Annotated in this window: 38 protein-coding genes, 3 tRNA genes and 1 pseudogene (1 of these 42 running past the window's edge); 11 read left to right on the plus strand and 31 right to left on the minus strand. The window is 61.7% G+C overall.

Annotated features, from left to right (window positions below):
• Window positions 1-499: CYTH domain-containing protein (locus tag DSM100688_RS09445; RefSeq protein ID WP_152358851.1), on the plus strand; the 499-nt coding region annotated here is incomplete at its 5' end.
• A gap of 210 nt (window positions 500-709) precedes the next feature.
• On the opposite strand, the gene DSM100688_RS09450 is transcribed toward DSM100688_RS09445, so the two are convergent.
• The 3 genes from DSM100688_RS09450 to DSM100688_RS09460 form a co-directional block, all read right to left on the minus strand.
• Window positions 710-1,675 carry a tetratricopeptide repeat protein gene (locus DSM100688_RS09450; protein ID WP_152358852.1) on the minus strand — a complete coding sequence of 322 codons (966 nt, stop codon included), beginning with the start codon at window positions 1,673-1,675 and terminating at the stop codon, window positions 710-712.
• A 500-nt stretch (window positions 1,676-2,175) separates the two neighbouring features.
• Window positions 2,176-3,189 carry a DUF8094 domain-containing protein gene (locus tag DSM100688_RS09455; RefSeq protein ID WP_152358853.1) on the minus strand — a complete coding sequence of 338 codons (1,014 nt, stop codon included), beginning with the start codon at window positions 3,187-3,189 and terminating at the stop codon, window positions 2,176-2,178.
• Entirely contained in the window at window positions 3,186-4,430 is a 1,245-nt protein-coding gene (locus DSM100688_RS09460) for an RAD23 family protein (RefSeq protein WP_239519368.1), read from the minus strand. Before DSM100688_RS09460 ends, DSM100688_RS09455 begins: the two co-directional genes overlap by 4 nt.
• 203 nt (window positions 4,431-4,633) lie before the next feature.
• On the opposite strand from DSM100688_RS09460, the gene DSM100688_RS09465 reads away from it, so the two are divergent.
• Window positions 4,634-5,650 (plus strand): FKBP-type peptidyl-prolyl cis-trans isomerase, encoded by a 1,017-nt coding sequence (locus DSM100688_RS09465; protein WP_163146870.1) that lies wholly within the window; start codon window positions 4,634-4,636, stop codon window positions 5,648-5,650.
• A gap of 260 nt (window positions 5,651-5,910) precedes the next feature.
• On the opposite strand, the gene nucS is transcribed toward DSM100688_RS09465, so the two are convergent.
• The 10 genes from nucS to DSM100688_RS09515 all read right to left on the minus strand — a co-directional run bounded on the left by nucS (window position 5,911) and on the right by DSM100688_RS09515 (window position 16,140).
• Complete coding sequence (nucS, locus tag DSM100688_RS09470; RefSeq protein ID WP_152358854.1) at window positions 5,911-6,687, minus strand: endonuclease NucS; 777 nt, start codon at window positions 6,685-6,687, stop codon at window positions 5,911-5,913.
• Between the two features lie 500 nt (window positions 6,688-7,187).
• Window positions 7,188-7,496 carry a F0F1 ATP synthase subunit epsilon gene (locus DSM100688_RS09475; protein WP_163146869.1) on the minus strand — a complete coding sequence of 103 codons (309 nt, stop codon included), beginning with the start codon at window positions 7,494-7,496 and terminating at the stop codon, window positions 7,188-7,190.
• A complete protein-coding gene (atpD, locus tag DSM100688_RS09480) occupies window positions 7,496-8,983 on the minus strand; it encodes a F0F1 ATP synthase subunit beta (protein ID WP_152358856.1) in 1,488 nt (495 codons plus the stop codon). Before atpD ends, DSM100688_RS09475 begins: the two co-directional genes overlap by 1 nt.
• Before the next feature lie 4 nt (window positions 8,984-8,987).
• Window positions 8,988-9,914 (minus strand): F0F1 ATP synthase subunit gamma, encoded by a 927-nt coding sequence (locus tag DSM100688_RS09485; protein ID WP_152358857.1) that lies wholly within the window; start codon window positions 9,912-9,914, stop codon window positions 8,988-8,990.
• A gap of 3 nt (window positions 9,915-9,917) precedes the next feature.
• Window positions 9,918-11,597: a F0F1 ATP synthase subunit alpha gene (gene atpA / locus DSM100688_RS09490; protein WP_152358858.1), complete on the minus strand. Its 1,680-nt coding sequence runs from the start codon at window positions 11,595-11,597 to the stop codon at window positions 9,918-9,920.
• 101 nt (window positions 11,598-11,698) lie between these two features.
• Window positions 11,699-12,526 (minus strand): F0F1 ATP synthase subunit delta, encoded by an 828-nt coding sequence (locus tag DSM100688_RS09495; RefSeq protein WP_152358859.1) that lies wholly within the window; start codon window positions 12,524-12,526, stop codon window positions 11,699-11,701.
• A gap of 67 nt (window positions 12,527-12,593) precedes the next feature.
• Complete coding sequence (locus DSM100688_RS09500) at window positions 12,594-13,115, minus strand: F0F1 ATP synthase subunit B (protein ID WP_163146883.1); 522 nt, start codon at window positions 13,113-13,115, stop codon at window positions 12,594-12,596.
• Window positions 13,116-13,174: 59 nt separating this feature from the next.
• Window positions 13,175-13,405, minus strand: a complete 231-nt coding sequence (atpE, locus tag DSM100688_RS09505; RefSeq protein WP_033493409.1) for an ATP synthase F0 subunit C — start codon at window positions 13,403-13,405, stop codon at window positions 13,175-13,177.
• 108 nt (window positions 13,406-13,513) lie between these two features.
• A complete protein-coding gene (atpB, locus tag DSM100688_RS09510; protein WP_152358861.1) occupies window positions 13,514-14,326 on the minus strand; it encodes a F0F1 ATP synthase subunit A in 813 nt (270 codons plus the stop codon).
• A 779-nt stretch (window positions 14,327-15,105) separates the two neighbouring features.
• Window positions 15,106-16,140 carry a homoserine O-succinyltransferase gene (locus DSM100688_RS09515; RefSeq protein ID WP_152358862.1) on the minus strand — a complete coding sequence of 345 codons (1,035 nt, stop codon included), beginning with the start codon at window positions 16,138-16,140 and terminating at the stop codon, window positions 15,106-15,108.
• Between the two features lie 169 nt (window positions 16,141-16,309).
• Here DSM100688_RS09515 and DSM100688_RS09520 point away from each other — a divergent pair.
• The 4 genes from DSM100688_RS09520 to DSM100688_RS09535 all read left to right on the plus strand — a co-directional run bounded on the left by DSM100688_RS09520 (window position 16,310) and on the right by DSM100688_RS09535 (window position 23,594).
• A tRNA-Met gene (locus DSM100688_RS09520) sits at window positions 16,310-16,383 on the plus strand.
• A gap of 569 nt (window positions 16,384-16,952) precedes the next feature.
• Entirely contained in the window at window positions 16,953-19,229 is a 2,277-nt protein-coding gene (locus DSM100688_RS09525) for an alpha-1,4-glucan--maltose-1-phosphate maltosyltransferase (RefSeq protein ID WP_152358863.1), read from the plus strand.
• Between the two features lie 489 nt (window positions 19,230-19,718).
• On the plus strand, window positions 19,719-20,213 hold the full coding sequence (locus DSM100688_RS09530; protein WP_100493365.1) for an inorganic diphosphatase: 495 nt from the start codon (window positions 19,719-19,721) through the stop codon (window positions 20,211-20,213).
• 435 nt (window positions 20,214-20,648) lie between these two features.
• Window positions 20,649-23,594: a glycoside hydrolase family 2 protein gene (locus tag DSM100688_RS09535; protein ID WP_163146868.1), complete on the plus strand. Its 2,946-nt coding sequence runs from the start codon at window positions 20,649-20,651 to the stop codon at window positions 23,592-23,594.
• A 297-nt stretch (window positions 23,595-23,891) separates the two neighbouring features.
• Here DSM100688_RS09535 and DSM100688_RS09540 read toward each other — a convergent pair whose 3' ends face one another.
• Complete coding sequence (locus tag DSM100688_RS09540) at window positions 23,892-25,061, minus strand: beta/alpha barrel domain-containing protein (RefSeq protein ID WP_152358865.1); 1,170 nt, start codon at window positions 25,059-25,061, stop codon at window positions 23,892-23,894.
• Between the two features lie 258 nt (window positions 25,062-25,319).
• Entirely contained in the window at window positions 25,320-26,780 is a 1,461-nt protein-coding gene (locus DSM100688_RS12240; protein ID WP_152358866.1) for a CPBP family intramembrane glutamic endopeptidase, read from the minus strand.
• 97 nt (window positions 26,781-26,877) lie between these two features.
• On the opposite strand from DSM100688_RS12240, the gene DSM100688_RS09550 reads away from it, so the two are divergent.
• Entirely contained in the window at window positions 26,878-27,567 is a 690-nt protein-coding gene (locus DSM100688_RS09550; protein WP_152358867.1) for a response regulator transcription factor, read from the plus strand.
• Window positions 27,568-27,813: 246 nt separating this feature from the next.
• Here DSM100688_RS09550 and DSM100688_RS09555 read toward each other — a convergent pair whose 3' ends face one another.
• Both DSM100688_RS09555 and DSM100688_RS09560 read right to left on the minus strand, forming a co-directional pair.
• Complete coding sequence (locus DSM100688_RS09555; RefSeq protein ID WP_163146867.1) at window positions 27,814-29,142, minus strand: histidine kinase; 1,329 nt, start codon at window positions 29,140-29,142, stop codon at window positions 27,814-27,816.
• Window positions 29,143-29,282: 140 nt separating this feature from the next.
• A complete protein-coding gene (locus DSM100688_RS09560) occupies window positions 29,283-30,089 on the minus strand; it encodes a DUF805 domain-containing protein (protein WP_163146866.1) in 807 nt (268 codons plus the stop codon).
• Window positions 30,090-30,236: 147 nt separating this feature from the next.
• On the opposite strand from DSM100688_RS09560, the gene DSM100688_RS09565 reads away from it, so the two are divergent.
• Window positions 30,237-30,848 (plus strand): PH domain-containing protein, encoded by a 612-nt coding sequence (locus DSM100688_RS09565; RefSeq protein WP_152358870.1) that lies wholly within the window; start codon window positions 30,237-30,239, stop codon window positions 30,846-30,848.
• A complete protein-coding gene (locus DSM100688_RS09570) occupies window positions 30,848-32,950 on the plus strand; it encodes a PH domain-containing protein (protein WP_152358871.1) in 2,103 nt (700 codons plus the stop codon). Before DSM100688_RS09565 ends, DSM100688_RS09570 begins: the two co-directional genes overlap by 1 nt.
• 346 nt (window positions 32,951-33,296) lie before the next feature.
• On the opposite strand, the gene DSM100688_RS09575 is transcribed toward DSM100688_RS09570, so the two are convergent.
• From DSM100688_RS09575 to leuC, 3 genes are all read right to left on the minus strand, one after another.
• Entirely contained in the window at window positions 33,297-37,775 is a 4,479-nt protein-coding gene (locus DSM100688_RS09575) for a DEAD/DEAH box helicase (protein ID WP_163146865.1), read from the minus strand.
• Window positions 37,776-38,521: 746 nt separating this feature from the next.
• Entirely contained in the window at window positions 38,522-39,205 is a 684-nt protein-coding gene (leuD, locus tag DSM100688_RS09580; protein WP_152358873.1) for a 3-isopropylmalate dehydratase small subunit, read from the minus strand.
• A gap of 54 nt (window positions 39,206-39,259) precedes the next feature.
• On the minus strand, window positions 39,260-40,663 hold the full coding sequence (leuC, locus tag DSM100688_RS09585) for a 3-isopropylmalate dehydratase large subunit (RefSeq protein ID WP_152358874.1): 1,404 nt from the start codon (window positions 40,661-40,663) through the stop codon (window positions 39,260-39,262).
• Window positions 40,664-40,872: 209 nt separating this feature from the next.
• On the opposite strand from leuC, the gene DSM100688_RS09590 reads away from it, so the two are divergent.
• Window positions 40,873-41,763: an IclR family transcriptional regulator gene (locus tag DSM100688_RS09590; protein WP_239519367.1), complete on the plus strand. Its 891-nt coding sequence runs from the start codon at window positions 40,873-40,875 to the stop codon at window positions 41,761-41,763.
• A gap of 443 nt (window positions 41,764-42,206) precedes the next feature.
• Here the strand turns inward: DSM100688_RS09590 and DSM100688_RS09595 are convergent, their stop codons facing one another.
• The 7 genes and pseudogenes from DSM100688_RS09595 to DSM100688_RS09620 form a co-directional block, all read right to left on the minus strand.
• Window positions 42,207-43,592 carry a metallophosphoesterase gene (locus tag DSM100688_RS09595; RefSeq protein ID WP_152358875.1) on the minus strand — a complete coding sequence of 462 codons (1,386 nt, stop codon included), beginning with the start codon at window positions 43,590-43,592 and terminating at the stop codon, window positions 42,207-42,209.
• Window positions 43,593-43,766: 174 nt separating this feature from the next.
• Window positions 43,767-43,838, minus strand: a tRNA-Gln gene (locus DSM100688_RS09600).
• A 38-nt stretch (window positions 43,839-43,876) separates the two neighbouring features.
• A tRNA-Glu gene (locus DSM100688_RS09605) sits at window positions 43,877-43,949 on the minus strand.
• A 1,041-nt stretch (window positions 43,950-44,990) separates the two neighbouring features.
• Window positions 44,991-45,707 carry an RQC domain-containing protein gene (locus DSM100688_RS12280; RefSeq protein ID WP_338070097.1) on the minus strand — a complete coding sequence of 239 codons (717 nt, stop codon included), beginning with the start codon at window positions 45,705-45,707 and terminating at the stop codon, window positions 44,991-44,993.
• A 180-nt stretch (window positions 45,708-45,887) separates the two neighbouring features.
• Window positions 45,888-47,316, minus strand: a pseudogene (locus DSM100688_RS09610) (3'-5' exonuclease family protein); the annotation flags it as partial.
• Window positions 47,317-47,562: 246 nt separating this feature from the next.
• Entirely contained in the window at window positions 47,563-47,877 is a 315-nt protein-coding gene (locus DSM100688_RS09615; protein WP_152358876.1) for a hypothetical protein, read from the minus strand.
• Between the two features lie 188 nt (window positions 47,878-48,065).
• Window positions 48,066-49,211, minus strand: coding sequence for an ATP-binding protein (locus DSM100688_RS09620; protein WP_152358877.1), 1,146 nt, complete (start codon window positions 49,209-49,211; stop codon window positions 48,066-48,068).
• Window positions 49,212-49,471: 260 nt separating this feature from the next.
• Between DSM100688_RS09620 and DSM100688_RS11820 the strand changes: the two genes are divergently transcribed.
• Entirely contained in the window at window positions 49,472-49,630 is a 159-nt protein-coding gene (locus DSM100688_RS11820; RefSeq protein WP_163146864.1) for a hypothetical protein, read from the plus strand.
• Window positions 49,631-49,980: 350 nt separating this feature from the next.
• Here DSM100688_RS11820 and DSM100688_RS09625 read toward each other — a convergent pair whose 3' ends face one another.
• The 4 genes from DSM100688_RS09625 to DSM100688_RS09640 form a co-directional block, all read right to left on the minus strand.
• Window positions 49,981-52,290: a UvrD-helicase domain-containing protein gene (locus tag DSM100688_RS09625; protein ID WP_152358878.1), complete on the minus strand. Its 2,310-nt coding sequence runs from the start codon at window positions 52,288-52,290 to the stop codon at window positions 49,981-49,983.
• A 149-nt stretch (window positions 52,291-52,439) separates the two neighbouring features.
• The gene (locus DSM100688_RS09630) at window positions 52,440-54,077 is read right to left on the minus strand and encodes an LlaJI family restriction endonuclease (protein ID WP_152358879.1); all 1,638 of its coding nucleotides are present in this window, start codon (window positions 54,075-54,077) and stop codon (window positions 52,440-52,442) included.
• Between the two features lie 6 nt (window positions 54,078-54,083).
• Window positions 54,084-55,406, minus strand: a complete 1,323-nt coding sequence (locus DSM100688_RS09635; RefSeq protein ID WP_163146863.1) for an AAA family ATPase — start codon at window positions 55,404-55,406, stop codon at window positions 54,084-54,086.
• A 345-nt stretch (window positions 55,407-55,751) separates the two neighbouring features.
• A protein-coding gene (locus DSM100688_RS09640) for a restriction endonuclease (RefSeq protein WP_152358881.1) crosses the window boundary here: on the minus strand, window positions 55,752-57,671 show its 3' portion. Its footprint extends 1,335 nt past the window's final position; only the last 1,920 of its 3,255 coding nucleotides appear in the window; its start codon lies off the right edge, out of view — the gene reads right to left on this strand; the stop codon is at window positions 55,752-55,754.

Consider the following 57,671-nt stretch of genomic DNA (forward strand, 5'->3'; position numbering starts at 1 on the left):
CGCACTGCGCGTACGGCTGATGACCCGCGCGGCGCGGCTCGACATGACGCCTGATCTCGATCCGATCGCCGTGCTGCGCGAGTACCGCGACGTGTTCCGTGAGGCGTACGTGACGGTGAAGGGGCCGTCGGTGGGCGGCACGCGGTACGAGGCGGAACGCGAGATCGATTCGCGGATCGCGGCGGAGCTGATGATGCGCGGCGGCGCGCCGATCATCAAGAACCGGTATTCGGTGTGGCTGGACGAGGATGGCTGGAGCATCGACGTGTTCGGTGGGGCGAATGCGCCGCTGATCGTCGCGGAGGCGGAGCGCAGCGGTCCGGTGACGAATCTGAGCATTCCGAAGTTCTGCGTGACGGAGATCACCGATCAGGTGCGGTTCAGCAACGACGGGTTGGCCGGTCGCCCGTTCCGCGAATGGCAGGACGATTTCGAGCGCGAGCTTGCCGCCAACGGTCCGCAGTTCCAACAACTGTTCGGTAAGAACCGTATGATCTGACGGCCGTCGCACGCGACATGTTGCGGCATGTCACTAAAGGCTTCACCGCACGGATCCATCGAGATCGCCATAACTACAACGGACATACAGCCGATTACGTACCCCGAATCGGCTGTATGTCCGTTGTAGTTATGTCATACGACTGCTGACGTGACCGTACAACCGTACGTCAGTACAGCAACTGCAAGCCAGTACGACTGCCGCGGCAGGTCAGTACATCAGCGTGGCCAGACGACGACGCGCGCGCTTGAGTCGCTCGTCGGTCGGCTCCGGAATGGCGAAGTACTCGAGCAGACGCTTGCGGACCGGCTCGAGATCGGCCTTGTGCCCGGCGGCAAGATAGTCGAGCAGACGGTCGAACGCGTCGGCGATCTGCCCGCCGATCATGTCGATGTCGGCGACGGCGAGCTGCGCGTCCACGTCGTCCGGATGCGCGGCCGCGGCGGCGCGCACCTCGCGCACATCGGCGGTCGCGGAGCGGGCCAGCAGCAGCGCCTTGGAGCGTTCACGCGCGGCGATCGCGTCGTTCGGGTTGGATTCGAGCACCTTGGCATACGCGGCGGCGGCACCGGAGTAGTCGCCAGCCTGTGCGAGCTGGTGCGCTTCGGCGTGCTCGGGCGGGATCTGCGTGGCCGGGTCGGGCGTGCCTGCGCCGGCGTCGTTGGCGGACGGATCGCCGGAGTACGGCGCGGTGCCGGTCACGCCGGCCTGCTGTGCGGCCTGGATGAGCTTGGGGATGACCTGATCAGTGATCTGCTTGAGTTCGTCGTCGGACGGCAGGCCTTCGAGGATCGGCATCGGACGGCCGCCGATGAGCGCGAACAACGCCGGTGCGCCCTGCACCTGGAACGCCTGCGCGATGGACGGGCTGGACGCGATGTCGATGCGGCTGAGCTGGATCTGACCGTTGAGCTTGTTGACCGCGTCGCCGAGCGCGCGGGCCATGGGGAACAGACGATCGTCGGTGGGCACCCACAGCAGCAGCAGGATGGGGAACGTGGCCGAGGTCTGGACCATGGCCTGGAACGTGTTTTCGCTGGTATCGATCACGTAGCCACCGGCCGCGGGGGCGCCGCCGGCCTGCCCTGGCTCGGCCTTCACCTGATGCTTGAGCGCCTCCAGATCCACGGCTCCTGCCAACGAGACTCCGGGATGAAACTCCTGCTGTTCTGCCATCGTGCCTCCAAACTGTGCGCGCATACCGCCGCGGCGGCCTTTGTTACCGAAACACCACTATAGTTCCCGCCCGCCTGCCGCACGAGTTCGCGCACCGAGAAGCCTGACGCCCATCCCTCTAACGGGCATACTCGACGCGCGCGATACCGCCGAGTCCTACCGCGGAATGCCCCTGCTCCATCCCCTGCCCCTGCCCCTAACGGACATACAGCCGATTTTGAGGGTGAAATCGGCTGTATGTCCGTTAGGGAATGGAGCCATACCAACGATGGAACGCCGGGACACCGAAACACACTGAATCACTGGAACACGTTCCCTACGATCATCACCCCAACCTCAACGGACATACAGCCGATACCGAGCAAAATCGGCTGTATGTCCGGTGAGAGGGCAGAAAACCAGAAGGTAGCGTCGCACAACATCTCGCACAACGAGCGTCGCACGACGTTCCGTCACACGACACATCACGCAACGCCCGCCACCCGGCGCCCGTCACGCGATCATTTGACCGCTTCGACCTTGACGACCTGCCGATCCGCGCCCACCGCGGTGATCTGCTTGCCGGAATCCTTGGACGGCACGTAGATCGCGACGACGATGGTGTATGTGGCCTTGAGCGAGCTGGTGGCCTTGGTATCGCCGAACAGCACGCGCTCGTCGTCGGAGGCGGGCAGCGACTCGCGCCCCTCGCCGGCCTGACGCACCCACTCGTGGTTGATCTGCGCGACGACGAGGTCGCCGCCGTCGGTGGAACGCATCACGTGGATGGCCCCGTCCACCGGCGTGAAGGTCTGCTGCTGGGTGCCCTTGTTCGCCTCGATGCCGGTCTGCACCTGCTGGGTGGTTTCGGTGAGCTTCTGGCGCAGCTGGTCGTCGGCCACCTTCGACGCGTACTGGCTTTTCGCGCCGTTGGCGAGCACGTCGGCGTATTCCTTGACGGCCTCCTCGGGCGTGGCGACGAGCCCGTTGTCCTTCGCGTCGCCCATCTGCGAACCGATCTTGGGCACGGCGAAGCTGGGCATCTGCACGCCGGAGAAGAGGCGGACCATGGCCCACAGCTTGTAGTTCTCGCGCGCCGAGTTCTGGATCATGACGAGCAGTCGCTTGGACTGCTGGTCCTCGGTGGTCGTGGTGATCGAGAAGATGGAGCGCGGCCAACCGGAGTCGGTGGGGATGACGGTCTGCGCGATGTCGCCCGGGATGGTGGCGAGCGGATCGAGCGAGCCGGTCTGCGAGATGCGGATGCGGCTGGCATAGATGTCGTATGCCGGCCCGGTGACGCGGGCGTCGAGTCCGTCGGTTTTCTTGGCGTCGCCGGCGTTGTTGTACGCATCGAGGATGGCCTTGCGGATGGCCGCCTCCTGCGTTTCGGTGAGGTCCGGCGTGGCCGTGGCGGCGGTCGTCGACGCGTCGCTACCCGACGGCGTGGGGATGCGGCCTTCGCATGCGGTAAGCGGCAACGTCACGGCGAGCGTGAGCGTCGCCGCGGCGATGGTTTTGATGGTCTTCGTCATTGGTGCGCCTCCTCGCCGTCGTCGTCGCTGGTCTCCTGCGCGAGTCGCGCGAAGTACGCCTGCAGTTCGTCGGGGGTGATCACGGATGTGGCTTCGTCGTTGCCGGATGGCTGCTCGGCGGACGTATCGCCGGCGACGGCGGACGGCTGCGCATCGGCAGTGTGATCGTTGACATGATCGGTATGATCGTCGTGATCGGCGGCGTTGGCCGCGACCTGATCGGCGACGAGGTTGCGTGCCGACGGATCGATGATGGTCGGCTGCGACGGATCGGACAGCGACGGGAACGCCATCGACACGTCGTGCGAGCCGGTCGTGTCATCCGGCACGGCGGCGGACGGCACGTCAGAGGACGTCGTCGCGACGGATTCCGTCGCTGCGCCCGGCCGATGCGCGGCGTGACGGCTGCGCTTGCGTTTCGGCTTGCCGCTCGGCTTGAACGCCGATAGGCTGCCGCTCAGCGCCTCGGCGACGCTGACCTCCTCATGCACGACGCTTTCCACGATGCGCTTACGCCGTTTGTGCGGCGGCATCGCGAACAGCGACGCGGTCAGGATCGCCATGATGACGAGCAGCCCGCCCGCGAAGTAGAACGGCATCGCGAAGTCGGGCAGCACGTCGCGCACCCAGTGCAGCGTGACCGTCGCGTCGGACTTCGCGCCCAGATCGATGATCGCCATGGTCGAGGCGTTCTCGGTTTCGGTCGACAGTTTCGCACTGCCCTTGCCGCACTCGACCTTGCTCCACATATCGGAGTCACGGAACGCAACCGCGCCGGACTGGTCGTCAGACGAGTCGGACGACGCATCGGACGACGACTTCGACGTGAACGTTTCCGTCGACAGCGTACTCCAGTCATGCAGTCCGGTGACGCGTACGTACGACTCCCCCGCGACCCAGCCGTTCACGTCCTTGCCGGAGCCGAGCGCGACGCACACGTCGTCGCTCCCCGACGATTCGACGGTCAGTTCGACCTGCTGATCGACCAACGGCAGCACGCCGGGATCGGTGGCGATGTACTGCGTGCCCTCGATACGCGTCGACGCGGCGATGCTGCGGCTTGGCTTCCATACGGTTGCGTTCAGTATGCCCAGCACGATGCACGTGACGGCCAGCATGCCGAGGATCGGCGTGACCAGGCCGCGCATGATCCACACGCGGCGGGCGGCCGACTTGTCCGTCTCAGAGCCCTTCTCGCTGCGCGGATGGACGCGCCGGGATTTTCGTTCGTTCACAGTCATAGCCATCCCATTCTACAATCCGCCGCGCGACCGCCCCAAGCCCCCATGGCCATCATCACCGATTCCCCGCGCCAGCGTTGCCATCCGTAGGTTACCCACGTTGCCATCCGTAGGTTACCCACCCAACCGTCCGCATCACCGACCGTGCAGCCGTACAGCCGCCACCCGCCACGCGATCAAGGTTTGCCGCTACTGTAGACACCATGCGTAACAACATCTCCCAGCAGATCCTCGCCGGCGTGTGTGCGCTCGGCATGTGCCTGACGCTCACCGCCTGCGGCAACTCGTCGAACGCGTCGTCCGGCGACTCGAAGAACTCCAGCTCGTCGTCCACCGATTCCAAATCCAACTCGTCCGATAACTCGAGCAGCTCGTCCGGCAGCTCGCTCAAGCAGCTCAAGCAGCTCGCCGGCGTCACGGCGACCGGCGAACTCGGCAAGAAGCCGTCCGTCGCGCTGGCGTCCACGCCGATGACCGTCGAGAACAACGCGTACGCCATCCTGCAGGAAGGCAACGGCAAGGCCGTCGAAGCGGACGACCGCGTGTGCCTGCAGGCCGTGTACGTCAACGCCAAGAACGGCGAGGAAATCGGCAACACGTGGGACAAGAACACGCCGGACTGCTCACTGAACCTCGGCGACAGCAGCACCGGCGAGGAATACAAGGAACTGTTCACCGGCCGGAAGATCAACACAACGATCGGCTTCGGCGTGAACGATTCGAATTCGGCCGGCACGTCGTACATCATGGCGCTCACGATCGTGTCCACGTCAAAGGACTATACGAAGGCGACCGGCACGGAGGTCACGGACGTGCCGTCCGACCTGCCGAAGGTGACGCGCGCGAAGGACGGCAAGCCGTCGATCGACATGAACGGCTACAAGGGCGGCAAGAAGCTCGTCGCACAGACGCTGGTCAAGGGCGACGGCGCGAAGGTGACCGACAAGAATACGGTGCGCGTGAAGTACACCGGATGGCTGCTCGACGGCACGCAGTTCGATTCGTCGTGGGACAAGAACACGACGCTCGACGCGGACACGTACAGCGGCGGTCAGCATACGGTGATCGACGGCTGGCAGCAGGGCATGGTCGGCCAGACGGTCGGCTCGCAGGTGCTGCTGGTGATTCCGCCGGATCTGGGCTACGGCAGCACGGCCACCGGGTCGATCCCGGCGAATTCGACGCTGGTCTTCGTGGTCGACATTCTCGCCGCCTACTGATCGGGGCTTTGATCGATCACGCCACGCTCCTCAACCGGTCGGCGTCCGACCGATAACGAACTCCACCCACTAACGGACATACAGCCGATTTACCTATACGAATCGGCTGTATGTCCGTTTTTGGTTGTGCAGGCAGATAGTAGGGCGCACCCATACACGACCACTACGACGCCAGATCCCCATCTCCTCAACGGACAACCAGCCGATTTACACACCCGAATCGGCTAGTTGTCCGTTGTCATCTTCCGTGACGGGCGACGTCAGAACAGACGCAGGCTGTCGTCCTCGACGCCGCGCATGTCGTCGTAGTCAAGGATCAGGCAGGTGAAACCGCGGTCCTCCGCCAGCACACGCGCCTGCGGGGTGATGGTCTGCGCGGCGAAGATGCCACGCACCGGCGCCAGCAGCGGATCGCGGTTGAGCAGCTCGCAGTAGCGGGTCAGCTGCTCCACGCCGTCGATGCCGCCGTGCCGTTTGATCTCGATCGCCACGTGCACGCCGTCCGCGTCGGTGGCCATGATGTCGACCGGTCCGATCGCGGTCGGATACTCACGCCGCACGAGTTTCGCGCCTTCGCCGATGCGTGTGATCTGCTGCGCGAGATACCGCTGGAGATGATCCTCGACGCCGTCCTTGATGAGTCCCGGATCCTCGCCGAGATCGTACGATTCGTCCGAGTACACATGGTAGATCGAGACCTCGAGGATGTCGCTGGACTTGTCCGCCGCCACGCGCAGCAGTCTGATCGGCGTGAGTTCGGACGCGTCCTTGCCGGCAACCGGTTCGACGGCGTCGGCGGGACCGTCGGCGCCGGTGACGTCCGTATCAGTGACGTCCGCGTCGGCGTCACTGTCCGGCACGATCTCCTTGATCGTGCACGGTGCGGCCATCCAGTTGAGCGGCTTGTACGAGCCGAGTTCGGAGAAGATCAGCAGACTATTGTCGGCCTTGATCAGCAGCACGCGCTTGGCCGGCGGCAGCGAGGCCGTCAGACGACCGGAGTATTCGGCGGAGCAGTCAGCAACAATAATTCGCACGTCGCAACACTGTAGCATGATGCACGGGATGGCGAAATCGCACGATTTTCCATCCCGTGACCTCGGCATCGGTCACGCGATGGAAAAGAACCCTCCAGATGCCATCCCGTGACCTTCATCTCCGTCATTTTCCGGTCACGGGATGGAATATCGGTACTATGTTCCATCCCGTGAGCGTACGTCCCGCCACACGATGGAAAAAATGGTCCAAATGCCATCCCGTGACCTCACGGCACCCCAGCATGACGAATTTCGCGGTCATGCGATGGCATATACGCGTCATATTCCATCCCGTGACTACATCCTCGGTCACGCGATGGAAAAATACCCCCCGGCCGCCATCGCGTGGCCATAGCATCGGGTCACGCGATGGCTCTCATCGTTAAGATTCCATCGCGTGACCCACGACCGCGAAACACAAGGAGGCCTCCCCACGCAACAGCGTAAGGAGGCCTCCCGAAAGCACCGGCGTACCGAGCGAACGGCGAGCCGAGCGAAAACTACTCGGCGCCGGCGTCCGTACCAGCGGTACGGACCACGTCGCGGCCACGTTCGACCGCAACGGTGAGCTTGTTCGAGTCGAAGGAGATGAATCCGTCAGTGACCTCGAACACGTGGCGTTCGCCGGCCGGGTCGACCACGGTGAGCGAACCGCCCTTGATGACGGTCAGCACCGGCTCGTGGTCGGCCAGAATGCCCATCTCGCCTTCGGAGGCGGGGATGGTCACCGACTTCGCCTCGCCGTGCCACACCGGGTGGTCAGCGGCGACGATATTCACCTGCATCAAGGTCTTTGAGGATCCAGCCATCACTCACCAAGCTCCTTCTGCATGTCGTGCCACTTCTTCTCGAGGTCGTCGATGCCGCCGATGCCGGAGAACGCCTGCTCCGGAACGTCGTCATACACGCCATCGCAGATGCGCGTGAAGGCTTCGATGGTCTCGTCGGCCGGCACGTACGAACCCGGGCGACCGGTGAACTTCTCGGCCACGTAGAAGTTCTGGCCGAGGAACTGCTCGATGCGGCGGGCGCGGTTGACGGTGGTCTTGTCCTCTTCCGAGAGCTCGTCGATACCGATCAGGGCGATGATGTCCTGCAGTTCCTTGTTACGCTGCAGGATCGCCTTGACGCGGTTGGCGCACTCGTAGTGGGCCTGGCCGACGTAGCGCGGATCGAGGATTCGCGAGGTCGACGACAGCGGATCCACGGCCGGGTAGATGCCCTTCGAGGCGATGTCACGAGACAGCTCGGTGGTCGCGTCGAGGTGGGCGAAGGTCGTGGCCGGGGCCGGGTCGGTGTAATCATCGGCCGGCACGTAGATGGCCTGCAGCGAGGTGATCGAGTGGCCACGCGTCGAGGTGATGCGCTCCTGCAGAGCACCCATCTCGTCGGCCAGGTTCGGCTGGTAGCCCACGGCGGAAGGCATACGGCCCAGCAGCGTGGACACCTCGGAACCGGCCTGCGTGAAGCGGAAGATGTTGTCGATGAACAGCAGCACGTCCTGGTTCTGCACGTCGCGGAAGTACTCGGCCATCGTCAGTGCGGTCAGCGGGACGCGCAGACGGGTGCCCGGCTGCTCATCCATCTGGCCGAAGACCAGTGCGGTCTTCTCAAGCACGCCGGCCTCGCCCATCTCGCCGATCAGATCGTTGCCCTCACGAGTACGCTCACCGACGCCGGCGAACACGGACACACCGCCGTGGTTCTGCGCGACTCGCTGGATCATCTCCTGGATCAGCACGGTCTTGCCGACGCCGGCGCCACCGAACAGACCGATCTTGCCGCCCTGCACGTACGGAGTGAGCAGATCGATGACCTTGATGCCGGTCTCGAACATCTGGGTCTTGGACTCCAGCTGGTCGAATGCCGGCGGCTTGCGGTGGATGGGCCAACGTTCGGTGACCTTGATGGTCTCTTCGGGCTTCTTGTTGAGCACGTGGCCGGTCACGTCGAACACGTGGCCGAGGGTCACGTCGCCGACCGGCACGGAGATCGGGCCGCCGGTGTCGGTCACGACGGCGCCGCGGACCAGGCCGTCGGTCGGCTTGAGCGCGACGCAACGCACGGTGGAATCGCCGAGGTGCTGCTCAACCTCCATCGTGATCGTGTGCGCGGTCTCGCCTTCCTCGTGCTTGCCTTCCGAGTGGAGCTGCACGGTCAGTGCATTGTAGATGTCAGGCAGGTGGCCCACCGGGAATTCGACGTCGATAACCGAACCCTGGATACGCGTGACGCGACCATTGATCGGCTCTGCGGCCGTCTCGGCAGGTGCTGTGGTCTGAAGATTCTCAGCCATGTTCCTACTCTTCCTTGTTGTTCAGCGCGTCGGCGCTGCCGATGATTTCGGTAAGTTCCTGGGTGATCGATGCCTGACGCGAGGCGTTGAGCTTGCGGGTCAGGTCGTCGATCAGGTTACGGGCGTTTTCCGTGGCCGTATGCATGGCGTTCTGCCGGCTTGCGGTCTCGGATGCGGCCGCCTCCAGCAGGCACTCGTGGATACGCGACTGGATGTACTTCGGCAGCACCGCGTCGAGCACCTCTTCGAGGCTCGGCTCGAAGGAGTACAGCGGCGTGGCCTTGCTGGCATCGCTCGGCGCGTCCAGACCGGGATCGGCCTGCTCGCGCTCGGGTTCGATGACCTCGACCGGAAGCATCCGCAGCACGCGCACCTTCTGAACCACCATGTTGATGAACTCGGTGTAGACGATGTAGAGCTCGGAGACTCCACCTTCGGCGGCCGGCTTCATGTAGGCGTTCATCAGTGCCGTGGAGATCGCCTCGGCGACTTCGACGCCAGGCTTGTCGGTATCGCCCTCCCACGTATCGACGACGTCGCGGTTGCGGTACTTGTAGTACGTCACACCACGGCGACCGTATACGTACAGCTCCGGCTGCTTGCCGTCCGATTCGAGACGGTTGAGCAGATCCTCCGTCTCACGGATGATCGACGACGTGTACGCGCCGGCCATACCACGATCCGACGTGAGAGCAAGCACGGCAACCTTCGGGTTGTCCTCTTCCTTCTTCACGATCGGATGCGTGATATGCGAATGGGCCACCACAGCCTGTACGGCATCGAAAATCGCATCGGCATAGGGCTTCGCGTTCAGGGCAACGTCACGTGCCTTGGCAATATGCGAAGACGCGATCATCTCCTGGGCGTTGAAGATCTTCTCCAACGAACCCGTGGAGGCGATCCTGCTCTTCAATGCGAGTTGCGATCCCATGAATTACTTCTTTTCTCCGGCCATCGGGTGCTTGTTCGGGTCGTGCTCCGGCTTCTCGGCCTTCGACACGATCTTCTCCTGCTCGATCGGGGTCGGGTTCTTGGAGACCTTCTTCTTCTCGACCAGCGGCTTGCCGGCCTTGGTCACGTAGGTCTCGCGGAACTCGTCCACGGCCTTGTCGAGGGCCGCTTCGGTGTCGGGCGTGAAGTTCTCGGTGTCACGGATGGTGGTGAGGATGTCGGTGTTGTGGTCGAGCCAGTCGAGCAGCGCATGCTCGAACGGCAGCACGTCGCCCAGCGGCAGATCATCCATCTTGCCGTGGGTGCCGGCCCACACGGACACGACTTCCTGTTCCATCGAGTACGGCGAGAACTGCGGCTGCTTCAGGAGCTCGGTCAGGTGCGCACCGCGGTTCAGCTGGGCCTTGGACGCGGCGTCCAGATCGGACGCGAACATCGCGAAGGATTCCAGCGAACGGTACTGCGCCAGCGAGATCTTCAGCGTGCCGGAGACCTTCTTGAGGGCCTTGGTCTGCGCCGCGCCACCGACTCGGGACACGGAGATGCCGACGTCCACTGCAGGACGCTGGTTCGCGTTGAACAGGTCGGACTGCAGGAAGATCTGACCGTCGGTGATGGAGATCACGTTGGTCGGAATGTAGGCGGACACATCGTTCGCCTTGGTCTCGACGATCGGCAGGCCGGTCATCGAGCCGCCGCCGAGGTCATCGGAAACCTTCGCGCAGCGTTCGAGCAGACGGGAGTGCAGGTAGAACACATCGCCCGGGTAGGCCTCACGCCCCGGCGGACGACGCAGCAGCAGCGAGATCGAACGGTAGGCTTCGGCCTGCTTCGACAGATCATCGAAGACGATGAGGACGTGCTTGCCGTGGTACATCCAGTGCTGTCCGATGGCGGAACCGGTGTAGGGGGCAATGTACTTGAAACCAGCGGAATCGGAAGCCGGGGAGGCGACGATGGTGGTGTACTCCATCGCGCCGGCCTCTTCGAGGCTCTGACGCACCGAGGCGATGGTCGAACCCTTCTGGCCGATGGCGACGTAGATGCAGCGGACCTGCTTCTTCGGATCGCCGGATTCCCAGTTCTTCTTCTGGTTGATGATGGTGTCGATCGCGATGGCCGTCTTGCCGGTCTGACGATCGCCGATGATGAGCTGGCGCTGGCCGCGGCCGATCGGCGTCATCGCGTCGATGGCCTTGAGGCCGGTGGACATAGGCTCGTCGACCGGATGGCGGTGCATCACATCGGGGGCCTGGGCCTCGAGGATACGACGATCCTCGATGTCCGTGATCTCGCCCAGACCGTCGATCGGGTTGCCCAGCGGGTCCACGGTGCGGCCGAGGTAGCCGTCACCAACAGGCACGGAGAGCACTTCGCCGGTGCGACGGACCTCCTGGCCTTCCTCGATGCCTGCGAAGTCGCCGAGGATAACCACGCCGATCTCACGGGCGTCAAGGTTGAACGCCAGGCCGAGCGTGCCGTCCTCGAAGGTCAGCAGCTCATTGGCCATGCAACCAGGCAGTCCCGTCACGTGCGCAATGCCGTCGCCGGCCGTGGCCACGTAGCCCACTTCCTGAGTGGGCGTGTCCGACGGCTTGTACGACTCGACGAAGTCATCGAGCGCCTTGCGTATCGTGGTGGGATCAATGGTAAGTTCTGCCATGATCACTCCTTGTTGTTATTGGTAAATCTTGGGATCTCGCGCCGTGCACGCGTCCGGTTGGCTTGCCGGGCGGCGTCGTTGCGGACGCGGGATATATGCCGTCAGGCGCTGGCCTGAACGGTGCGGTTCAAATGCTGGAGCTGTGCGACCACCGTGTTGTCGGTGACCTCGTCGCCCACCTGGATGCGCATGCCGCCGATCACGGACGGGTCCACGACCGAGTTGATGTGCACCGGGCGGCCGACCTTCTTCGTGTAGATCGCGACCAGCTTCTTGATCTGTTCGATCTTGAGCGGGGTGGCGGTGGTCACGGTGACCATCGACTCGCCCATGTGGCGCGAGAACTTGTTGATCAGCCACTGCACGGTCTGCAGGTAGCGACGGTTGCGCAGGTTGCAGGTCGCGTGTTCCGCCAGGCGCTTGGTGACCTTGTTGAGGTCGCTGGAGCCGATCAGGCTGTTGAGCAGCTTGGTGCGGGCCTCGGACGGCGCGCTGTCGTCGGACAGCTCGGAACGCAGGACCGGCATGCCGAGCAGCGCCGAATGCAGTTCGGCCAGCTCGACGGACACCTGCAGCGTGGTGCCGGTGGCGTCCGCGTAGTACATCATGCCGTCCACGCCGAAGTCCTCCACGGCGTTGGCGATGTCGGACACGCGGCTCCAACGGCGACCGACCAGATCGGTCATGATCTCCATCGTCATCGGGTGCGCCTGACCACCGATCAGGGTGTTCAGTACGGCGACCTTGTCCGCCACCGGGCGCGACGGGTCGGTGAGCGCGCGTTCAAGCTGGACGTTGTGATCGAGCACGTTGGTGATCGAGAACAGCTCGTTCCCGATGCGCCACGCGTCCTCGCCTGCTTCGCGCAGCTTGGGTGCCAGCGAGTCACGAGAGACGCGATCGGCGATGCGCGATGCTTCTCCTCGCATTGGTCACCTCCCTTTCCTTGACGTTTGCGTTGTAGTCTTGACAGTCACTACAGTCACTGCCGGACGATCACTTCTTGTCGGAGTCCATCTCGTCGAGCATGTTGTCGATCATGCTCGACTGCACGTCCGCGTCCTCGAGCTTGGAGCCGAGGATCTTGCCCGCGAGGGCTGCGGCGAGCGTGCCGACTTCGCCCTTGAGGCTGACCATCGCCTGACGGTGCTGCGACTCGATGGAGCGCTGCGCGTTGGCGGTGATCTGCGCCGCGTCGGATTCGGCGCGGGAGCGGGCGTCGGCGATGATGTGCGAGGCTTCGGCGCGGGCGTCGTCGCGGATCTTGGAGGCTTCCACGCGGGCGTTGCTCAGCTGGGCCTCGTACTTGGCCTTCGCCTCGTCAGCGTCCTTCTTGGCCTGTTCGGCCTTGGCGATGTTGCCTTCGATCTTTGCCGCACGCTCGTCGAAGATCGCATTGAACTTCGGCAGGAAGAACTTGTAGAAGAACAGCGCAACGATGACAAGGATGATCAGGGACCACACAATGTCATAGGTCTCGGGGATGAACAGATCGATTCCGCCTTCTGCCAGTGTCATCATGAAGCCCTCCTTTCATTGTTGGACATGGATCGTTGTTTCGTGCGTTCGCCTGGGTCTTACTTGATGATCAGGGCGGCGACGAAGCCGATCAGGGCCAGCACCTCGACCAGAGCCAGGCCGATGAACATGATGGTCTGGATCTTGCCGGACATCTCGGGCTGGCGGGCGGTGGATTCCATGGCCTTACCGAAGAGGATGCCCAGACCGATGCCAGGGCCCAGAGTACCGATGCCGTAGCCGATGACGGACAGGTTGCCGGCGACCTCAGCGAGGGTGATGATATCCATTTCTGTTTCCTTTCTAACGTACGAGGTGACGTTATAAATCTTGGGGTTCGCGACGTGCGTGCGGCGGGCGTTGCGATCGCCACGGTACGCGCGGAATTCCGCGGAGGATCACTCCTCCGGGAAGCTCAGGTTGATGTACACGGTCGACAGGATCGCGAACACGTACGCCTGGAGGAACGCGACGAACGCCTCGAAGCAGGTCATCGCGAAGCCGCCGGCGAACCACAGCGCGCCCACCGGGACGCCCTGCAGCTTGTTGACCGCGTCGACCATCCAGTACTGCGCGAACGCGAGGCAGGTGGCGACCATGAGGTGGCCGGAGACCATGTTCGCGAAGAGTCGGATCGTCAGCGAGGCCGGACGAATGACGAGCAGCTCGAGGATGTTGATCGGCGCGAGCAGAATGTAGACCGGCCACGGCACGCCCGGCGTGAACAGCTCGTGGCGCAGGTAGTGGCCGAGGCCCTGCGAACGGGCGGCGGCGATCCAGTACTGGATCATCGTCCACAATGCGAACACGAGCGGCATGACGACGGTCGCCGTGGCGGCCATGTTCATGCCCGGGATGATGCCGCACAGGTTGAACACGAAGATCGTGAAGAACAGCGTGGTGATCATCGGCACGTAGCGCTTGCCACGCGTCTCACCCATGATGTCGTAGACGATCTTGTCGCGCACGAAGTCGAGACCCAGCTCGACGACGCCCTGCCAGCGGCCGGGGATCAGCTTGGCGCGGCTGGCGGTGATGCCGAGCACGAGCAGCAATACGATCGTGGCGACGATACGGATAAGAATGATGCGATTGATCGCGAACGGAGTGCCTTGGAACAGGATCTCCGGAGGAAGGAAGTCATCGACCGACGGAAGATGCGCGCCAGTCTCGGCTGCCAACAGCATACCGGTGCCGAATGAACCGACCATAATCACGCCTCCTGCTTCTTGTTTCCGGTGTCAGTTTAGCCCAAGGGGTAGGGCGAATGTGACATGCCGGTTACTTCCGTCTCCCCGGTTCAGGGTCCGCGCGGCGTGGCTTGGAGTCGACGTCGTGCATTCGACTCCGAATGGCTGAGAAGTGATTATTAGCCCGTGTTCGGACAAATCGCGGGAGCGGCGGAACGTCGCCGTTTCGTCGGCGTTTCGCAGGATTTGCGCGGTTAGACGATCCGTCAACAAGTGTTGCGTTATCGCTCACACTCACATCCGCACTGTAAGGTTTCCGACGTTCGCATCGTGACCATCCACGCGTTCGCAGTGCAACCATCGCCCCGTCCACGTTGTGGACATCTCATGGCGCGCACCAAGCCAAATACCTCTCGCCCTCCCCTCAACGGACATACAGCCGATTTTGACCCCGCAATCGGCTGGATGTCCGTTGGGAGGATGAAGCCTTAGGCGTCAAGGAACGTCCCTGGGCGCCTACGCTCACCACCCCGACGGACATACAGCCGATTGGGCGGCGAAAACGGCCGGATGTCCGTTGACGGATGAAGTCCCAAGTCCCAAGGAACGTGCCAGACGCCATACGTCTCACCGTTACGGACAACCAGCCGTTTTCGTCGCCCAATCGGCTGTATGTCCGCTGACAGGAAGCAGCCGCTCTCCCAAACCGCCTTCAAATCCGCACGGCCCCTCCCCTTAACGGACAACCAGCCGTTTTCACCCCTGCAATCGGCTGTATGTCCGCTGGGGGCACGCGGCGATCAGCCTTCGATCACGCCGTAGCCGTCGTGCGCGAACGGCGCGAAGCCGTCCTTGCGCGGACTGCCCGGCTCATGCCGGATCGAACGGTCCGTGCCCAGTCGCTTCTCCCTGCGCAGCTGCGGCACCTCGGTCAGGTCGTACGGCGTCGTCTGGTATACCCAGTTCAGCCAGTTGCGCCACAGCAGGTTGCCGTGCGCACGCCAGCTGAAGAGCGGCTCCAGCTTCGGATCGTCGTGCGGAAAATAGTTCTTCGGGAACGGCACGTTCGTCAGCCCCTTGGCCATGTCGCGCTCGTACTCCTCGGCGAGCGTGTACTTGCCGTATTCCCAATGGCCGAGCGCGAACACCTCCGAGAAGTCGCGCGTCGCGATCAGCCCCGGACCGGACTGCGGCCCCCACGTGAGCACCTGCAGGTCATGGTTCGCGGCCACGTCATCCTCGTTCACGCCGGCCAGACGCGAATGCGGCTGCAACGCGATCTCGTCGAATCCGTTCGTCAGGAAGCAGTACTCGTCCTGCAGATACTGCGGAAACACACCGAAGATCTTCTGCGGATAGTCGATCTTGCGTACCCCGTAGCGGTAGTTCAGCGCACCCATCGCACCCCAGCACAGATACATGGTCGAAAACACGTGCGTCGACGCCCAGTCGAGGATCGACTTGAACTCACCCCAGTAGTCGACCTGATCGAACGGCATGTGCTCGACCGGCGCGCCGGTGACGACGAACCCGTCGTAGTAATTGTCCTTGAACGCGTCGAGCGTCTCGTAGAACTTGACCAGGTGATCGGCGGAGACGTGCGTGGCCTCGTGCGTGGAGGTCTTCATGAAGTCGATCTCGACCTGCAGCGGCGATTTCGAGATGAGCCGCAGCAACTGCGTCTCGGTTTCGATCTTCTTCGGCATGAGATTCAGGATCACCAGTTTGAGCGGACGCACGCGCTGGCGCTCCGCTTCGGGCTTCTCGAGCGCGAAGATGCGTTCCGAATCGAGGATGGCACGGGCCGGCAGGCCGCTGGGGATCTTGATAGGCATGGTATCTATTATGGCAACATGCCGCAGACGGGACGCCGCGCGGGGTATCGGGATCGGTTATGGCGGGTTATCGGTGCCCTGCAAACGCGGCCGACACCGACGCGACACGCCGATTTGACATATCGACTCATACCGGTATCTTAGATAGAGCTGTCGCAAGACAAGCCGACGCGGGGTGGAGCAGCTCGGTAGCTCGCTGGGCTCATAACCCAGAGGTCCATGGTTCAAATCCATGCCCCGCTACGATTCAGAAAAGCCCGGAAATTCGTTGGAATTTCCGGGCTTTTGCGTTGTCGGCGACGCCGTCGTCATCCGTCGAACGCCGCACGGCCCGCCCATCCGAACCATCTGCGAACCATGTTCCTCTGGGTTATGAGTTCCGCCCATCACTCACAATCAACCTCCCTCCTCGTCCCTCCCCTTCAACGGACATCCAGCCGATTTCGCCCATGCAATCGGCTGGATGTCCGTTGAAGGGGAGGGACGGCGCGCATAGACGGCGTGTATAGGAAGCAGAACAGGTCATAGGAGACGAAACAGGTCATCGAAGACGTACGGCAGCAGGACAAACAAACAGATCAGCCAAAACAAATCGATCAACCAAACCATAACTCGTCATATATCGGATGCCGTATCAACCATCGAACAATCCATACGGCATCCATAACACATCAACCAACGGTTACACATACGTTACGGGTGCCCATCAAACGGCGAAAACATGCGCATTTGTGCCGCACGGGCCATACAATGTGGACTGTGGCAGTACAGTACATCGATACGGCCATTGATATCAGAGAATGAGATTGAATATGACAGAAGTAACCAGCAATCCCACGGCCGAAACCACGACGGGCAGCGCCGCGGCCACGGCGAAGGCCGACAAGCCCGCCCGCAAGACCACGCGTCGTGCGGCGACCGGCACCGCGCGCAAGACCACGCGCCGGTCCACCTCCAAAACCTCCGCAGCCAAGGCCGCACCGGCCAAATCCAGCATCCCCGGCCTCGTCGGCGAGACGCCGGCGCAGACCATCCCCGTCACCGAACCGGGCCAGTTCGGACGCATCAACGTCATGGACATCACCCCGAACGAGGAACGCGGCATCTTCCCGGCGCGCGTCGAGCTCGGCGAAGCATTCAAGGTCACCGCGCAGGTGTTCATCGAAGGTCGCACCAAGGTCGGCGCGACCGCCGTCGTGCGCAACCACCGCGGCAAGGAGATGTCCCGCACCGCGATGACCTGCACCAACCCCGGCCTCGACCGCTGGGAGGCCGAACTGACCTGCGGCGAACGCTCCGACGTCAAGCCGTGGGATCCGGAATTCGCCGCGATCAAGCGTCAGCTGGGCGAATGGACCGTCACCATCGAAGGCTGGGAGGACACGTACGCCTCGTGGCTGCGTGACGCCCGCATCAAGGTCAAGGTGCACGACGACGTGGAGAACGCGCTCGATTCCGGCGCGGAACTGCTCGCCCGCTGGGCCGTCACCAAGGACGCGCGACTCGACGCCGAGCAGCGCAAGCTCCTCAAGGAGGCCGCCAAGACCGCCGCCGACCGCACGCTGCCCGCCGAAGAGCGACTCGCCGCCGCCGACAACGCCCAGATCGAGGCGCTGCACGAGTCCAACCCGCTGCGCGACGGCATCTCGCCGAGCGCACCGCAGCGCTTCAAGGTCGAGCGTCCGGCCTCCAGCTTCACCGCATGGTACCAGTTCTTCCCGCGCTCCGAGGGCGCGTACGTCGACGAGACGACCGGCAAGATCGTGCAGGGCACGCTTCGCACGTCGGTGTCCGGCCTCGAACGTGCGAAGGCCGAAGGCTTCGACGTCGTGTACCTGCCGCCGATCTTCCCGATCGGCGTGACCAACCGCAAGGGCCGCAACAACTCGCTCGTCGCCGGTCCGGACGATCCGGGTTCGCCGTTCGGCATCGGCTCGTCGCTCGGCGGCCACGACACCGTCGACCCGCTGCTCGGTACCATGGACGATTTCAAGGCCCTGTGCGCCAAAGCCCATGAGCTCGGCCTCGAGATCGCGCTCGACTTCGCGCTGCAGTGCTCGCCCGATCACCCGTGGGTCAAGGAGCACCCGAACTGGTTCCGTACCAAGCCGGACGGCACGATCGCGTTCGCGGAGAACCCACCGAAGAAGTATCAGGACATCTACCCGATCGACTTCAACGCCGACATGGAAGGCATCGAGAAGGAAGTCGAGCGGATCATGGAGCTGTGGATCGCGGCCGGCGTCACGATCTTCCGCGTCGACAACCCGCACACCAAGCCGGTGCGCTTCTGGCAGGACGTGATCGCGGCCGTCACCAAGCGCCACCCCGAGGTGCTGTTCCTCGCCGAGGCATTCACCCGCCCGGGCATGATGCGCGCGCTCAGCTACGTCGGCTTCACGCAGTCGCACTGCTACTTCCCGTGGCGCAACACCAAGGAGGAGCTCAGCGAGTACCTGCTCGAGACCAACGGCGACGACGGCTACTACCAGCACAACACGTTCTGGCCGACCACGCCGGACATCCTCACCGCCTACGTGCGCGACAACGGCATCGCCGGCCACGCGGTGCGCGCGGTGCTCGCCGCGATGGGCTCGCCGAGCTGGGGCATCTACAACGGCTTCGAACTCATCGAGAACAAGCAGCGCCCGGGCTTCGAGGAGCAGATCGACAACGAGAAGTACGAAGTCAAGGTGCGCGACTGGGATTCGGCATCCAAGTACGGCATCGCCGAGCTGCTGACCTCGCTCAACCGCATCCGCCGCGAGCATGCCGCCGCGTTCAGCTACCACAACCTGACCCTGCTGCGCACGCACGACGAGAACATCCTCGCGTTCGCGCGCCACACGCCGGCCGAGCTGACCGGCACCGGCAAGGCGGAGACGCTGATCGTCGTGGTGAACCTCGACGGCCACAACGCGCATCAGGACGAGGTGCACTTCGAGATGACCGACTTCGACGTCGATCCGGCGAAGGGTGCGCATCTGCGCGACGAACTGACCGGCCGCGAATTCGAGTGGCACTGGGACAACTTCGTCTCGCTGGCCCCGTGGGCCGACGTCGCGCACGTCTTCACCGTCGTGCGGTAGTTCGGAGTCAGACGGTGTGCGTGAACGAAGTCCCGTCGCGCACACCGGTGACGCACGTACGTCGCGTACGCCACCAGTCATACCGGCCATGCAGGCCGTAGAAGGCCGTAAGTCAGCAGTATCTCATTCGTACCATTGACTTACGGCCTTCGTCATCCCTCCAGACGACCGTATCTCAACAACATCACGACGATCCCATTGAGTTACGGCCGTTTTCCATACTCGCAACGACCGTAACTCAACAGTATCGTGACGTTGTTGTTGAGTTACGGTCGTTCTTCATACGCGAGTCGGCCGTAACTCAACAACATCACGACGGTCCTATTGAGTTACGGCCGTTTTCCATACCCAAAACGACCGTAACTCAATGACGACGTTGCGTTGATGTTGAGATACGGTCTCGGCCAAGCCGATCGACGGCGACGCAATACACGGAACGCGGTATTGTGGTGCATGTCAATATAACTGTCGATTCTCAAGGAGAACAACATGGCAGAAACCTTCAACGTCGTGGTCGAGATCCCGCGCGGCTCCAAGAACAAGTACGAAGTGGATCAGGAGACCGGTCGCGTCTTCCTCGACCGTGAGCTGTTCACCGCGATGGGCTATCCGGATGACTACGGTTACATCGAGGGCACGCTGGGCGAGGACGGCGATCCGCTGGACGCGCTCGTGATGGTGACCAACTCTGTGTTCCCGGGCTGCGTCATCGAGTGCCGCGCCGTCGGTCTGTACCACATGGAGGACGAAGAGGGCGGCGACGACAAGGTGCTGTGCGTGCCGGCCGATGTCCGTTACGACGGTGTCAAGGACGTCAAGGACGTGAACGAGTACCACCTCGCCGAGATCAAGCACTTCTTCGAGCAGTACAAGGCTCTCGAGCCGGGCAAGGAAGTCAAGCCGGGCGACTACTGGACCGGTGCGGACGTGGCCGAAAAGGAAATCAAGGAGGCGCGCGAGCGTCTCGCCGCTTCGCAGAAGTGAGCCTGTAGCGTCACGCGTGGCTCCCCTCTGAGGGAGCTGTCGAGACTGGCGGACTGAGGGGAGTCGGGGTGGTTGCCCCTGCTCCCCTCAGTCTGTTTTGCCGACAGCTCCTCCTTCGAGGGGAGCTTTTTTCGCAGCTGTCCCTTCGTGCAGTCATGCATGTGCACGCCGAGGCCGTTCCCGCACAGCATCTCCCTACTGGCGGAAATGTCTCGGTAACGCATGTCTCGGCGAGCGTTTTCCGCCAGTCCAGTACGCGCGCCAGTCCAGTACGCGCGTGGCAGAAATGTCTCGCTAAGAGATCCGCCAGCGAGCGTTTTCCGCCACGCGGCATTCGGGCGGAGTCTCTTGCACATATCGGATGTGCTGGGCACAGACAATGACGCCGGCGTAGAATCGGTATGGATTATCGATACACATACCGGGGGCAATCCAATGACGCATCCACGTATCATCCCGCTTTCGCAGACCGAAACCAGTCGCTACCACGTCCGTGATGCCGGCGGCACCGCGACGCTCAACCACGGCCCCGAACGCGAGGTCGTCGATCTCGCCGATCTCGGCTGGCGGTTCGCCTGCGGTCACGGCGACGACGACATCCTCGACCCGGCGACCGCCGCCGCGCCCGACTTCGACGATTCCGGCTGGGAACCGGTCACGTTGCCGCACACATGGAACGCGCTCGACACGAACGACGGCGTGCGCGGCAACATGAACCGCACGGTCGGCTGGTATCGCGCGCATCTGCATGTGCCCGTCTCCCCCGGCCGGCGCACGTATCTCGAGTTCGACGGGGTGAACTCGATCACGTCGCTGTACGTGGATGGCCGCGCGCTCGCGCCGCTCAGCGCCGATCCGCGGGACACGGCCTGGAACACCGGCGATCCGGCGCATCTGGGCGGCTATGCGATGTTCCGTTATGACCTGACCGACGCGCTGCTCGATGCCGTCAGCACCACGGCTGATCACGACGCCGCGACCGGTAACGACGCCGCGCCCGCGGACGGCACAGCCGACGGCGATGTACGCGATGTGGACGTCGTGATCGCCGTGCGCGTCGATAACCGGCGCGATCTGCGTGTAGCCCCGCTGTTCGCCGACTTCAACTTCTACGGCGGCATCTACCGTCCGGCGCGGCTCGTGCGGACCGCCGACGTGCATCTCGCGCTCGACGATCACGGCGCGTCGGGCCTGCGCGTCGTCACGCCGAACGCAGGCCGCAGCGAGTCGGTCGAACGGCCCGACCATCTCGGCCTGACGCGAATCGAAGCGGACATCGTCAATGATGCCGATCGCGAACGCCATGTGCTCGTCCGCACGACGATCGTCGCACCGAGCGCGACTGCCGCCGGGAACGCATCGGCCACAACCGTCACCGACGGCACTGCACTCCCCATCGCCGACGATGCACACGATGTCACCGTTGCCAACGATGTAACCAACGTCACGCTCGCCCCACGCGAACGCAGACATGTCAAGGTCACACTGGAAATCAAGAATCCCCATCTATGGCAGCCGATCGACTACTCGCGCGGCGCGACGAACGATGACGTCGCGTACCAGTACAACGTTCGCATGACCGTGATCGATACCGAGTCTCCGGCCAAGTTCGCGGTCGGAAACGGAAAGATTGCTCCGCTCGCGGCGCTCGGTCGAAATGACAATACTGCAGAGGCTCCCGGTCGACATGACGGCAATGGTGACGCGAGATCGCAGCCGGCCACCGCACCCACCGGCACACCGCTCGACTCGGTCGCCGAGCGCATCGGCTACCGCTGGTTCCACGTCAGCCACGACCACGGCTTCTTCATCAACGGCCGCTCGCATCCGCTGCGCGGCGTCACGCGGCATCAGGACCGCGAGGGACTCGGCAATGCGCTGCACGATGCGCAGCATCTCGAGGACTTCACGATCATCATGCAGATGGGCGTGAACTACCTGCGTCTCGCGCACTATCCGCACGCGAACTACTTCTACGACCTGTGCGACGCGAACGGCGTGATCGTGTGGGCGGAGATCCCGTTCATCGACTGGGTCGGCGAGGACGAACGGTTCGCGGACGTAACGAAAGAACAGCTGGTCGAGCTGATCCGCCAGCAGGGCAACCGCCCGTCGATCTGCTTCTGGGGCCTGCAGAACGAGGTCGGCAACCACAACACCGCGAACCAGTGGATCGCGATGCCGCAACTGTCGCGCGAACTCAACGACCTCGCACACACCGAGGACGCGACCCGCTACACCACGCAGGCCGCCGACCAGGACGAAACCGCCAGTTCGCGCGGCAACTGGGCGAGCGACATCATCTCGTGGAACATGTACCCCGGCTGGTATTCGCAGCCCGGCTTCGGCGCGCTCATCGAGCAGAAGCGTTCGATCGAGAGCCGCCCGCTCGGCCTGTCGGAGTACGGCACGGGCGCGAGCATCGACCAGCACGAGCTGCATCCGAACGCGCACAAGACGCGGCCGAACAGCTACTGGCAGCCTGAGGAATACCAGTCGATGCAGCATGAGGAGGCGCTGGCGTACATCAACGCGCACGACTGGCTGTGGTCGACGTCGTTGTGGAACATGTTCGATTTCGGCGTGGATCACCGGCCGAGCGAGGCGGGACGCTTCGAGATCAACAACAAGGGTCTCGTGACGTGGGACCGGCGCGTGAAGAAGGACGCGTTCTACCTGCACAAGGCGAACTGGAACCGGCTCGACCCGTTCGTGTACATCGCGTCGCGGCGGTACACGGCGCGCGAGGAGGGGCCGAGCACGGTGCGCGTGTACTCGAATCTCGACCGCGTGTGGCTGCAGGTTGCGCATGACGGCGCGGCTGCGGTGCGCTATGATGCGCGGGCGTGCGGCAACGGCGTGTTCACGGTCGACGGGCTGCTGAATGAGTCGGGCGTGTATACGATCTGGGCGTACGGCGTGGCTGATGATGGCGGCTGCGAGGGTGAAGACGGTGCGGTTTCGCCGGACGATGGTGCGGCGTATGTAAACGTGTACGCGGATCAGGTGATCTGGACACGGCTTGCGGACGGCGATCGGACGACCGGCGGGCGGATCGTGGGTGCGGTCGACGATTCCGATGCCGCGGACGACGGTTCAGATGACGGACGCGCGCGAATCGCGGACGGTGCGCAGATTCCGTGGTCGCTATGGGCGCGGCCGGACAGCGGATTCTCGTTGGACCGCGAGGGACTGCGCATGATCGCGCAACGGCCGCTGCCCGAGATCACGCCCGAACAGTGGCAGGCGGCGTTCTCGTTCAACGGTTCCGGCACGATCGACTTCTACGCGACGCTGCCCACCGGACTGACGCCGGCCGACAAGGCCGTCGTCACCGCGCCGGACGGCACGCAAACCGTCTTCACCGTCGTACAGGGATAGTCCAACCGCCGCATCATCGCCAGCCATCACCACCATCACGTGCCGACCGGCACGTGCCAGTCATCATCGCGCGCCGGCCGGCACGCGCCACCGTCACGCCGTGGCAGAAAACGCTCGCTCAGCACGACCGCAGTGAGCGAAAACCGCCACGCACCACGTGCGTGGCAGGAAACGCTCGCTTGGGGAGTGCTGAGCAAGACATTTCTGCCACGCGATATCAGTCGTGGCAGAAAACGCTCGCCGACGAGGCGCTCAGAGAGACATTTCTGCCACGAGCAGGACGAGAGAGCGTCGCGATCAGCGGGAGGCCTTGATCTTGCGAGCGAGATCGGCATCCCACATCGCGCCGGTGGCGCTCATCACCGCATCGGCGCCGGCCGCGCGGTACGCGGCGTAATCCTCAGGCGCGACCACGCCGCCAAGGCCGATGATCGTGTAGTCCAATCCGAGCTTTTCGCGGATCGCGGCCAGACGCGTCACCATGTCGAGGCCGGCGTGGCGGATCGCGCGGCCGCACACGCCGCTGCGGTCGCGGCCCGCGCCCGGCAGCGCCTGCCGTCCGGCGGCATCGACTAGTCGCGCGGAAATCGTGTTGATCGCGGAGAATGCCTGCACCGAACCGCGCGCGGCCGTCTCGCGCACCATGAACTCAAGTGCGGAATCATCGACGATCGTGCGATCCGGACCCCAGCCGCCGGTCACCTCGGTCGGCGGAATGTACGCGAGCTTGATCGCGAGCGCGCGGTCACCGATCTCGTTCTTCACGGCCTCGGTGATGCGGCCGACCAACGCCGGATCATGGCACAGCAGTCGGTTGTGTCCCTCGTTCGGGCAGCTCGTGTTCATGACCATGAGATCGGCGCCGGTTTCGGTGACGAGCCGCGCGGTAGTGACGTGGTCGGCGATGTAGTCGTCGGTGGTCATGCCTTCCACGCGCGAACCCTGGAAGCTCGGGATGAGCAGCTGGCCCGGGCCGGCGGCTTCGATGGCGCGGCGCATGTCGGGCTGCCATTCGTCCGGGTCGCGCGAGGGCACGCCGAACGAGTTAGAGATGGAGATCGGCTGCTCGTAGCGGGTGTCGGCGAGCACGCCCTCGTCGAGTTCGGCACTGCCCGGAGTGAGCGAGCCGTCGGCGGCCTTCGGGTGCACGGCGAGCACGTTCGGGAACGGGTTGCAGCCCCACGCACGTGAGCGCACGGTCTTGTAGGTGGCGAGGTCGAAGCCCATGCGGAACGCGGCCGTGGTGAAGCGCGAGTTGAGCAGCGGGCCGGCGGGGATGCCGAACGGCAGGTTCACCTGATGGCCGAGGAAGTCGGTGGTCGGCGCACCGGACTGCGCCGCGGCATCACCAGTCGAATCAGCCGCGCCGGCATCCGTCAGCGCCGTGGCGAACGCGCCGAACGGGCCTTGCGCATAGTTGTCGTCGTAGCTCAGGTTGACATCATAGAACGGCTCGAAATCAGTCATGGTACTCTCCAACGGTCGCAATCGGCAGAAATATCACAAAACAGTAATCCCACTGTAAAACACGGCCGCAACGTACACGCGGCACAGCAGGCCATCATGAACGCCGATCATCGAACGCGCCGCATCCCAACGCAACCGATCATCGATCGGCACGAGCCTGCACAACCGGCCTCACAACACAACCAGCCTCGCAACGCAAGCGGGCCGGCACCAACCGGCACCGGCCCACAACGGTCACGGATCAACGCAACGATTCCGCTACGCCATCGCCACCGCGAACGACACCAGCGCGAACAACCCGTTGAGGATCACGAACGTGAGGAACCATCCCGACGTCCACCCCCAGTACGTGCCGGGCGCAGACCGGTTCACGCGCCGGTACTCGCGCAGTCCCCAGCCGTATTTGACAAGCACATAGATCAGCCCGCCGATACCGACAACCAGCAGCGCCACGCCGTATACCATGTTGCCCGCGTCGCCGAAGCTCGCCGCGAACTCGGACAGCACGCCGCCGAGGATCGCATTGTTGAAGATGTGCAGCGCGATCGACCAGATCAGCGAATACTCCATCGCGACGAACGCGAACACAAGGCCGCAGCAGAACGCGAACACGCCCTGCACCACGTCGTCATGGAACAGCGCGAACATGAGCGACGACGTGACGATCGCGAAGTTCTTGCCGAGCGGCTTGAGCTCGCGCATGAGCACGCCACGGAACACCGTCTCCTCCACGATCGGCCCGATCAGGCCGATGTACAGCCACATGCTGATGGTGACGGCCGACTCGTCGATGCTGTCGGACGTGGGCGAGGCGAGCGTGATACCGAGTGCGGCGAACGCGATCTGGATGAGTTGCAGCACGCCCTGAATGCCGATGATGAGCGCGACGAACACGGCGAACCATGCGGGACGCATGTGCGCGCGGGGTTCGTTCGGGTTGGCGAGGTTAGCGGGGCTGACGGAGTTGGCGGAACCGGCGACGGCGGTCGGGTCGCCGAGCCAGAACGCGCGCGTGAGAATCGTGCGATGGCGCATGAGCAGCATGAACAGGAAACCGACCGCGACCGAAATCAGGCTCAGCACGCCGACCCACTGCACGCTGGTCTGGGCGAGATCCTGCTCGATCTGTTGGAAGTTCTCGGGGGACGGCGTGTTCGCGAGGCGCGATCCAGCGACGCGTTCGATCGTGGCGAGGACGCCCATGATCATGCCGGCGACGATGCTCACGCCGGTGAAGACCGCCTGGTAGGCGAGGATGAGGCCGGCCGGGCGACCGACGGCCTTGCGCAGGGTGCGGCGGCGGATCTGCTCGGGGGTGGCCTGCGGGTAGGGTGTGGCCGGATAGCCGGCGTAGGGGTACTGAGGGTACGGCTGCTGAGGCGCGTATGGGGACTGGGGATACTGAGGCGGCTGTTGACCACCTTGCGGCGGATACTGCCCGCCTTGCTGGTACGGCTGGTATTGCGGCTGCGGGGCCTGCTGAGGCTGCGGGGCCTGCGGATACGCGCCTGACTGATACTGCGGATATGCGCCCTGCGGCAACGGCTGCGGCGGATAGTACTGGCCGGCGGGCTGCTGCTGCGGCTGCTCGGATGCATCCGATTGTTCGGGCGAAGGCGTCGGCGACGATGGAGCTGATTCCGTCGGCGACGGCTGCTGCGATTCAGGCTGTTGGGGTGCCGGCAGGTCATCCTGCGGCTGAGGTTCATTGATGCTCATGCGGACCAGCCTAACCGCGTTTGCTGAACGATTCGTGACCGTGCCCACAGGCGTTGACAAGGAACGGCCGACGCGACGCCGGTTACAATAAGGCATCATGACAAGTCTGGAGGGGAAGCCACTGACGGTGGCGGCGGTCGACAACGATCGCATGGCATTGCTGGCGTTGAAGGGGATCATGCCGCAGCTGCTGCCGGAATCACGCTGGCTGTGGGGTGCGGAAACCGCAGAGGATGCGGTGCATAAGGCACTGGCTCCTGTCACCCGGCCGGACGTGCTGCTGGTGGACATGTCGCTCGGCGAGGCGACCGGCGTGAGCGTGTGCCGACGGATCCGCCAACGCTCCGACCGCATCGCTCTGCTGGCGATCACCGCGTTCGCTGTGGACACTTATGCCGAACGGGTGGCGGGGGCCGGAGCACAAGGCATCGTGTCGAAGGCCGATATTCCGCAGCTCGCACAGGCGTTGCGCGCGGTGGCCGGCGGTGGCGTCTTCGCACCGACGGGTCTCCGGGAGCAAGTCATGTTTCGTACGCCGGCCGAATCGTATCGCATGCTCATCGAGGCAGAGGACAGCATAAACACCAACAAGGCTGGCGTGCCCAGACTCGGTGCGAAGGAGGTGGAAACGCTGCATCTGCTAGCGCAGGGGCTAAGCTACGACGAGATCGCCGCCCGATGGGGAGTTGCCGCTTCGACCGTGCGCACCCACGCCCATCGTGCCGTCGACAAGCTCGGTGCCCATTCCCTCGCCCATGCCATTGCGATATGGCTTTCTCAAAGCTGAGAGGCAGATTTCATCTTGTGCGGAGGTCTTTCTCCAAACTGAGAGGCAGCCGTTCCCCGCAAGAAGCACTTGTGCACCCTGTTGTATCGTGACAATACCGAGCATAAGCCAATGGGCTGCCTCTCAGTTTGGAGAAAGACCCCCGTCGGACGAATAATCTGCCTCTCAGTTTGCAGGAAGCTGTTCGTTATACGCTCGGTTTGACGATTATTTGCCTCTTGATCGTCAAACTGCACGATGGCCACCTCAATCAAGCGGGATTTCCGCGCCGACCATCCACGCACCATCCTGCGCCCCGGCATGCAACGCACCACCGAGCGCCTCGATTGCGGCGCGATGCACGCGAATGCCATTGCCGCGCCCATGCCCATACGCCAAGGTCTTCGCGTCATCGACGGCGAGCGCATTGACCTCGTTGATACGGACGCCTCGCCCGTCAACGGCGATATGCAAGGTATACGCCGCCTCGCCGTTTGCGCTTATGTCGCCATCCACCGCCGAAACGGCTACACCGTGCCGCACGATGTTCGCGTAGATCTCCTCGATCAGCCCCATCACCACACGTCGTACGGCGACCGGCACCACGACATCGGATGCCACGTTCAGCCGCGTCACCCCACGCAGCCCCAGCATGGCCATCACGCGGTCCTGATCCTCGACGTATTTTTCCAGTTGCACATCGAAAGACCGCCCGCCGCGGACGAGCCCATCAACTGTTCCGTCCACCAGATCCGTGCCATTCTGCCCCGCGCCAGCCTCTCCGAGTTCGCGCTTGCCGTTGAGCACGTCGATCACCTCGTGCACGCGGTCGAGCGCGTGATGCGACCGTTCGTAGATCGCGTCCAGCATCTCGTCCACATCGCCAGCCCCCGCATCGCCCGCCCCGGCCGCTTTCGCCCGCCACGCGAGCATCGCGATCGTGGACATGTCGTTAGCCACCGAGTCATGGATCATGTGCGCGAGCTCCTGCTCCCGTGTGACCCGCCCGAGCAACCGTTCGCTGCGTGCCGCCCGTTCGTTGGCTTCGGCCGTGCGTCGGAACGCCGAGCCGAACATGACCAGAAACCCGATACCCATCAGATTCAGCGCGACCGTGAACACGAACACGATCAGCGAATACTGCGGCAGTACCGCGGCAATATCCGTTCGCGCGCCCGTCACGCCGGTCAAGTCCATCGTGCCGGCTGTACCCGAAGCCGCCGCATCGTTCGCCTCGATCTCCCCGATACCGTCGATCATCCCACGGACCACACTGCCGCCGATCGATCCGGTATGCAGCAGTACGAAGCCGGCCGCGTCGAGCACCGCATACCCGACCGTCACCGCGACCGCGCCCCATCTCGGCAGCAGATACCCCAGCGCGAGCAGCGCGGTGAACGACACGACGTCGCCGGCCGCCAGCAGATCCGGCAACGTCAGACACGGCAACGCCACGATGCAGACGATCAGTGCGATCACGCGCGATGCCCGCGGTATGACCGGAATCGCTGCGGCGAACGCCAGGCAGGCCAGTGCGACGATCATCTGCGCCGGCGATTGCGGCGGTCTGACGATCAATTCCACCACGATGGCCACGCAGCCGATGATCGTGTTCTTTTCGAGAAAATGCGGTTCGCGCCACCATGCGCGGATGCCGGCGAGCGCACGTCGCGAAGCGGACGGGAACGACGGAGACGACGGGGATGGCGAGGAGGATGCCGACGTTGGCATGGCGGTCACGCTTTCGGTTGCGGTTGGCGGGAGGACGGTTGCACTGGCTGCCGTATCGGCTGTCGCGACGGCTGCGATGACCTCGGCACCGGTGGGTTCTCCGATGCTGACGTCGGCGTCGGCATACGGTCGAATCGCACGCCGCGCGGATCACTCGGCATGATCATGAGCACGACCGACACGAGGAACGACAGCAGTGATAGTACGATGAGCGTGAGCACCGTCACGACGATGGTCTGCATGCCGTCCGCGGCCGAGTCGCCGCCGGCCAGCGAGCTGATGATCACGACGGCGAGCGAAACCACGAACGCGCCGACCGACAGCACTGTCGGCAGTATTACCCACCAGCCGCGCAGGTTCTCGTCGTGCAGCCGGCGGATCGACAGCGACAGGTTCGGCAGGAACAGGATGATCTGCGCGACCATCACGGCGTTGCTGACGAAATCGTAGAGCGGTGTGTCGGAGAACGTGTCGCCGTCGCCGTTCAGCCCGATCGCCGATCCGATGCCGTATGCCGCGATGCCGGTCGCCGCGGCGACGATGACACCGAACAGCCAGATCCACCAGTATTCGCCGCGCGACGCGCGCCCATGGAAGATGAACGTCTTGCGGAAGCAGCGAACGATCGCGGATCCGAAACCGATGCCGTACCACGGTGACCACAGCGGCGGTTTCGCGAAGCCGTGACCGCCGCCGGCTGGACCGCCGCCAGTCGCCTCATCCGTACCGGCCATACGCTGCGCATACGTCACGTACGGGTTCTCACTGCCCGCATCCCGCCGCGGCATGAACGGATTCGGTTCGTCGCCCATCGTCGCACTCCCTTCGTCGCCTCTACTCAACCCCATTCTCGCCGATTCGTCCAGTCCGCGCCGCCGCCGTCAACACACGTGTACCGCCTGCGCTTTCGTCGTGCATCGTCGCATACAGTGATACGTACACCGATGAAGGGGATATCAATGAACGATCCGCAGACCGATACGTCGCACACCGGCCCGGTCGGCCCAGCCGACCCGGCCGAATCAACCGTCACCGTCACGTCAGCCACTCCAACCAATCCGACTGGCACAGCCGACACCATGCCCCACGCGCCCGCCGTATGGCAGCCATATCCCGACCGCATCCAGCGCATGTGGCTGGCGAGCGAGGCGCTGCAGTGCGTCTTCTGGCTCGCGGTGTGCGCCGCCGCGGCCGTGGTCTGCCGGCTGAACGACTGGTGGAGCTGGCAGCCGATCGTCATCGGTCTGCTCGCCGCGGTCAACGTGCTCGACTTCGCGTCGCAGCCGCTGCAGACGCGCTACAAGTACGCGTTTCACCGGTTCATGATCGACGACCGGTTCCTGCGCATCCGCACGGGATGGCTGTTCCGCTCGACCGTCACGGTGCCATACAACCGCGTGCAACATGTGGATACGAAACAGGGGCCGCTGCTGCGCAGGTTTGGTCTGACGACGATTGTGATTCATACGGCCGCCACCGCACACGAGATCGCCTCACTGGATGCGGCCGAGGCGGAGCGTGTGACGGCGCTCATCACCGAGCACGTCGCCGCCGCGAAGGAGGACCTGTGATGGGCGGCGCGCATGGCACCGACGGATGGCGCAGGTTGCATCCGGCCGCACTGATCGTTGGCATGATCGGTTCGTTTAAGTCCGCGATCGGCGTGTTGCTTGCCGTCGTCGGCTATCAGATCGTCCGCGACGGATGGTCGCCGTGGATGTTCGTCGGTGCCGTCGCGCTGATCCTGGCGCTCGTCGTCGTGCCGCCGGTCATCGAATGGCTGACCACACGTTACCGACTGGGTGCGGATTCGCTGGAGTTCCGTACGGGATTGTTCTCGCGCACTCGTCGCACGATCGGCTATGCGGCGATCCATGCGATCGACGGCACGGCACCGGTGTACTTCCAGCCGTTCGGCGTGGTGCGATTGACGATCACGGCCGCCGGATCGGATGCGAACATCACGCTCGACGCGGTGCCGGTCGCGCTGCAGCTCGAACTCGAATCGCTGCGGTCGGCCAGTCACGACGGGCATGCTGCCGATGATGGCCGTTGCGCTGCACACGCCGATGTTGCCGCGACCGGCACGGGCCTGAATCCCGGACCGGCTCTCGCCGCGGGTTCGCCGCTCAGCCCGTATCCTACGGCTGCACACGTAGTCACCGCCGCCGCACACGCCGCAAACGTTCCCAGCGTCGCAAACGTTACCAGCATCGCAAACGTACGCATCCCGTCCTCCACAGGCGCATGCGGTACCATCGTGGACACATCGGTAGACGGTATGGCACCGTCCACGCCCGTGGCGACCTTATCAACCGGCGATACCGAACCGTCGTCCGCCACGAGATCGGCACCGCGGCCCGCAACGACCACGACTGCCGCTGCCGTCTCGCGCACCGTTTCCTCCATACCGCCGGCATCAGTAGCATCTGCACCATCCACGGCATCAGCCACCGCCGACCGCCCGGTGTTCCGCGCATCCGTGCGCGACATCCTGCTGTTCGCGATCACTGACCTCGGCTTTCTCGCCGCCGCGCTCGCGGTCTATGCAGCCTTCGACAAAGTCCGCGATTTCATCCCTCGCACGTGGATGCGCACCGCCACGCAGTCGGTCGATGCGATCGTCGCGCAAGGCGTGCTGTCGGTCGTACTGCTCGCACTGGCGTGCGTGATCGCGCTCATGATCGTGAGCATCGTCTCGGCGATGCTGCGGTTCTACGGGTTCGAAGTGTGGCGTCGCGGCGACGATCTCGTGGTGGTGCGGGGGCTGTTTACGCGCCACACGATGACGTTGCCGGTCCGCCGTATTCAGACGATCGTGATACGGCAGTCGTTGCTGCGGCGACCGTTCGGCTTGTGTTCGGTGAGTCTTGGCTTGAGCTCGTCAGTTGACAACGATGGCGATGATGCGAACGACGGCGGCAATGCGGCAAATATTCTGCCGGTCGTGGGGATGCGTCGCGTGACTGCATTGCTGCACGTGATGCTGCCGGAGTGGGATGTGCGCAACGATCTGCCGGTACGGCGGACGGGGCACGGGTTGACACGGTATTACGTGACGCTGCCGGCGGCGCTCGGCGTGGCGACGACGGCGCTCGCGGCCACGGTCGTGATCGTGCAGGGTTGGTCGGGCAACTGGCTGCTGCGGATGATTCCGGCGGTGCCGTTCGTGATTTTCGCGTGGTGGACAGCGAGCCGTTGGCTGCGTTCGCAGGTCGACGGTTACACGTTGATGGATGACGCAGCGGATGGCGGAACACCGCGCAGGATGCAGGTATCGGATGCGACGAATGGCAAGGCAGACCGTGGGACACCGCGTAGGATGAACGCGGCGGGGGCGACGGATAATGTGATCGACGCGACATCTGGCAGTGCTGACGCGGCGTCGGACATCACGATGAACACGGCAACGGACGCTGCGAACGTTGGCACTGGCACACCGCTGCCTCACCGCATTATGGTGACCGGCGCAAGCGGGCTGACGCGGTTCACGATGGTCACCCGCCGCTCGCGGGTGCAGTCGGCTATTCGCAAAACAGCGGTATGGCGTGCTTCGCGCGGTATCGAAACGCTGCTGATGCCATTGTTCGTCACCAACGATACCGACGAACTGCGGTTCCAGTTCATCCGCCGGTCCGACGCCGACCGTCTCACCGCCTGGCTCGAGTCCTAGCCTCGCCCCGGCATCCCACCGGCGGTGTCACTCATCCCCATCCCTTCTAACGGACATACAGCCGATTCCACGCTCGTATCGGCTGTATGTCCGTCAGTGGTGCAGTGCGCAAACCCGAGGAACAGCCAGCAAAAACACAGCTCTACCCCCTCAACGGACATACAGCCGAAAACGATAGGCAAATCGACTGTATGTCCGTTAAGAGTAGCGCGCACAGTATCAAGAAAGACCATCAGGGAATACGACCCCCACCTTCAACGGACATACAGCCGATACGAGCGCAAAATCGGCTGTATGTCCGTCAGGGGGTTAGCGCATGTCCATCGTCGAGACACCACCGCTGCCGCTACCCTAGTAGCGCCAAGAGGTCGTCCTTGGTGAGCGCGGCGACGGAACGGCCGGTGGATGACGACGCGGCGTCCACGAACCGCTCAGCGAGGTCGGTCTTCGACCGCTGCAAATTCAGGATTCGCTCCTCGATCGTGTCCTTCGCAACGATCTGGTACACGTTCACGTCCTGCGTTTGCCCGATGCGGTGCGCGCGGTCGGTGGCCTGATTCTGCGCGGCCGCATTCCACCACGGGTCGGCGTGTACGACCACGCACGCGCCGGTCAGGTTCAAGCCGGTGTTGCCGGCCTTGAGCGAGATGAGGAACACGGGCGTCTCGTCGCGGTTGAACTGGTCGACCAGTTCCAGACGCCGCTTCTTCGGCGTCGCGCCAGTGATGACATCGTATGCGACACCGTTCGCCCGCAGCCGCTCAGCGATCAGGTCAAGGTAGCTCGTGAACTGCGAGAAGATGAGCATCTTGCGTCCGGCGTCACGGCACGAGTCGACCAGCTCGGCGATCGCGTCGAGCTTGGCGGAACTCACCTTGCCGTGTTTCACCGGCTGTTTCACGGACGATTGGGCGAGCATATCACCTTGTTCCACAGCCTGTTTCACAGATTGTTCCGCACCTTGTTCCGCACCTTGTTCCACAGCCTGTTCCACGATCCTGCCGCCGTTTGCGCCATCCACGGCATCCGCCCGCCCGGCATTGTCGTACAACAGCCGCGGATCGCAGCACACCTGCCGCAGCTTCGTCAGCTGCGCGAGGATCTGAATCTTGCCGGTGTTGAAGTCGGCCGGTTTCTGCTTGAGGATCGCCGACCGCAACTGCTGCTCGAGCGCCGCATACAGTTTGCGCTGTTCGCCGGCGAGCTGCACGGTGATGACGTTCTCGATTTTGTCAGGCAGGTCCTTGAGCACCTGCGATTTGAGTCGACGCAGAATGAACGGCCCGACGAACGACTGCAACTTGCGTTGCGCGGATTCGTCGCCGCTGAGGATCGGCATTTCGAACCGTTCGCGGAAATGCGCGTAACTGCCAAGCATGCCGGGCATGAGAAAGTCGAAGATGCTCCACAATTCGCTGAGCCGGTTTTCGATTGGCGTGCCGGTGAGTGCGAACCTATGCGCCGCTGCGATCGATCGCACCGCCTTCGCGGCCTTGGTCGCCGCGTTCTTGATGTACTGCGCCTCGTCCAGCGTCATGCAGTAGAACGCAAGGCCGGCGTAGTCGTCGATGTCGCGGCGCAGCAAATCGTACGACGTGACGAGCAGGTCGGGTATGTCCGTCGTCGTGCCATCGTTCGCACCGTCCGCATCATCTCGCACAGCCTGCCGGTCGTCCTGCTGAGCATCGCGGATCTCACTCAACGTCGCACGACGCGACGCCTTCGATCCGGCGACCGTCTCGACGCGCAGCGACGTCGCGAACTTGGCCGCCTCCGCCGCCCAGTTGTACACCAGCGACGCCGGGCAGACGATAAGGCTCGGCGTGCACGCGGCCCGCGCCTCATCGCGCCGCGCCAGCAGGAACGACAGCAGCTGCACCGTCTTGCCGAGACCCATTTCGTCGGCGAGGATGCCGCCGAATCCCTTGTCGCACACCGCGTTGAGCCAGCGGAATCCCTCGGCCTGATACGGCCGCAGCACGTCGGCCAGCGATGCGGGCACGTGGTATGCGTTCGGGTCGATCACGCGCAGGTCATTCAGATATGCACGGAAGCTCGCGTCTTTGCCCGCGTCGTCGATCTGGCTGTCGAGATAGTACGCCTCGAATGCGGGCACCGTGACCGCGCCGGTTTCGAGTTCCGACGGCTTGAGTCCCAGATCGGCGGCGACGTCGTCGAGCGCGGACGTGTCGACGGTGCGCAGGTCGACGAACGCGCCGTTGCGCAGACGATGAAAACGTTTGCGCTTGCGATAGCTGGCGAGCAGCGCGGGCACGTCGTCTGGGTCGATTTCGTCGGCGATGGGCGAGATCTCGACCAATCCCGACCGCACCGACAGACCGACCTTGATGGTGGGGCGAGGCATGGCCGCCAGCCCATCGAACGCGGGTGTGGCGTACACGTCGCCGAGGCCGCGCAGCACCGGCAGCCCTTCGGTAAGCAGCTTGTACACCGCGTTGTCGTCAGATTCGGGGATGAACGCGACCGCGCCGCTCGGTCGCGGGAAGTAGTGGAGTACCGCCTCGACGGCGAGTCGTTCGGCGTCCTTGTCGCGCAGCTGGTCGTCGGGCGCGTGGCCGATGCCGTCGAACACGTGGTAGCGTTTGTTGCCGTAGCGCGCCTGCACGTCGCAGGTGATGCCGTGCAGGTCACGGTCGAGGTAGATCGCAATGCGGCAGGGCACACGTATGAGCCGTAGCAGTTCGGGCGGCAGGTCGATGTGCAGTCCGGTGCGCGGCGTTGCGTTCGTTTCGTCGTCGATGGCGGAGGACGGCACTGCACGCGGGTCACGAACGTTGTCATCGTTACGAACGTTGTCATAGTCGGCAACATCATCACCAACGTTGTCATCATGACGAACGTTGTCACGGCTGCGAACGTTGGCGGGACCGGCCGACTCGCCACGTCCGGCCCCGCCGGCGGTCAGCAGCGGCAGCATCGTACGCGCGAACATCGCCACGTCGGCCGCGCCGAGATACAGCGACGCATGATCGTCGTCGCCGCACAGCAACGTCAGCAGATCGCGTTGTTTCGCGAGATTCGCGTCGCACCGGTAGATCGTCGCCGGCGCGACGGCGGCATGCGACTGCGCGCGCGATGCGTTGGCCCGAAGCCATTGCACGATGTCGGTGCCACCCATATTGCCGCCCGGATTGCCGCCCACACCTCCGGGAAACTCGTCGGGGAACCCGTTGACGAACGGTCCGCCGATCGGCGTCGGCGCGTCATGGCCGGCAGCCGTCCCACGCGCGACGGCCGTGTCTCGCGCTCCGCCCGTCGCAGGCCGTCCGCCCGTATCGCCCGTCGTGTTCGCATCCGCCGCCAGCACCGCCGCGGACAACGGCCGCACGATCACATACGTCGACCGCTGCCCGGCAATGAATCGCTCCACGCACTGCGTGTGCCGCAGCCAGTACCCAGCCGGCGCGGCGCTGTCATCGTCGACCCGTCGCGCGCCGAACGTACCGGTCGCGCCAACCATGCCGGACGCATCGCCGGTCGCACCATCCGCATCATCCGCACCGCTCCCCTCGGCCCGCGTCATCGACAGTCCCAGATCGGGGTCGCCATCCACCACGCGCGTCGGCATGACCGGCATGTAGTACCGCGCGGACGGTGCGTAGTCAATCGTCGCATCCGTACCGGCGTACACGTCGAGCAGATCGGCGATCTCGCCGTCCGACAGCCGCATCGCCGCCGCGTCCGTCCGCCGCAGCGACACGTACGGATCGCTGTCGATTGTGCCACGGATCGTCTGCGCGCGGTCGAGAATGTCGAGCACGGCTTGCGAGCGCCGGTCGAACGCGTCGCGCGTGTGGATGAACGCGAGCTTCTTGCCATACGAGACGAATTCCTGATAGCGGACAGCCTGCAGCAATTCGGCGATGTCCTTGACCACGTAGGAGATGCCGCGCGATGGCACCTGGATGCGCAGTTTGATCGAGCAGCCGGTATCGTCGTGCGTTTCGAGCGTCAGGCGCAGCGTGACGCTGCCGATCGGCATGTGACGAACGGCACCGGTGCAACCGCCGTCGGTGGTGCCACCCGCGTCGGCGATGGTGCCGATCTCCTTGAGCAGGCTGAGCTGACGGTCTTTGGCCTTGGCCTGCATGTCGGCGTCGCGCTGGCGCATGAACGTGGCGAGTTCGCGCGAGGTGCGGCGGACGGCGGGCAGTCGGCCGGCGATCAACCGGCCGTTGGCGGCTCCGTTGCCGGCGCCGGCGACGCGGCGGAACCAGTCGCGGTGACTGTTGTAGGCCATGACGAGTGCGATGACATGTTTGCAGATGCCGGAGAACCGTCCGTATGCGGGGCAGGTGCAGTGCGATGCGACGAGATCGCCGGCGTTGTCGTCGACGTCGACGGAGACGCGATAGTCGTCGGCGTAACGGTCGGCGGCGTTGACGAGCGCGGCGAGGCTGACGCCGGAGTCGGTGACGGCGCAGGTGAAGTCGTGCATGCGGTGTGATGCGAGGATTTCGTTGGCGCGGAAGTATGATCGGCCGCCGCGCTTGCGCAACGTGGTGTCGCTGACAATCGGACCGGCGCCGTAGGACGGGCCGCCTATGTCACCGATACGACGACGCGCCGGATCGGCGTATGTCGACGATGTGGCCGTGCCGCCGAACCGGCGACGGGTCGAGTCGTCGTATGCGTAGGGGTAGGCGTCGCCGTCATACGCGTCGTCGCTGTCGTATGAGCCGTAGGTGACACCGTAGTCATCATCGCCATCGTTGTCATCGTCGTAGCTGCGATAGCCGCCGCGACCGTTGCCGAAGCTGTCGGATCCCGAGCGGGAACCATATACCGACGCATGCCAATCCATATCCGCCGCCCTTCCGATCGCCGCCGCCCATTCGTTCCATCCTACCCGCGTTCCGTCACACGGCGCTCGTCCCGTGAACCTCATTCCTCAGCCTCACCCAGCAAGCTCCGTTCCGCCAGCCTCTTCCGCCAGCCTCTTCCGTCGGACTCGTTCCGTCGGACTCGTTCCGTCCCTCCCCACGCTTGCCGCTCCTTCTCACGGACAACCAGCCGAAAACACCCGCCCAATCGGCTGGTTGTCCGTTGAGGCACAGAGCACGCCTCGTCACGGCAAGAGCAGTCCCGGCGTCATATCTCGCCCCCTCTACGGACAACCAGCCGATCTGGATAGGCAAATCGGCTGGTTGTCCGTTGAATTACAGAGCCACAATGCGACGGAAGCAACCCATGACGCCACATCCCTCTTCCCCCAACGGACAACCAGCCGATTCACCCACCCCGATCGGCTGTATGTCCGTTAGGGGGTGAGAAGGCTAAGAGGTGAGGAATTGAGGTAAGGCAGGGCAAAGCAAGGCGAGAAGAAACAAGGCAAGAGAGGCTGTAACATCCGCAGCGTCTTCGGCACTCCGCCACGACACACCGTCACCTGCCACAACGCATCATCACCCCGTCGTGACGCATCATCAACCGCCACGACATACAAACAACGGACATACAGCCGATTCCGTCGGGGAAATCGGCTGTATGTCCGTTAAAAGAGAGAAGGGAGGGGCAAGCCGCTAGAAAACACAGCGGCAGCGGTAACGATCAGCGATCGGCGATCGGGCCGGCCCACTCCGGCTCGTCCTGCGGCTCGCGGGCGGAGGCGATCGGCTCCTCCGGCAGGTGCTTGGCCGGAATCGTCTTCGGCTTGAACGGGAACCGCTCGGCGCGCATCTTCTCGTACGCGGCGATGTCGTCCTCGTGCTGCAGCGTCAGATCGATGTCGTCGTAACCGTTCATCAGACGCCAACGCACGTAGTCGTTCACCTCGAACGGCAGCGTCACGTCGCCGCAGGTCACGGTGCGATCCTCGAGTGAGACGGTCATCGTGCGGCCCGGCTCCTCCTCGAGCAGCTTCCACAGCAGCTCGACGGACTCCTGCGGCATGATCGCCGCCAGCACGCCGTTCTTCGCGGTGTTGCCGTAGAAGATGTCGGCGAAGCGCGGCGCGATGACCACACGGAATCCGTAGTCATGCAACGCCCACACGGCGTGCTCGCGCGAGGAGCCGATGCCGAAGTCCGGTCCGGCGACCAGAATCTGGCCCTTCGCATACTCGGGCTTGTTGAGCACGAAGTCCGGGTTGCGGCGCCACGCGTAGAACAGCGCGTCGTCGAAGCCGGTCTTGGTGACGCGCTTCAGGAACACGGCCGGAATGATCTGGTCGGTGTCGACGTTGGAGCGGCGCAGCGGCACGCCCACACCGGTCAACGTAGTGAGTTTTTCCATGAAATATCAGTCCTTTACAAGATCAAGATCGACTACAGGTCGGCCGCAAACGGCTCACAGGTCGGCCGGCGACGAGATCGTGCCGCGAATGGCGGTGGCGGCGGCAACCTGCGGCGACGCAAGGTGCGTGCGCGAGCCCTTGCCCTGGCGGCCTTCGAAGTTGCGGTTCGACGTCGAGATCGACCGCTCGTCGGGCACGAGCTTGTCGGGGTTCATGCCGAGGCACATCGAGCAGCCGGCGTTGCGCCATTCCGCGCCGAAGTCCTTGAAGATCTTGTCGAGTCCCTCGCGTTCGGCCTGCAGACGCACGCGCGACGAGGCCGGCACGACGAGCACGCGGTGGATCGACTTGGCCTTGTGATGGCCCTTCATGATCGCCGCGGCCGCGCGTAGATCGTCGATGCGGCCGTTCGTGCACGATCCGATGAACACGGTGTCGACCGGGATGCTCTTGATCGGCGTGCCCGGTTCGAGATCCATATACTTGAGCGCGCGCTCGGCGGCGGCACGCTTGGTCGCGTCCGCGATCTCGCTCGGCACCGGCACGTTCGCCGTGATCGGCAGGCCTTGGCCGGGGTTGGTGCCCCACGTCACGTACGGGCCGAGCTTGGTCGCGTCGATGTCCACAACCTTGTCGAACACCGCGTCGTCGTCGGTCTTCAGCGTCTTCCAGTATTCGACCGCACGATCCCACATCTCGCCTTCCGGCGCGTGCGGACGGCCCTTGAGGTACTCGAACGTCGTCTCGTCGGGCGCGATCATGCCGGCGCGGGCACCGGCCTCGATCGACATGTTGCACACGGTCATGCGCTCGTCCATGCTCATCTTGCGGATCGCTTCGCCGCGGTATTCGATCACGTGGCCCTGGCCGCCGCCGGTGCCGATCTTCGCGATGATCGCGAGGATGACATCCTTTGCAGTCGCGTCGGCCGGCAGCTCGCCGTTGACGTTGATCGCCATCGTCTTGAACGGCTTCAACGACAACGTTTGCGTCGCCATCACATGCTCGACCTCGCTCGTGCCGATGCCGAACGCGAGCGCGCCGAACGCGCCGTGCGTCGAGGTGTGCGAGTCGCCGCACACGATCGTCATGCCCGGCTGCGTGAGGCCCAGGATCGGCGCGAACGCGTGCACGATGCCCTGATCGGCGTCGCCCAGCGGGTGCAGACGCACGCCGAACTCCTTGCAGTTCTTTTCGAGCGTGCTCAGCTGCAGGGCGCTCGTCTTGTCCGGGTTCGGACGGTCGATGTCGACGGTCGGCGTGTTGTGGTCCTCGGTGGCGATGAGCTGATCGACGTGGCGCGGCTTACGTCCTGCGAGTCGCAGGCCCTCGAACGCCTGCGGGCTGGTGACCTCATGCATGAGCATCAGGTCGATGTACAGCAGGTCGGGTGCCCCATCGCTGCCCTTGCGCACCAAATGATCGGCCCAGACCTTTTCGGCCAGTGTCGTTCCCATTCGGATTCCTCCTAATTTTTTCTGCGAGGTCTTGTACTCTCGCGTTCTTCGTGGTATATAGCCTATGATTCGCGGCTCGGACGTCGCCGCGAGCGGCCGGTATATGAGATATGCCGTGGACGCTCTCAAACGGGTTCGCTCGCCATTACCTCGCAACCCGGCCGTCTGCATTTTGCGTTTCACTATGTGAGATGGCATAATCGTCGATTATGACCTCATCCGACACGACGAACGCAGACGGGACGACCATGCCTGAAGAGCTTGACGAAACCACGGCCACGAGCGGCCAGACCACCGACATCGACGATACGACGGACGCCGCGGATGCCGCGGATACAACGGAAGCGGCCGACGCAGCCGAGCCCGCGGACGATGGTGAGATCCACTCCGGCGTCGGCGTGCTCGACAAGACCGTGAAGATCCTCGACGCGCTCGAGTCCGGACCGGCCACGCTCGGTCAGCTCGTCGCGGCGACCGGACTGGCCCGCCCGACCGCGCACCGTCTCGCGATCGCGTTGGAACGGCACCGTTTCGTCCTGCGTGACCAGCACAGCCGCTTCGCGCTCGGCTCGCGTTTCGCCGAGCTTGCGGCAGCCGCCGGCGAGGATCGACTGCTGACGGCGGCCGGTCCGATTCTGCAGACGCTGCTCGACCGCACCGGCGAGTCCGCGCAGATCTATCGTCGGCAGGGCGATCAGCGCGTGTGCATCGCCGCCGTGGAGCGTGCGTCCGGTCTGCGCGATTCGATTCCGGTGGGTGCGATGCTGTCGATGGAGGCCGGTTCGGCCGCGCAGATCCTGCTGGCGTGGGAGGATTCGGAGCGCCTGCATCAGGGACTACGCCACGCCAAGTTCAGCGCCGCGAAGCTGGCCGCTGTGCGCAAGCGCGGCTGGAGCGAGTCGGTGAACGAACGCGAGGAGGGCGTGTGCTCGATCTCCGCGCCGATCCGCAACGCGTCCGGCCAGGTGATCGCCGCGATCTCGATCTCCGGTCCGTCCGGCCGTATGGGCAGCGCTCCCGGCCGCCGTTACGCGCCGCTCGTCATGGCCGCCGGCAAGTACCTCACCGACGCGCTGATCAAGGCCTCCTCCGGCCGCTGATCCGCGGCGTGCCGGCACATCTCCCGGCTTCCGAGCGCTTCCGTCTCGCCCGAGCCCTCTCCCTTAACGGACATACAGCCGATTCCCGTATCAGTTTCGGCTGTATGTCCGTTTTACACATCCAACGTACAACCAGCCGATTCCAACGATGCAAACGGCTGTATGTCCGCTGAGGTTGCTGAGGTTACGGGACATCGCCGCACTCATGCACTAAAGCACCCGGTCCTAACGGCTCAACTTCAACGGACATACAGCCGATTCCCATACCGTTTTCGACTGTATGTCCGTTGAGGGTTCAAGGCATCCGCATCCCCACACAGACGCGCCGCATCGCATCTCCATCCCTCAACGAACATACAGCCGTTTGCAACGATGGAATCGGCTGTATGTACGTTAAGAGGAGAGAGAATGTCGTTAGAGAAGGAAGGGAACGGCGCGGCACCCTACCGACGGAACCACCCGCGCAATCTGCTCCACAGATTCTTCTTGTGCAGCAGGTTCATACCCTCCGTATCCGACTTCACCGACGCGATATCATACGAATACGCCTTGCGCGAGCTCGGCTTGCCTACCAGATCACCGAACTCAAGCAACTGCGTGCGTGGATGGTACGGATGCCGGATATCGAACTCGAACAGCCGCGCCGCACGCTTCTCCGGCGCCGGACCATACGATCCGAACCCGCACGTCGGCGACGCGACCATCATCACGCCCTCCGACTCGCCGACGAATCCGTTGCGATGATCATGCCCCGCGACGATGCCGAAATACCCACCGTCACGCAGCAGCGCGAACTCGCCGCTGTCGTAATCCGGGCAGCTGACCCCCTCGCCCAGATAGCTGCCGGGCTGCGTCTTCGCCTCGTCCAGCACGTAATACTGCGACTCGTACGCGCGATAACCCTGAATCGCACCGGGCGCGTCGGGAGCCACCGCCTTGAGCAGATCGTAGTACTGCGGCACCGGCATGTGCTGGAACACCAGCGCCTTCGCGCCCAGCATCTCCGGCACGGAATACAGGAAGTCGAGCGTGCGCTCGTCGGGTTTGCCGTAGCCGCCCTCGGGCGAATAGTCGCCGGAATCGGTCACCGCCAGCGCCAGCACGGTGCGCGTACGATCGGCGTCCATCACCGGCAGCGCGAAGGTGCCCGGCGCGAGCGGATACACCCGCTGGTCCGGCAGTCCGGACATCGGCGCGGCCTGCGGCGTCGGCATGGCGTACGGACCGTCCGCTCGCATGCCAACGTTCGCGGCGTTGCGAGCGATGGCAGTGACGTCTGACGACGATGACGCGCGTACGGTTGCGTCCATCGCATCCGTCGTATCGATCGCATCGACCGTCGCGTCGGTGCCGTCCGGCGCGATGTTCAGGCATCCCGGAAACTCGCGGTAGATCGCGTCGAGTTCGGCGTTGCTCAGCCCGCACTGGAAGTCGTGGTTGCCGTACGTGACGGCGAACGGCACGCCGCGTTCGACAAGCGGACCGACGAACGACGCGATCGCATCGCGCACGAGTCGACGCGTACGTTCGATGTCGCCGGGCTTGGCGCTGGTCCAGCGGCGCTTGTGGAACGTGTCCGCGTACGCCGGATCGTACCCGGCGATCTGATTGCCGGTGAACACGACGACATCGGGGCGGGCGGCGTCCGTCGCGGCCGCGATGAGACGAATCGTGTCCCCGGAGACTTTCGGACCGTCCTGGATGTCGGCGAACTGCAACACGCGGAATTTACCGGAATTATGGAACTGCAGACGTCCCAGTCGCGCCGACACCGACACGGGCCGCGCCTCATTGCGGGTCTGTTCTTCGATCTGATTACGTTCCGTCATGCCTCAAGCCTAACCCACGACACCTCGGAAACGGCTGTATGCCGCACGCGAACGCCGGGGATTAGGGACTGCGACGGGTTACGGGCGCCGCGCATCCGCCGCGAGGCGGTTACAGGTCTGCCGCAGGTTTGCCGTGAGAAACAAAAAACCCTCGCTACTGCGAGGGTTCATTCGCTGGGATGCCTGGACTCGAACCAAGAATGGCTGAACCAGAATCAGCTGTGTTGCCAATTACACCACATCCCAATTTGGCTGGCGTAGCAACTCCGAAGAGCTGTTCGTCGTACCCCCAACCGGATTTGAACCGGTGTTGGCGCCGTGAGAGGGCGTAGTCCTAGACCGCTAGACGATGGGGGCTTCAGTTTTCCGTTGTGCAGTGAACTGCGCAACGAGTGATTAATATACGCGAGTATGAGCCCGTGCGCAACTTACGGCGTGTCGCCTTATTTTCCAACGGTTTTGTGGGCCGCTGGAACGGTACCGCATTCCGCCGGCCTCACCTTTTTCTCCACTTTTCCAACGTACATCTAGCCGATTTCGGGGGCAAAATCGGCTGGATGTCCGTTGGAAAGTGGCGCGGGCACCGAAGCGACACGCCGAAAGAAAAAATTCTCCTTCCATCACCCCATCCCACTTTCCACCCCTTCTCAAGCGGGTCGCACCCGTTGCCTTCTATGCATAAAACGTGAGGAAATCCATCAAAGAAGAGGGAATACATTATGTTCTGCCCTCAATGCGGAGCACCCGCCGAAGAGCGAGCAGCCGTTCGAACGAGCCCGGTTCGGCCGACAGGAGACGGTGGGCGCGTCCATGCCGTCAGCGAGCGACCAGTGAGTGAAGCCGACTGCCACGTCTCGCTCGGCAGCGCGGCCTCGAACCGTGCATACGAGGATTTCGGCCGTTTTCTCGGCTCCGGGCGGACCAGCCCCGCGGCCTTCAGGATCCGGCGGATGGCCGAGTTCACGGGAGACGCAACGCCCTCACGCTCGTACCGATGCTTCAGCTCGTGCGCCCGCTGACGGGTATGCCGGTGACGGCGCGCCGCCTCCGCCACCGGCATACCCGCGAAGATCGTGTTGACGAGCACCTTGTTGCGCAGGCACTCGCTGTGCGCCGTCCCGTCGCCGCCGGCGGAGGATCGTGCTGACTGCTGTTGTGACTGTAATCCATACACCAGTCAACAAGCGCCGACCCGTCAACCACGTCCCAAGACATACGTCAACCATCCGCTGAGACTAGACACAGTAAGGAAAGGAAACAGCAACGGCACGAGACATGGGCATGGTCAAGGTCGAATATGTTTCGGTCGAGGACTCCGACAGGGCCACTGAGGAACACCCATACCCGAACCGGGTCCCGTGCACATCTACGAGGAGTAAACCATATAAATGCACCGAATTATGGTTGATCGTCTAGCGCCTTCGGATCGTCTCCGACAATGACGCGTTCTTTATTCCGCCTATCCATGATCCGATTGAACTCGTCTCTGTCTACGACCCAGTCAAGATCGTCTGGCATGACGGCCATCTCGGCGCCTTCCGGCGGAGAGATGGTACCGTATTGGCCAAGCCGCAATGCTCCTGCCTGGATGAGAGTCTGAACAAAGCGGCGGATTTGACGATAACTGAGATCTTTGAGCTTGCCGTGACCTTCGAGAACCGTCAGCCCGGCTTCTTCGAAAACGATAGATTCTCTTCCTCTCAGTGCGTTTATAGTTTTACCACATCCAAAACCGTGCCCGATAGCACGAATTTCCTCATTGACGAATTCGATGATTGCCCGCATGATCTCGATCTCCGAAACCGAAGCCGGCACTGTTGGCAGTGTAGGCCATGCCGCTTTCTTATTGCGCTTTCTGCGTGTTGGATCAGAGGCAACGACATCAGGCAGCAGCTCCTGAATCTGGGGGCCGGGTTTAGTCAGATAATCTTTGCCCGTTCGCAGCACGCCTCTGTCCTCGAGATCCAGAATCATGGCCACAATTTCGTCTTGAGTACAGCGTGTGGACAGACACCCGTAGCCATCAACGACACTTAACATCTCCGCCGCCTTACCAGATACCTCACCCGCAAGCGCCTTGGCAAGTTTTGTGCGCCCATAATACGATCCGGTCATATTTTTGACATTCAGAACGAATCTCGCAACTAAAGGCAATAGTTCGTCAGTGCTGACCAAGGGAACAACCGCCGCCTCCGAAGACAAATGACGGTCGGCCGCCTCCGATACGCCGACTCGTTGGACAGAGGCAAGATCACCATGCCCATATTCAGACTGTTCGTAAGCGTCACTGACGGGTTTGTAGTGGCAACGTTTGCCGCCGATGCCGGATTTTCCAAGCGCGCCCCATGGCCCTCGGCCTGTTGCCTGCAGCTCAATCAGATGATTCTTCATGGCGGCAAGCATGATGTGCGCATCTTCGAGACCTCGATGACATTCGTCTTTGTCTATCGCCAACGCGCCTTGTCGCTTGGCATAGGAGTCGAGTGCGTTGCCGCCACACGGGTGCGCGTCATCCTGTACAGAACCAGGATCCCAACGCCTGCTCATGGACATGGTGTCGATGATGGCGATGCCGCCGTCGCGGTAACGCTCCGCGTAGCCGTCTATGTTAAGCATGAAGAAACCATGCTCGAATGTAGCGTTGTGCGCAACATACGGCTGCCCACCCAGCCGAACCAGTAACGTACGCTGCGCTTCAAAATACTCGTCGAATAGCCTGAACCCTGAATTTGGCCCTATCTGTCGCACATCAATGCCGGTAAGCCCGAGAACGAGCGGATTGCCATGTCGCGCATTGCGTTCAGGCACACCGAATTGCAAACGGGCCTGCTCGTATGCGTCACCCTCGTCGTAGTATTTCCGTTCATACCGGTAGCCGTTCCGCACGCCCGTTGGGCGGGGGGGAATGCATATTCATGTATTCGAAGCCGACGTCAATGATGTACGCACGCGCCGGATCGATGCCGGTGGTCTCGATGTCTATGCCCATGACCTTGTCCACATCACGTCCGGGAAGGTATTCGTCGCGCCAGTCCGATTGCTCATATCGGCGCGGGTCCGTCACATGATCGAAGCGATGATCCCCATCCGAGATCAACGGCACTGCGAGGGAACCCGTATCATGAGGGGATGCCGTTGCGCGGCATGTGTCGTTTATACAGTGTGTGGCGTTCCGCTGCGCGCGGTATGCGGCGCGCGCTTTCTGCATGACCGCAGTGTCGTCCTGAATGTCGTCGACCGAAAACGGACAATACGATGTGGGATGAAGCACGATCACAGTGTCACGGCCACGCCTTTCGTGGGAGACCGTCCAATACCCTTCCGCAGTACCGCGATCGACAAGCAGCTGAATCTCGTCATTGAGACGACGATTCGCATATGCCAACGCTCGCGGCAGACGGTACGAGCTCACGATTCGGTCAAAGTCCGTCATGAACGCGGTATGACACTGTGCCAGAATCGACTCGACCATGTTACGAATCGCATAATCCCGCGCAAGTAGAAGATGCAGATCTGAATTAGCGCCGGGCCTCAAATCCGATTCCTCTCCCGCGCCAATACCTCCTACAAGATCGAACATACGTACCACATCCCAGTCGATACGACGTCCCTGCGCATCAGATGACACGATCTCCATCCATTGATCAATGTCATCCAGCGCCTCGTCAAGCCATGAGCGATTCAAACTGGGAATAGGAACCACGTTCTCCTGACACCGAACCATCATTGATCCTGTCCTTTCGGCCACGAATTGCTATCAGTATATACAAGCTGTCGTTAGTATTCGGGCTTAGTGTAAGGAGCGTCCCTTCAGTTCGTTTCACCGACAGCTCTCCCTCAGAGAAGCATGGCGAAAGGCGGTCGTTTAAGCCCGACGAAGGATTGAGCACATCGAAATCATCACCGGAGGACAGACGATGAGGGGCTGCATCGTCCGCACTCCAGTCAACGCTTGCCCGGTTCGAGCCCGTCAGAGCAGTATGCCGACCAGGCCGGCGAGCGACAGGATGACGATTACGTCGATGAACGACAACACCGTACCCGCGATCGCCAGACCGCGCGGCGAACGGAACAGGCCGACGACGCTGAACACCGCACCCAGGAACCACACCACCCAGCCGACGACCGGCGCCCACGACACCAGCAATCCCAGCAGCGCCAGCACGAACCCCGCCGTGCCCACGCCGTTGCTCTTCTTCACCACGGTATTGACCACCACGGTCGTACCGTCCGCACCCACCTTGCGCTTCACCGGCTGATCGGCAGTGTTCCGCTGCTCGGTCATGGTTTCTTCTCCTTGCCGACGGGAATGAGACCCGGCCCTTCCGAATCCTTCACCGCCTGCATCCCAATCCACCGGACAATTCACCGACACACCGACAAAACGGCGTCGTTCCAGGTGTGTCGAGCATAACGACCGAACCTTGACGGCAAGGCTTGATAGGCAACGACAATCAGAACGCGATAGGACGTTCAGTCCGTCTCAGACGAGGTCATTCTCACGTATGCAGCGTGCTCGCGTAGGTATTCGCGTAAGTACGGCACGGCGAAATCGACCCTGCCGTATCCGCGCTCCACGATGACTTGAGCCTCCAGCAGCCGCGCACGATACCGGCTGGCGTAGCGAACATCCTTGCCCATGCGTTGCGCGACGGCTGACGTAGAGGAAGGACCGTCGTCCTGCGCCATAGCGAGCAAATACGTCTTATCGACAGGCGACAAGCCATCCAGTTCCGGCCCGTGCACCGTGTCACCCAGACGCACCAACGCGCTTGCGATACCCTCACGCACATCGGTTTCATTCACGGAGATCCTCTCCCCCGCGTCTCCCCGCCGCCGGTTGGCGTTGCGCCAGACGTGATAGCCGACCAACTGGATCATGAACGGATACCCGGCCGTGGCTTTCGTCGCCAGATCCAACGATTCACCATCCAGAGTCAACCCGGTATCACGGAACGTGGCATGGAGCGCGTCAGACACCTCATCCAACGGAACTTCGCCCAGGGGCTCGTACTGCGCGCGACGGATGAACGTGGTCGCCTCATTGTTCAGCCACTTTGAAGCCATAGACGGCAGTCCTGCGAACACGAATGCCATGTTGCGGTTCGCGATGGTCATGTTCTGCACTGCCGTGGCAATTTCCGTCAACTCGTCACGATCGATCGACTGCGCTTCGTCCACGGTGACGAGCAGACCGGCCCCCTTACGTTCCAGCCCGTCCATACGCATGGATAGGGCGTCGCTGAGATCGATGACACGACGACTGTTCTCATAGCTGACGCCGCCAAGGCTGCCGCCTATGCCCATGACGCTCACGCTGGGGTCGATATTGAACTTGAAACTGCCCTTGGGCGGCTGAAGCCGGCCGATCAGCCGGGACACTATTCCCTTCCTGGACGTCTCGGAAATAACCTGCCAATCGAGCGCTTTGACGGTAGCGGCAAACTTGGCGAGCATGACAGTCTTGCCCACACCTCGCGGACCGGTGACCCGCATGAGTCGGCCAGGGGCGCCGGGCCCGTCCTCGAGGGCCTCGTTGAAGTCATCGAGAATGGTCTCCCTGCCGATGAGCACCGGAGGAAGGTGCCCTGCGCTGGGTTTGAACGGGTTCGCTGCCATACCGCCTACTTTCATAAAAATTCATAAATATTCTACAACATGGGTCCGGTTCTACAAAAATCATAAAAATTCATAAACATCTGCCATCACTGCGTGAGACATGCCGACGGAATGGCTTCATCGCAGGCGTGTCGGACGCAACCACCGAACCGTGCCCCCATGTTGTCCGGTTGAGATGGGTAGAGGCGATCGGAACGGCCGGTCGCGCGAAACACAACCAACAACCGCGGCGGCAACGTCGACAAGGAAAGGAAGCCATCATGGCCATCAACATGGGCGAAAGCAAAGTCATCTACCAGTCGACCGAGGATTCGGACCGCGAGGCAGCGGAACACCCGTACACCGTGCCGATCCCGAAAGGGCTGGAGGAGGATTCCCACCCGCCCAAGCCGATCACCCGCGCACAGATGATGCGCTGAATCACCCGCCACGTCGAGCCCCACCCGGGCTACGCCGACGAATTCAACGCATGGGAACGAGCCTGGCAGGAAGTCGAGATCGCCCACCTCAAGGCCGACGGCGAACCCGTACTCGAACTGGACCCGGTGCACGTGTACGAGGAGTAGACCGCGAATCCACCGGCCGGCACCCTTCGGCTGAACGCCCCACCGATCCGTTGGGTTCCGCCGCAAGGGATGGAGCTGATGACGGCGACTGTGGGGGCGTGCCGTTTTCAGATAGTCGACGTATTTGAGGAAGTCGCAGATTCCGATGTCCTTACGAAGGTCGTAGTCGACCCCTTTCTCTCCGACTTCCTCAAAAAAGCTCATCAGCCATTCGCCACCACGGCGGTGACGAGCAACTCCTTACGCGGTCGGGTCATGGCCACATACAGAAGGTTGCGTTCCTGACGATAGAGCTGGTTCAGCTTGACCGAATCCCCTACGCATTTGCGCACTTGGCTCGGCGGCGGGCACTGGTCCACATCCGGCACGACCACATAGTCGAACTCCAGACCCTTGGCACGATGCATGGTCGCCACGCGAATGCCTGACTTGCTTGTTACCTCCTTCGTTTTATTATCCAGCTTCAACGCCTTGTATGTGGACTTGCTGTTCAGCGCATCCACCCAGTCGTCTACATGCTGGTTGTCGCGCACGATCACGCAAATACCCTCCGGCTTAGCCATGGAATCCTGAGACAGTCGTTTATCGATCCAATCGGTCACGCAGCGAAATTGGGCGTTCCAGCTCTTGCAACGCAGAGCTTCAGGCCATTCACCATGCGTCAATGAAACACCATCGCCAAAGGACTCTTCCTGAGCTGAATCATCGAACACGCCAGTAAGTGAATAATCCAGCTCATCAGGCTTCTTTCGAGAGAAATCACTGACTTGTCTGCCGTTATTTTTGGCATCTTTCACTGCCTGCATTATGCCATCCACAGTATTCGCACCACTGACTCGGCAAACAGTTTCGGCAACTGTTTTGATCTCGTTTGTCGTACGATAGTTGACTTTGAGACGGAAGCTGCGCCCGGCAATCGGGATGCCACACTGTTTAAGTGATACTCGGTTGCCATACAATTGCTGATGGTTGTCGCCAGCGATGAAGATATCGTTGGCGTGACGGTCGACCATACTACGCAACAGACGGTACGCGGACGCACCAAAATCCTGCCCTTCATCGACTACAACGAACGCGAATTTTTGGGTGGCCTGCGGCCCGTCAAGCAGTTTGGCCGCAACATGCATTGCATAAGGTTGATCATATTCCTTATGCTCGTCCATCAGTTGCAGATAGCGTTCCGCAACCTCCCATACCGCTTCACGCTGCGCTTTAACCAAACGTTCGCCACGCCCGCGACGGGGAACCGCAAGATATTCATCCAGACAGGTGACATTGTTCGCAAGAATCACCTGCTCCCATTCTCGAATGAAGAAATCAACAGGCAGTTTCGACACTGACTCGTCTGAAGAGGCAGACTTGGCTTCCTCCCATAAATCATCGGTGTTGTACTGTACACGGAATTTTGTGTTGCGGTACACGAACGGATACAGCCACTTATCGAGATTGATGACTCCGATATGAGCCAGCTCCTTCTCGGAGCACAACAGCTTCATATTGCTGAGAATGTCGTTGGCCAGATTGGCAGTGAACGTGGTCAACAGCACCTTACGATCACTACCTTGTTGAAGGAGGCTTTGAGCCAAGCGACGGGCACGGTGCATGGCTACCACGGTTTTACCGGTACCTGCACCTCCAGTAACCCGAGCAGGCCCGGAGTAGTTGCCATCGACAACGGAACGCTGTGTCGGATGTAGGAACACGCGCCACTGGGCCAATGGCGCGTTCATCAATCGTTCGAGGTCTTCATCATCGGTGAGGACCACGAACTGCTGCTGGGTGCCGTTCGATGTGAGCATCGTGCGTGCGTCTCGTTCGGCTTGATTATCGCCCGCAGCGTCGATGAATTGCTGCGAGGATTCAGTCTGTGTGAAACCATATGAAGGACTCTGCTTGCGATCATCAGCAAGAAGACCAGCGATCTCTTCCTTCTTGTAGCCGTCAAGGGCAAAATCGACGTACATTTGGGCCTGTTCAGGCAACAGATGGGTCATTATCTTGGCTACGGGTTTGGAAGGTGCCCTGCGCAATACAGATACTCCGTTGGCGGGAACACCAAACTCGATCAAATCATCATCGCTGAACGGTGCGAGCAAATCAGTATGCGCACCAACGCTTGCTCCGTCAGCTAGCAGTTGTGCAAGCTGGGCAGAGCTGGGAGCATCTTCCAGTCGAACAGTGTTGGTGAGCATGTCGGTGGTGACCTGATGCCGACTTATCCAGTCATAGGCATCGTCGTGGCCTTCGTCAAGATGCAGGATCGTATAGATGTTGGTCCGGTCTTTACGAAAGATCACTGCACGGCAGCTTCGTGTGATGCGCACAGAACGCATCCCCTTGTCCTTCATTCCGGTCGGCAACTCGACGTGCAGACCCAGCAGACTGGGATCTGTCCGGAGTTTACGGACAAACTCATAAAACGCCTTCTGCGTGCGTTTCTGGGATTTATTCAGTTCGGCGATCACATCAAGGAAAAGCACGATCGTCACTGGATTTTCATCTGCTTGTGGCATGAGACATCCTCCAAATCGGCTGTGACTGTCGAGGTTTCAGATTGTCGTTACCCTGTTCCATCACCGAAACCACAGCCAAGTCTACTCGTTTTCATCGCCTGACGGTGAAGTTAACGACACGCTTCACGTGGGAGCGCCTTTGCGGCCTGTCAACGTTTGATGGAATTCGGAACAATGCTGCTGGATGATGCGTGATTAAACATCTGATGTAGATATTCCAAGGTTTCGGATGTGTCGGGAAGGCTATTCAGATACATCCGTATTGCTTGTTCCGCATCCAATTCGAATAAGAGGATGTACCGGGGCATGCTTTTACCCATGTCTGTCATGAACTTCAATGACACTCGCCCTCGTTGAATCAGAAGGGGCCGTTCGTCTGTGTTTTTCCCGCTATCTAGTGTACGTTGGGAGGGCAGTATGAGCGCGTTACCTAGAATGGTGATGGGACCGTTTATTTTCTTGTTTTCCCTGAGCGGTAATTCTTGGCGGAGAGCCATCATGTAAAAGAATTGCTTGATGAGATCGCCTATGCCGGGTTGCCCAGTTATTTGGCCTACCTTGCTGTTCGTGGCATCAAGCTTGTATTTGGGAATATAGTATTTGGCGTCCAGAATGTAGATGGAAGTCTGATCCTCTTGTTGGTCGGTGTTTATTACGTCCGGTATCAGGGAATGTGTCTCTGCAGCCGCCGTGTCTATGGTATTTTGCGTCGAGGCCTTTGTCTCGTCGGCATCCATATCGTTGACAGTATTTACAGCATTTGAATCGGAGTTCCACTCCAACTTCAGAAAGAATTCCCAATTGGGTTTTGGCAAAGTGATTCGATCATCATGATGGAAGATTTGCTTACAGATATCCTCCCATACACGATCGAATGATCCCGTGCCTTCGGCCAGGATACTGGTTCTGTTTGCAGGACTGTAATCCTCGAGGTAATTGAGCATGTTGTGTAGTAGGAGTTTCTTTCGCGTCTCGAACTGGATGTTAAGCTCTCGTCGCAAACGGAGTTCTAATATAGAAACTTCGCCGATAGCTTCCAGGCTTTCACCTGAGTTCTTGACCAGCGGCATGTGCAGAATCCCGTTCAGGCCGGTACTCTCGATGAAAGTGCTGATTTCGGTAAGTATCGCCAGCTGCACGCGTGCTATGAAATTGGACGATTCACGAGTACGACGTGAAGTAATCAGCTCCATGTATGCCGGTGAGCCGTTGTTCATTATGGGAGTGGTTTGATCGATAGTACGTGGCCACTCGATTTCGCCTTCGCCGTTGAGTTCTTGTACTCTCCGTGAATTCGTGTACGGTCCGTTTTGCGCATAATCATCCAGTAGGAATCGATAAAGACCAAGCTGGTTTTGTATGAGTGATTGTTGAGTGGCTACCGGACTGAAAGTAAGCTCATCCTGCTGAGTCGGATGAGAGACGAAATACCTACGTATGGCCGCAAGTATGTCGGAGAGAGACGCCGAAGCTAGCTCTGTGGGAATAGTATCCTCTCTAGGAAGATACGTGTAATATTTCGGCAAAATCGGGAACAGGAACCCGTTTGCTGCAATTACTCCCACATAATTGAATTGATATCCGCCGTCTACATTTTTCAGCAACCTTTTTTTACCTATTTTCATGCTGGCAAGCAGGTTGGTGATGGAGGCGACGTCATCATCGATACGAGTGTTGGACACATCGTCGGTGGATGACGCATAATGCGGAAAACTGCCCACGATCCAGGCTTCACGAATCTGCCGAGAGGTGTAGAGTGCTCCTTCGATAAAGAATCGACTAGTCATTACGGTCTATTCCCCAGTATCTTGTGCATCCTGATTGCCCGATACCTTTTTGGAGGTTGATGCGGGCTCCTCCGGCTGATCGGTACCCAGATCAGTGTTGATTCCTTTTTTGTCATCGTGGGGTTTATCGACTCGTTCCAATCCTTGAAAAATACCGTAATTGATAGTATCCCAAGCGTCGAAAAGTTTCTGCAGCGAAAGATCCTTCCCTTCCTCGGTAAAAGTGTCCGGACCGATCGCCTGCTTAATCGAGCTGATGTCGAATATTTCGGTGAGATGGTACTTTGCAGCATCTTCAAATAGGTACATGATGACCTTATTCTTCATGGCTTTGTCGAATGCTTGGCTACCGAAGGCAATGCCGTTATTCCCGAGAAAGAATGGCCCCATCTGCTTGTCTTCAGGAATGCCGGTTTTAAGCAAATTATCATTAATGGTTTTGCGATATCTTGCCCCCCAGTCACGATCTTTGATAACCGGTTCTCCAGTCTTCCGATCTACCGCATTCACTCCATCATTGATGCCCACGTATTCAAAGTCCCAGCGGCGTTTGAATGCTGTATCCAAAGAGAATACGCCTTGATCGGCGGAATTCATCGTAGCGAGAATATACATGTTTGATGGAATAACGATTCGAGAGCAGTCGCCTATCCCTGTCAGTGATTGAAGGACTACACGTCCTTTATCGGTCAGGAGGTTAGGATTGAAATCCTTGGCTTCTGCGTTTTCTGCTGAGTGAGGATCATTCAGCGCGGTTTGGCGAAGATATTCACGGAGGTCCTCGCTTATGGTGATCGCATATTCGCTCTGTCCACCATCATTGCGATCAAGCAGCTGGAAGACATCACCAAACACGGAGGCTGCTTCGGAGCGATTCAATTCCTCGATGACCAGTGCATGTGGGTTGCTCGGGTCGTTGAGTGCATGGATCAGTACACGGGTGAACGGACCTGGACGGAATTGGTATTCTACCTGGCGAAGGATGGTTCCATTTGCGTCTTTCCTGGAAACAGTAACCGGTTTATATGAGCCCACGAATTGCGAATGCAGGTAATCCGCATAAAAAGTTACCCGTTCGTACCTGCCAGTGAAATTTTCTTGCAGCACTTGATTCAATCGGTAGCTTTTGCCAGTACCGGGTGCACCGAAGTAGATGACGTTACGAGGAGAATCCCCTTCTCCGTTGAGCATACTGACACCCGTCTGGGAATTTCTGTCTAGAAACTCTGCATATGCCTTCAAAGCCGAAAACAAGTTACTGTGATCATCGCGCCATCCGTCTGATCCCTTGATCAGATAATTACTGGATGATTTGATTTCATTTCGCATTGTTTGGATGACATTAGCATCAGAGATTGAGAATAGGGAAGTATGTACCGATAGAATCGGTACATCTGAAAAACTTCTCTTTGTCCCAGCAAAACAGAAATTGGCAGGATCATAGTTGGATAGTCGAGTCGTATAGTTGTTAGCGGTAAGTTGTGACCCGTTAGAGGATCGGACAAACCATGCTCTAAATGCCTCTTTCCTTTCTGATTCTTCGCTTGCCGACGCTTCATTGTCCATTATGATTGTCCCCTCTGGAGTGAGTTTCTATAACAGAATATTCCCAGTATGCAAAGCCTGACATAATATCGAGCGCATAGCCGCCGGTATGGTGACCATGCACTCGAATCACTGCAGCGCATGAATCTTATCAAGTAGCGTCTGATAGGTAACAGCTTGTTCGTAACGAACGTCGCCGGCAAGTTGGAAATCATTGAAAAGCTTTTCGGCGCAGGCGATCTTGCCGCTTTCTATGTCGCGTAGCTCGAATTTGTCCATGCTGCCCTTGGTTTCCGCGATGAAGAAGAGGTGTTTGATGCCGCTGCCTTCGCGGAAGGCGACCGCCCAGTCGGGCGCGTAGTTGCCGACCGGCGTGGGGATCTGGAACCCTCGAGGCAGCTTCGCGTAGACGGCGACTTCGTCCGCGGCGTCGAGATCCTTGGCGAACCGGCGTTCCACGCTTTCGGGCGCGGTGCCGTCCGGGAACACGTAGTCCTGCACGCATTTGCTGGCGCGGTATGCCACGGCTTCCTCGCGCGCGTTGCCACCCGCGGTGAAGATGCTGGCATCGTACTCGCCGGCGATCCGGTCGTAGCAGATGTGGTCCACGATCATGGTGGCCTTCTCCTGCACGATCAGTTTGGAGACCTTGGCGATGAACTGTTCGGGATTGTCCTTGAACATGCGGAACTTGTCGCCGCGAATGCCCTTCAGAATCGCGGCAGCGCACCGGCGCGTGATGGTCGCGCCACGGGCCACTTCTCCGAGCAGATCGTAGGTGACCCCACCGGACGCGTCCACGTTCAGTTCCTGATTGCCGCTGACGTGCTGGCGCATGAAATGATCACCCGCGGCAAGCTCGTTGCGGTTCGCCTCGCTCTTCTGCAGACCGCGCGTAAGCGTATAGGTCATCTTCGAGACGACGAGCTCGTCGTTGATGGCCTTCACGGCCTTCGCAATCAGCTCCTCATCCTTAAAATCGACCGTGTACGCGTATTTGTGGTTGATGCGCTTCCACAGGGCCTGGAATTCCTTGCGCTGCCAGTTCTCGTTGAGCGGGTTGGAGAGGATCTTCTTCTTGAGCGCATTGCCGATGAGCATCGCGGTCACGCCTTCAAGCACGCTATCGAGCGAATACCGGATCGCGCCTATCTTGCTGGTCGGCACGACCTGCTCAAGATCCTTTGTCGTGGATTCGTCAAGCCGCTGTTCACGATACGTATCGGTCAGTTTGTCGTCCATGTCGATCAGATCGTGCTTGATAAGCACGTGGCAGATCTTCCGCGCTTCCTCCGCGGTGAACGTGACCGGCTCCTCGCCCTCATGGTCGGGGCCGAGCTTGCCGGCCGGCACGGTGACGTGCGTGAAGAACGCATTGTCGATCTTGAGCGGGCGCTCGCGCAGCTCGCTTTGGATGTCCTTCTGCAGCGAGGCAGTGAACGTCGCATAGCTTTCGGACGCGATCACGGTCAGCAGGTTGACCGTCTGCACCTTGGCATCCCCCAGCAGGTTCATGTCCTGGCGCACGCCGTCCTTGTTCACGCACAGGCGCAGACCACGGCCGACCTCTTGGCGTTTGCCGGTTTCGGAATCGGAGTGCTTGAGCGTGCAGATCTGGAACACGTTCGGGTTGTCCCAACCCTCGCGCAATGCGGAATGGCTGAAGATGAACCTGGTTGGCTCGTCGAAGCTGAGCAGCCGCTCCTTGTTCTTGAGGATCAGATCGTAGGCGCTGATGTCGTCGCTTTCGTCCGAACCGCGCTTGAGCGTGGAATCGATGCTGTGACCATGCTTGTCGATGCTGAAGTAGCCGTTGTGCGCGCGGTGTGCGACCGTGTGCCGCAGCCAGTCACGATACCGTTCGCCGTCCGCATCCAGCGAGAACCGGTTCAGGTATTCGTGCACGCACGAGTCGTATTCCTCCTCGAACATGCGCGCGTATTCGCCGGGCTGTTCCTCGTTGTTGTCGTCGTACCACTTGTATTTGGCGACTTCGTCAATGAAGAACAGGCTCAGGCATTTGATGCCGCGCTCGAAGAGCATCGCTTC

The organism is Bifidobacterium ramosum (assembly GCF_009299505.1).
GTDB classification, from domain to species: Bacteria; Actinomycetota; Actinomycetes; order Actinomycetales; family Bifidobacteriaceae; genus Bifidobacterium; species Bifidobacterium ramosum.

Bases quoted from the DNA above. Each gene is read 5' to 3' on its own strand.
- DSM100688_RS09450 (WP_152358852.1), bottom strand. From the start codon at position 1,675: ATGGCAGAACAGCAGGAGTTTCATCCCGGAGTCTCGTTGGCAGGAGCC.
- DSM100688_RS09455 (WP_152358853.1), bottom strand. From the start codon at position 3,189: ATGACGAAGACCATCAAAACCATCGCCGCGGCGACGCTCACGCTCGCC.
- DSM100688_RS09460 (WP_239519368.1), bottom strand. From the start codon at position 4,430: ATGACTGTGAACGAACGAAAATCCCGGCGCGTCCATCCGCGCAGCGAG.
- DSM100688_RS09465 (WP_163146870.1), top strand. From the start codon at position 4,634: ATGCGTAACAACATCTCCCAGCAGATCCTCGCCGGCGTGTGTGCGCTC.
- DSM100688_RS09475 (WP_163146869.1), bottom strand. From the start codon at position 7,496: ATGGCTGGATCCTCAAAGACCTTGATGCAGGTGAATATCGTCGCCGCT.
- atpD (WP_152358856.1), bottom strand. From the start codon at position 8,983: ATGGCTGAGAATCTTCAGACCACAGCACCTGCCGAGACGGCCGCAGAG.
- DSM100688_RS09485 (WP_152358857.1), bottom strand. From the start codon at position 9,914: ATGGGATCGCAACTCGCATTGAAGAGCAGGATCGCCTCCACGGGTTCG.
- atpA (WP_152358858.1), bottom strand. From the start codon at position 11,597: ATGGCAGAACTTACCATTGATCCCACCACGATACGCAAGGCGCTCGAT.
- DSM100688_RS09495 (WP_152358859.1), bottom strand. From the start codon at position 12,526: ATGCGAGGAGAAGCATCGCGCATCGCCGATCGCGTCTCTCGTGACTCG.
- DSM100688_RS09500 (WP_163146883.1), bottom strand. From the start codon at position 13,115: ATGACACTGGCAGAAGGCGGAATCGATCTGTTCATCCCCGAGACCTAT.
- atpE (WP_033493409.1), bottom strand. From the start codon at position 13,405: ATGGATATCATCACCCTCGCTGAGGTCGCCGGCAACCTGTCCGTCATC.
- atpB (WP_152358861.1), bottom strand. From the start codon at position 14,326: ATGGTCGGTTCATTCGGCACCGGTATGCTGTTGGCAGCCGAGACTGGC.
- DSM100688_RS09515 (WP_152358862.1), bottom strand. From the start codon at position 16,140: ATGCCTATCAAGATCCCCAGCGGCCTGCCGGCCCGTGCCATCCTCGAT.
- DSM100688_RS09525 (WP_152358863.1), top strand. From the start codon at position 16,953: ATGACAGAAGTAACCAGCAATCCCACGGCCGAAACCACGACGGGCAGC.
- DSM100688_RS09530 (WP_100493365.1), top strand. From the start codon at position 19,719: ATGGCAGAAACCTTCAACGTCGTGGTCGAGATCCCGCGCGGCTCCAAG.
- DSM100688_RS09535 (WP_163146868.1), top strand. From the start codon at position 20,649: ATGACGCATCCACGTATCATCCCGCTTTCGCAGACCGAAACCAGTCGC.
- DSM100688_RS09540 (WP_152358865.1), bottom strand. From the start codon at position 25,061: ATGACTGATTTCGAGCCGTTCTATGATGTCAACCTGAGCTACGACGAC.
- DSM100688_RS12240 (WP_152358866.1), bottom strand. From the start codon at position 26,780: ATGAGCATCAATGAACCTCAGCCGCAGGATGACCTGCCGGCACCCCAA.
- DSM100688_RS09550 (WP_152358867.1), top strand. From the start codon at position 26,878: ATGACAAGTCTGGAGGGGAAGCCACTGACGGTGGCGGCGGTCGACAAC.
- DSM100688_RS09560 (WP_163146866.1), bottom strand. From the start codon at position 30,089: ATGGGCGACGAACCGAATCCGTTCATGCCGCGGCGGGATGCGGGCAGT.
- DSM100688_RS09565 (WP_152358870.1), top strand. From the start codon at position 30,237: ATGAACGATCCGCAGACCGATACGTCGCACACCGGCCCGGTCGGCCCA.
- DSM100688_RS09570 (WP_152358871.1), top strand. From the start codon at position 30,848: ATGGGCGGCGCGCATGGCACCGACGGATGGCGCAGGTTGCATCCGGCC.
- DSM100688_RS09575 (WP_163146865.1), bottom strand. From the start codon at position 37,775: ATGGATTGGCATGCGTCGGTATATGGTTCCCGCTCGGGATCCGACAGC.
- leuD (WP_152358873.1), bottom strand. From the start codon at position 39,205: ATGGAAAAACTCACTACGTTGACCGGTGTGGGCGTGCCGCTGCGCCGC.
- leuC (WP_152358874.1), bottom strand. From the start codon at position 40,663: ATGGGAACGACACTGGCCGAAAAGGTCTGGGCCGATCATTTGGTGCGC.
- DSM100688_RS09590 (WP_239519367.1), top strand. From the start codon at position 40,873: ATGACCTCATCCGACACGACGAACGCAGACGGGACGACCATGCCTGAA.
- DSM100688_RS09595 (WP_152358875.1), bottom strand. From the start codon at position 43,592: ATGACGGAACGTAATCAGATCGAAGAACAGACCCGCAATGAGGCGCGG.
- DSM100688_RS12280 (WP_338070097.1), bottom strand. From the start codon at position 45,707: ATGACCGGATCGTATTATGGGCGCACAAAACTTGCCAAGGCGCTTGCG.
- DSM100688_RS09615 (WP_152358876.1), bottom strand. From the start codon at position 47,877: ATGACCGAGCAGCGGAACACTGCCGATCAGCCGGTGAAGCGCAAGGTG.
- DSM100688_RS09620 (WP_152358877.1), bottom strand. From the start codon at position 49,211: ATGGCAGCGAACCCGTTCAAACCCAGCGCAGGGCACCTTCCTCCGGTG.
- DSM100688_RS11820 (WP_163146864.1), top strand. From the start codon at position 49,472: ATGGCCATCAACATGGGCGAAAGCAAAGTCATCTACCAGTCGACCGAG.
- DSM100688_RS09625 (WP_152358878.1), bottom strand. From the start codon at position 52,290: ATGCCACAAGCAGATGAAAATCCAGTGACGATCGTGCTTTTCCTTGAT.
- DSM100688_RS09630 (WP_152358879.1), bottom strand. From the start codon at position 54,077: ATGACTAGTCGATTCTTTATCGAAGGAGCACTCTACACCTCTCGGCAG.
- DSM100688_RS09635 (WP_163146863.1), bottom strand. From the start codon at position 55,406: ATGCGAAATGAAATCAAATCATCCAGTAATTATCTGATCAAGGGATCA.